Origin of the sequence: Haemophilus parainfluenzae, from assembly GCF_900638025.1 — a bacterium.
Lineage (GTDB): Bacteria > Pseudomonadota > Gammaproteobacteria > Enterobacterales > Pasteurellaceae > Haemophilus_D > Haemophilus_D parainfluenzae_J.
Map to the genome: position 1 here is coordinate 1,210,373 of NZ_LR134481.1, position 57,671 is coordinate 1,268,043.

A 57,671-nucleotide genomic window follows, 5' to 3' on the forward strand; every position below is an offset into this window, starting at 1 on the left:
GTTAATTTTGCCTTTTTGGCACTGAGCTTCCAATTTTGTTTTTCTAATTGAATTTTATCGGTTTTATCTTCTTTGTCTTTATTGTCCAAAGAAACATCAAAAAGATAGACTAACGGCGAAATAAAATCCGTATGACCGTCTTGTGTGTAATATTCCACTTTGTCGGAAATCGCAAGATATTGCTTTTTGCCTTCTGGCGAGAATACAGTCGTTTCCATTTTATTACCAACGTATTCTGGGCTATCAGGCTTTTTAATGAGGCTTTGTAAATCGCTATGATCTTGGTTAAGCGAATAATACCAGCCTAATAAAGCCAGGGCGATGACACCTAAAATAATATTCCAACGAATATTCATAAATAACGTTTTTTCCTTCTTAAAAGGGTAGCTAATCATAGCACTTTTTTGACACAAAGTGCGGTCAAAAATAGCCGTATTTTAGTTTTCTAAAATGAGTGTTTTTAAGATCTGATAAATCTCGCGATAAGCTTTTGACGGCTTATTTTGTTCCTTCTCTTTCTGTGCTGCACGAATCAAATTACGTAATTGTTGGCGATCTGCAGAAGGATGCTCATTTAACAAATCAGTCAGTGCTGCATCACCTTTCGCAACTAATTCATCACGTAAGATTTCCAACTTATGCAGCATCGCTTGTTGTTGATTATGTTTGTTTTCAATTTTTTCTAACGCTTCACGAATAGGCTCAGCATCAATTGAGCGTAAGAGCTTACCGATATATTGTAATTGGCGACGACGCGCCTCTTTTTGCAGGCGTTGCGCTAATTCAATAGCATCTTTCAAGCTATCGTCTAGTGGAACCTTAGTCAGATTTGCTTTGGTTAAGTTCACCAATTTCTCGCCGAGTTGTTTTAAATCCTCAGCGTCGCGTTTGATTTCACTTTTACTTACCCAAATAATCTCTTCTTGATCTGCATCTTCCCAATCAAAGGCTTCTTTTTTCTTACGTTTTGCCATTCTATTACCTTATGAAAAATTTGGTGCATTTTAGCATAAACTTTCAAAATAAGATAAAATGGCGCAAATTTTTAATAGGATTATCATCATGAAAACAGCAGAAAATTTAACCGCACTTTTAAAATCTCAAGAGCAAACATTGCGTGATGCAGTCAGTTTTGCGATTGAAACTGCACAGAAAGCGGGAGCCACCGCTGAAGTTGGTGTGACAAAAGTGAGTGGTTTATCAGTTTCAACTCGTCTGCAAGAGATTGAAAATGTTGAATTTACTAATGATGGGGCATTAGGTATTTCTGTTTATTTAGGTCAACAAAAAGGCAATGCATCCACCTCAGATTTAAGCGAAGAAGCCATTAAAAATACTGTTGAAGCAGCGCTTGCTATTGCAAAATATACCTCGCCGGATGATTGCACAGGGCTAGCGGATAAAGAACTAATGGCTTTTGAAGTGCCTGATTTAGCGCTTTATCATGAGGCAAGTATCGATGTCGAACAGGCTACAAAATTAGCTTTAGAAGCTGAAAAATCAGCGTTGGAATACGATGATAAAATTGTGAATAGTAACGGCGCAAGTTTTAATTCGTATACCGGTGTTCGTGTTTATGGTAATACACATGGCATGCTACAAAGTTACTTATCTAGTCGTTATTCTTTATCTTGTTCGGTGATTGGTGGCGAGCTAGATCAACTTGAAAATGACTACGAATATACGGTTTCACGTGAGTTTGATGCTCTTTCTTCAGCGGATTGGGTAGGACAGAATTGTGCAAAAAAAGTGATTGCGCGTTTAAATCCACAAAAATTAACGACACGTGAAGTACCCGTGATTTTCTTAAATGATGTGGCAACAGGATTAATCTCTCATTTAACGGGAGCGATTAGTGGCGGCAGCTTATATCGTCAATCCAGTTTCTTGCTCGATCATCTTGGAAAACAAGTGTTGCCAGATTGGTTCCAAATTAGTGAGCGTCCGCATTTGTTAAAACGTTTAGCCTCCACACCTTTTGACAGCGAAGGAGTTCGTACACAGGATCTTGAAATTATTCAAGATGGCGTATTGCAAACCTATTTGCTCACCAGTTACAGCGGTAGAAAAATGGGCATGCAAAGTACCGGTCATGCTGGCGGTATCCATAACTGGCTCGTGAAACCAAATTTAACGGGCGGATTGACCGCACTTTTACGTCAAATGGGCACCGGTTTATTGGTGACAGATGTCATGGGGCAAGGCGTAAATATTGTGACGGGAGATTATTCCCGTGGCGCAGCAGGCTTCTGGGTGGAGAATGGCGAGATTCAATATCCAGTTGCTGAAATTACGATTGCTGGCCAATTGCAGGATATGTTAAAAATATTGTGGCAGTAGCAGATGATATTGAACATCGATCTAATATCCAAACAGGTTCAATCTTGTTAGATAAGATGAAAATTTCAGGAAATTAATGAACTCCTTAAAAATGATAATAATTCTTATTGACATGTAATTTCTTTCTGCTATTATACGCACATCTGTTTAGCAGCGATTGCAGATTGCTCCAACAGGTAGAGTAGAAAGTAAATTCGTTAGGGTTAAAAAGGCTGAAGGTTTAAACTTCAGCCTTTTTTATTGTAGAATACGCAAACGATTAGATTAAAAAGGAAAGACCATGAAAAAACACCACGTTGATATTATGATTTCAGAAGCGGATGTCCGTAGTCGCATAGCTGAACTTGGCGAGGAAATTACGCATTTTTATCAACAAAAAGCCATTGATAAACTGATTATTGTTGGGCTTTTACGTGGTTCATTTATGTTTATGGCCGATCTGGTGCGTGAATTAAAATTACCGGTAGAAGTAGAGTTTATGACGACTTCAAGTTATGGTAGCGGGATGACGAGTAATCACGATGTGAAAATTACGAAAGATCTTGAAGGTGATATTCGTAATGAACACGTGCTAATTGTTGAGGATATTATTGATACAGGTTATACCCTCGAAAAAGTACGTGGCATTTTAAATTTACGCGATCCTGCAAGCTTGGCGATTTGTACCTTATTAGATAAACCTTCTCGCCGAGAAGTGGAAGTACCGGTTGAATGGATTGGTTTTTCTATTCCGGATGAATTTGTTGTCGGATATGGTATTGATTACGCGCAACGTTATCGTAATCTAGGCTATATTGGCAAAGTGGTTATAGACGAATAATTTATTTTTCAATAAAAAGAGCAGTCAAAATGATCTGCACCCCAAAAGTTGGATACCTATTTTGAGGTGCAGATTACTTTGTTTGTTAAGATTAGCGTTTCGCTTTTTTGATAAACTTCATTAAACGTTTACGTTTACGTAATTGGTTTGGTGTGAGTTTATTTTTTCTACCCGCGAATGGGTTTGAACCTTCTTGGAATAGCAAGCGGATTGGCGAACCAATAATTTTCAAACTCTTACGATAATAATTAGATAAATAACGTTTGTATGAATCCGGTAATTTATCCATTTGGTTACCATGCACCACGATAATTGGTGGATTATAGCCACCTGGGTGAGCGTATTTTAATTTAATACGACGGCCGCCAATCATTGGTGGTTGATGCTCATCCGTTGCCATTTGTAAAATACGGGTGAGAAGGGACGTCGTCATTTTTTGCGTCGCACAAGCATAAGCTTCTTTAATCGAATCAAAAAGATTACCCACGCCACTGCCGTGTAAAGCAGAAATAAAATGCACACGGGCAAAGTCGATGAAATCAAGACGGCGATCTAATTCAGATTTGACGCGATCTTTCACATCTTGATCTAAGCCGTCCCATTTATTCACGACGATCACGAGTGAGCGTCCTGCATTTAAGATAAAGCCAAGTAGAGAGAGATCTTGGTCTGAAATATTTTCACGCGCATCAATTGTGAGTAATACCACGTTTGCATCTTGAATCGCTTGTAACGTTTTAATAACAGAGAATTTCTCAACGGCTAAATGCACTTTACCACGTTTACGCACACCCGCTGTATCAATTAAGGTGTATTGTTGCCCATCGCGTTCCATTGGAATGTAGATACTGTCGCGTGTTGTGCCTGGCATATCGTAAACCACCACGCGATCTTCACCTAAAATACGATTGGTTAATGTCGATTTACCAACGTTTGGACGGCCTACAATCGCAATTTTGATATTTTTATCTTGTTCTTCTTCAAGCTCTTCGTCTAATGCGTCATCAATTAATGACGTATCTTCCTCTGAATCGAAGTCAAATTCGTGATCCCATTCATCTTTTTCTTCTTCATCAGAAGTGCGGTCATTTTCTGCTTCGTTTTCTTGTAATTTTTCCGCTAAAGGTGCAAGTACTTGCTCCATTAATTGAGTCACGCCACGGCCTTGTGATGCGGCGATTTGTTCAATTTCACCTAAGCCTAATTGATAAAATTCTGCACAGTGTGAGTCTGCATCAATACCGTCAGTTTTATTTGCTACAACCACGGTTGTTTTATTAGTGCGTTGGCGTAAGTAATTGGCAATGCCAATGTCTGCAGCCGTTAAACCTGCACGCGCATCCACTAAGAAAAGCACTACATCGGCTTCTTCAATCGCTAATAAGGATTGTTCCGCCATTTTTTCTTCAACACCTTCTTCTGTGCCATCAATACCGCCGGTATCGATCACAATGAAATCATAGCCTGAAATACTAGCATGGCCGTATTTACGATCTCGAGTTAAACCAGGGAAGTTTGCGACAAGCGCATCACGAGTACGAGTTAAACGGTTGAATAGGGTAGATTTGCCTACGTTTGGGCGACCCACTAAGGCAACGACAGGAGTTGTCATAAAAATATCTCTTTAAAGTGTAAATTTGGTTAATTATAGCGAATGTTGGCTGGCAGGTAAAATTCGGGCATAAAAAAAGCACCTTCTGGTGCTTCATTATCTCGGCTTAATTGGCGGAATGGACGGGACTCGAACCCGCGACCCCCTGCGTGACAGGCAGGTATTCTAACCAGCTGAACTACCACTCCGTGAGTATATTAAGACAAGTTTTAAATTGGCGGAATGGACGGGACTCGAACCCGCGACCCCCTGCGTGACAGGCAGGTATTCTAACCAGCTGAACTACCACTCCGTTAAGTGGTCGCTATAATAATCATGAACAGAAGAACCGTCAATCTTTTTTTTCTTTTTTATGCTTATCTGATTAATAGATAAACGATTAGTGCTGCTTTTCTTCGCTATTACGCAGTGACCAAAAACATTTACCATCACTTTTTTTATTAATCATTTTGATTAATTCTAAGTGTGCTTGTAATTCATCATTATTTGGGTGAAGCACTTTTAAAGTATTCGAGAAATTGACGGCATGTTGAATATTTTGTGTTGTTGATATGGTTTGAATAATCGGTGTTTCAACAACTTCTTCATCAAATAAACTGGTTTGTCCACCCGTCATCGACAAATAAACGTCGGCCAAAATTTCCGCATCCAGTAAAGCACCGTGTAGTGTTCGTTTGCTGTTATCAATGCCTAAACGATCACACAACGCATCTAAGCTATTACGTTTTCCCGGGTACATTTGGCGTGCCATTTGCAGCGTATCGGTGACGAGGCAAATGTCGGTCGTTTTGATATCTAACCCGAGTTTACGGAATTCATAATCCATAAAGCCCACATCGAAGGGCGCATTATGAATCAGCAGTTCGGCACCACGAATGTATTCAATAAACTCTTGTGCTACCGTTTTGAAATCCGGTTTATCCGCCAGCATTTCATCCGTAATACCGTGAACTTTAATGGCATCGGGATCAACCAAACGATCCGGCTTAATATAAATGTGAAAATTATTGCCCGTGTATTTACGGTTGATCATTTCCACTGCACCAATTTCAATAATGCAATGTCCTTCGTAATGTGCACCAATTTGGTTCATACCAGTGGTTTCAGTATCCAGTACAATTTGGCGATCCGGATTTATCATTGTTCTACCTATTTGTTTCCTTTAAAATACCGTCTATTTTACACAAGCTCGAATTAGTTATGCAAAAACAGATTGAAATTTTTACGGATGGATCTTGCCTCGGCAATCCGGGAGCCGGTGGCATAGGGATTGTCCTGCGCTATAAACAGCACGAAAAACATATTTCAAAAGGGTATTTCAAAACCACCAATAATCGCATGGAATTACGAGCAGTGATTGAGGCTTTAAATAGCTTAAAAGAGCCTTGCCATGTGACGCTTTATAGCGATAGCCAATATATGAAAAATGGCATCACACAATGGATTTACAATTGGAAGAAAAACAATTGGAAAGCCAGCGCGGGCAAAGCAGTAAAAAATCAGGATTTATGGATTGCGTTAGATCAGGCGATTCAAACCCATAACATTGATTGGCAGTGGGTGAAAGGCCATTCAGGTCATCGTGAAAATGAAATTTGTGATGAATTAGCCAAACAAGGCGCAGAAAATCCGACCTTCGAAGATATCGGTTACGAAGGCTAGTCTGCACCTTATTTTAAAGTGCGGTTATTCTTGATAACGAATTAACCCTTCCTGCTGTGTAGTGGCAATTAATGTACCATCTGTAGCAAAAATTTGTCCTCTTGCTAAACCTCGTCCCGCAAAAGCATTGTTACTTTCAATGGCATGTAAATGCCAATTATTTAAATTGAAAGGGCGGTGAAACCAAATACTGTGGTCGATTGTAGCCACTTTCATCCCTTTCTGTAAAAAGCCTTTCCCATGTGGGTGAAGTGCGGTCAAAATACAGTGGAAATCAGAAAAATACGCTAAGAGACATTGTTGCGTCTGCAAATCCAGTGGTGCTTCTCCATTGGTTTTAAACCAAGCATATTGTTCTGGGGGCAGTTTTCGCCCATCAAATGGATTGTTCAAATATTGGCTATGAATCTGAAATGGTCGCTCTTGAGCAAATTTTTCACTCAAGCTTTCGGGCAAAGTCTGTGCCACTTTTAACATGATTTCATGTTCATCAATGCATTGTTCAGGGCCTGGAACTTGTGGCATGGCTGATTGATGATCAAAGCCTTCTTCAGGTACTTGAAATGATGCGGTGACGTGGCAAATCACATTTTTATGTTGAATGGCTTTTACGCGTAATGCAGAGAAGTTGCGTCCTTCACGTAAAGTTTCCACATCATAAATAATCGGGTATTGACTGTCGCCAGGCGCTAAAAAGTAAGCATGGCAAGAATGGAGTACACGCTCCGCAGGGGCAACTTGCATCGCGGCAGAAAGAGATTGCGCTACAACCTGACCGCCAAACACTTGGCGAAAACCTAAGTCTTCACTCGCACCACGAAAGATAAGATCATCAATTTTTTCTAATTTTAGCAATTTGATGAGTTGATTTAATTTATCCGACATTGTTTTTTCCTTTTCTAAATACAAAAAGACCGCATAGTTATGCGGTCTGAAACGTTTTTATACGTTAAAGCGGAAGTGCATGACATCGCCATCTTGCACGATGTAGTCTTTACCTTCTAAGCGCCATTTACCTGCTTCTTTTGCTCCGTTTTCACCTTTGAATTGGATGAAGTCATCGTAAGCAATTACTTCTGCACGGATGAAGCCTTTTTCAAAGTCTGTATGGATGACAGCTGCTGCTTTAGGGGCGGTTGCACCCACAGAAACTGTCCATGCGCGCACTTCTTTCACACCCGCAGTGAAGTAGGTTTGAAGATTTAATAAGGCATAACCCGCACGAATTACACGGTTTAAGCCGGGTTCTTCAATACCAAGATCTTGTAAGAATTCGATTTTTTCATCATCATCAAGTTCAGCAATTTCTGCTTCAATCGCCGCACATACAGGCACAACAACAGAGCCTTCTTTTTCAGCAAATTCACGTACTTTGTCTAAATATGGGTTATTTTCAAAACCGTCTTCATTCACGTTCGCAATGTACATGGTTGGTTTTAATGTGAGGAAGTTATAGCTTTTAATCGCCAATAATTCATCTTTATCTAACTCAACAGAACGAATCATGCCCGCTTCAGAAAGTACAGGAAGAATTTTTTCCATTACAGACAGCTCAAATTTTGCCTCTTTATCGCCACCTTTTGCACGTTTTTGTAAACGTTGGATTGCACGTTCGCAGCTATCTAAGTCAGCAAGGGCTAATTCGGTATTGATGGTTTCGATATCACTTAATGGATCGATCTTACCCGCAACGTGCACGATGTCGTCGTTTTCAAAACAACGAACAACATGACCAATTGCATCAGTTTCACGGATATTAGCTAGGAATTTATTACCTAAGCCTTCACCTTTACTTGCACCCGCAACCAAACCAGCGATATCCACAAACTCCATGGTGGTGGGTAATACGCGTTCAGGTTTAACAATTTCCGCTAATGCATCTAAACGCGGATCTGGCATTGGTACCACGCCAGTATTCGGTTCGATTGTACAGAACGGATAGTTTGCCGCTTCGATACCGGCTTTGGTTAATGCATTAAAAAGGGTAGATTTACCGACGTTTGGCAAACCAACGATACCACATTTAAATCCCATGATGTTTTCCTTATTGTAAGCGTAAGTGCGGTTAAAATTTATGGTGTTTTTTCACCGCACTTTTGAGTTAAATTTTAAAACTGTTTAAGCGATTGGTGGCTTTCACCATGCCTTCTTTGAAAAGCAGTTCAATGCAATCGCTGGCTTCGTCTAACGCTTTATCGAGCGCTTCTCTTTCTGCCGGCGAGGGTTTGTTAAGTACAAAGCCTGAAACTAAATCGCGGTGTCCAGGATGGCCAATGCCAATGCGTAAACGATAGAAATTGTTGCTGTTACCAAGCTGAGCTACGATATCTTTTAAACCATTATGTCCGCCATGTCCGCCACCTTGTTTTAATTTTACGGTGCCAGGCGGTAAGTCTAATTCATCGTGTAGCACTAAAATTTCTTCTGGTTTGATGCGATAAAAATTAGCAAGTGCGCCTACGGCTTTTCCGCTTAAATTCATAAACGTCGTCGGCACTAAAAAACGGACTTCTTTGCCATTAATTAGTGTTTTTCCTACATAACCGAAGAATTTATTTTCTGCATTAAGCGAAACATTAAAGCGACGAGCTAAACGCTCAATCAGCCATTCACCTGCATTGTGGCGGGTTTCCGCATATTTATCGCCAGGGTTTCCCAGCCCCACGATGAGTTTAATTTCAGACATAGTTTTCTGCTTGAATAAAAATAGTGGCGTATTGTAGCGAAAAAGGGCTAATTTCTCAATCTATAAGGCTAAGACTAAAACACCTGAGAGAATTAATAGACTTCCTATAACTAATTTCATACTTAAAGGTTCACCTAATAAAACTACACCTAAAATAATAGCAATAACCACACTGAGTTTATCAATGGGTGCAACCCAAGAGGCGGGCGCCATTTGCAAGGCACGATAATAACAAAGCCAAGATAGGCCCGTAGCAACACCAGAAAGAATTAAAAAGGTGAGTGGTTTTGCTGCAATATGTTGTGGCAGTTGCCATTCGTTACGTGCGCTAATGATACCCGCTGTAATGAGTAAAACCACAATTGTACGGATAAATGTCGCCAGATTGCTGTTAATGCCTTCAACCCCTAATTTGCCTAAAATGGCGGTAAGTCCAGCGAAAAAGGCTGAACCAATAGCAAAAAATACCCAATTCATGATGTGCTCCTGATTTTATCGTTAATATTGACCGCACTTTTCCGCTATAATAATGGAAAACTCATTAAGACAGAATAAGACATGAAACAAATTAATATTGAAATCGCTTATGCCTTGCCGGATCGCTATTATTTGAAGTCCTTCAAAGTGGATGAAGGCACAATGATTCAAACGGCTATTTTACAATCGGGCATTTTACAACAGTTTACCGAGATCGATTTGCGTGAAAATAAAGTGGGGATTTATTCCCGTCCAGCAAAACTGAACGATCAATTAAAAGATGGCGATCGTATTGAAATTTACCGCCCATTATTAGCCGATCCTAAAGAAATTCGTCGTAAACGTGCAGCAGAGCAAGCCAAAGCCGCACAAGAAAAAGCTCAACAAGAAAAACAGGAAAAGGAGTAAAAAATGATCGCACTTTCCAACCAATATTGTCTGCCTGATGGCATTACCCCTGAAATTTTCCTGCGTGATTATTGGCAGAAAAAACCATTGATTATTCGTAATGGCTTGCCTGAAATTGTTGGCCAATTCGAGCCTGACGATATTATCGAATTAGCACAAGGTGAAGAGGTGACAGCACGTTTAGTGAAAACCTTTTCAGATGATAATTGGAAAGTGTTTTTCAGTCCGTTATCTGAAGAAGATTTTGCAGATGTGCCAGAGAAATGGTCGGTGCTCGTCCAAAATTTAGAGCAATGGAGTACTGAATTAGGTCAGCTTTGGAATAAATTTGGCTTTATCCCACAATGGCAACGCGACGATATTATGGTGTCTTATGCACCTAAAGGCGGTTCCGTTGGTAAGCATTATGACGAATATGATGTATTTTTGGTGCAAGGTTATGGTCATCGCCGTTGGCAGTTAGGTAAATGGTGTGATTCTTCTACAGAATTTAAACCGAATCAGCCGATTCGTATTTTTGATGATATGGGCGAATTGGTGATTGATGAAGTGATGAATCCAGGTGATATTCTTTATATTCCAGCTCGTATGTCGCATTACGGTGTAGCAGAAGATGATTGCTTGACCTTTTCTTTTGGTTTGCGTTATCCGAATTTAGCAGATATTTTCGATAACGTGAATAAAGCGTTTTGTCATCAAGATCCTGAATTGAATTTAAGCGAATTCCAATTACCGTTACGTTTAACGCAAGCAGAGCAGCGTACGGGCAAATTGGCTGATGAAAATATTCAGGCAATGAAAAAGCAATTCTTAGTGAAATTGTCAGAGTCTGAAGCCTTTGATACCTTGTTCAAACAAGCAGTAGCCAGTACAGTGAGCTCACGTCGCTATGAAATGTTGGTATCGGATGAAATGTCCGATCCTGACGAAGTGCGGTCAATTTTAGAAGAGGAACAAGGTGTATTAATGCAGGACAATAACTGCAAATTGCTTTACACCAAAAATCCGCTCCGCATTTATGCTAATGGCGAATGGTTAGATGAAGTGAATGTCATTGAAACGGAAGTGTTGAAACGCCTCTCCGATGGTGAAGCGCTAGATTGGGCATTCTTAAATAATTTAGTGAATGATACAGAAGATCCTGAAAGCACAATGGAATTATTGCTCGATTCGATTTGTAACTGGCTAGATGATGGTTGGGTGTTGATTGAATAATGTCTGAAAACATTTACTCCGTTTCCCAACTGAACAGCGCCGCCCGCCAAATGCTAGAAGGGAATTTTTCACAGATTTGGCTTACAGGAGAGATTTCTAATTTCACTCAACCTGTATCAGGGCATTGGTATTTAACGCTGAAAGATGAAAATGCCCAAGTTCGCGGTGCGATGTTCCGCATGAAAAATTTGCGCGTGGGATTTCGTCCGCAAAATGGTATGCAGGTCTTGGTGTGGGCAAATGTCAGTTTATATGAGCCTCGCGGTGATTATCAGCTGATTATTGAATCCATGCACCCTGCTGGCGAAGGATTATTGCAACAGCAATTTGAAGCGCTCAAAATGAAATTGGCGGCTGAAGGATTGTTTGCACAAAACTTGAAGAAAAGCTTACCGGACTTTGCTAAAGCGGTGGGGATTATTACGTCTTCTACTGGCGCAGCTTTACAAGATATTCTGCATATTTTGGCTCGTCGAGATCCCAGTTTAAAAGTGGTGATTTATCCAACGGCAGTGCAAGGCAAAGAAGCAACGGCTGAAATTGTCCAAATGATTGAACTCGCTAATGCGCGTCAAGAAGTAGATGTATTAATTGTCGGCCGTGGTGGTGGTTCTTTAGAAGATCTTTGGTGCTTTAATGAAGAAGAAGTTGCGCGTGCGATTTTCCGTTCAAATTTACCGATTATCAGTGCAGTTGGTCACGAAACGGATGTTACTATTGCTGATTTTGTGGCAGATTTACGCGCACCGACACCCTCTGCAGCGGCGGAGTTAGTGAGTCGCAATCAGCAGGAATTACTACAACAGTTAGCCTATAAACAACAGCGCTTAGAGATGGCGTTGGATCGTATTTTTAGTCATCAACAACAACGTTTACAACGGTTACGTTTACGCCTGCAAAACCAACATCCGCAAAATCAATTGTTGATGCAGAAAGCCAGAACGGCGCAATTACATCATCGTTTAGTCTTAGCGATGCAGCGCCAAATGGATAAAACGCAGCAAAAATTGACCGCACTTTCAGCGCGCTTAAAACAAAATCCGTTGCCTTATCGATTGCAAAAACAATCACAGTATTTAGCTCAGTTACAAGTGCGGTTAAATTTAGGGGCGAATCGTCAAGTTACGGAACGCCAAAATAAATTAGCGACATTATGTGGCAAGTTAGATGGATTAAGCCCATTAAAAGTATTAGCGCGAGGGTATTCCATCGCGGAAGATGTCAAAGGTCATGCGATTGTGAGTGTAAAACAAGTCAAAACAGGCGACACCATTAAAACGAAGGTGGCAGATGGGGAAATAACCAGCCGCGTTTGTTAATTTAAATAAATTTTTAATGTAAACCTATGATGAATAAGAAATCATCATAGGTTTTCTTTTTTTGTGACCGGCTTCAAAGTTTCAACAAAAAAATAGAGGGTTCAGTTTTTTTTATTTTTTTATGGGAGTATTATGCGACCTCGATACTAGGAGAGTAATGATGTCAGAAATTCAACAGTTTAGTCAGCACGATATAGAAGTTCTTAATGAAGAAACTGTTTATAAAGGTTTTTTTACACTTAAGAAAGTACAGTTTAAACATAAGCTTTTTGCTGGTGGCGAAAGTGGTGTTGTGACACGTGAATTATTAGTCAAAGGTGCTGCTTCTGCAGTGATTGCTTACGATCCGAAAAAAGATGCAGTGGTTTTAGTTGAGCAAGTACGTATTGGTGCATATCAACCTGAATCAGCTCGTTCCCCTTGGTTATTAGAATTGATTGCTGGCATGGTTGAAGAGGGTGAACAACCTGAAGAAGTGGCTTTGCGTGAAAGTGAAGAGGAAGCGGGTGTATCAGTTCAAGATCTTACTCATTGTTTAAGTGTATGGGATAGCCCGGGTGGCGTAGTCGAGCGTATTCATCTGTTTGTCGGTCGAGTAGATAGCTTACAAGCCAAGGGGCTTCATGGTTTAGCTGAAGAAAATGAAGACATCCGTGTTCATGTGGTGAAACGTGAACAAGCCTATCAATGGATGTGTGAAGGTAAAATTGATAATGGCATTGCAGTAATGGGCTTGCAATGGCTTCAATTAAATTACGCCCAATTGCAGCAACGCTGGCAATAGGAGTTTCATGAGCAATACATTTGAATACGAACCCGCGAGTGAAATCGTCAAATTATTACAAATCACCGATCCTCATTTGTTTAAAGATACAAGCAAAGAGTTATTAGGTATCAACACGCACGAAAGCTTTTCTCAGGTGTTAAAAGAAATTCAGGCAGAGTCTTTTAATTATGATGTTGTGCTTGCGACAGGTGATTTGGTACAAGATAGTAGCGACGAAGGTTATCTACGATTTGTTGAAATGGTTAAACCGTTAAATAAGTCAGTATTTTGGCTTCCGGGTAACCATGATTTTCAACCCAAAATGGTTGAGCATTTGAGCCAATCGCCTATTAACGCATCAAAACATTTACTTCTTGGCAAACATTGGCAAGTGATTTTGTTAGATAGCCAAGTTTCCGGTGTGCCTCATGGTGAATTAAGTGCTTATCAGCTAGATTGGTTAAAAATGAAATTAGCGGAAAATCCAGCACGTTATAGTTTAGTCGTCTTACATCACCATCTATTGCCAACGAATTCAGCATGGCTTGATCAGCATAACTTACGTAATGCGCATGAATTCTCAGAGGTTCTGGCTCAATTCAACAATGTAAAAGGGATTTTATACGGTCATATTCATCAAGAAGTCGATGGCTATTGGCAAGGTTATCAAACCATGGCAACACCAGCGACTTGTATTCAATTTAAGCCGGACAGCAACCATTTTGCTTTAGATACCTTACAACCAGGTTGGCGTGAAATTGAGCTATATCCAGATGGGCGAATTGAAACGAGGGTGAAGAGAATCAAACACAAAACGTTCCTGCCAAATATGGAGGAAGAAGGATACTAAACAAAGTGCGGTTAAAATTCAGGTGATTTTAACCGCACTTTTTCTATACCGAAAGGGGTAAAAGTCCATTTTACACTAGCCAGCATTCCCACAAATCTGTACAATAGCCGACCGATTTTATCTTTTTACTAATCTTTATTTTTTTAAGCAATATGACGCAAAAATTACATATTAAAACATGGGGCTGTCAGATGAATGAATACGATTCATCAAAAATGGCCGATCTTCTCTTAAATACACATGGTTTGGAATTAACTGATATTCCAGAAGAAGCCGATGTGTTACTTCTAAATACCTGTTCTATCCGTGAAAAAGCACAAGAAAAAGTGTTCCATCAGTTAGGTCGTTGGAAAGAATTAAAAAAACAAAATCCAAACTTAGTGATTGGTGTGGGCGGTTGTGTGGCTTCACAAGAAGGTGAGCATATTCGTCATCGTGCTCCTTATGTGGATATCGTATTTGGTCCGCAAACTTTACATCGTTTGCCAGAAATGATTAACCAAATCCGTGGTGGTAAAAGTTCGGTGGTGGATGTAAGTTTCCCAGAAATTGAGAAATTTGACCGCTTACCGGAACCTCGCGCAGAAGGTCCAACTGCGTTTGTGTCTATTATGGAAGGTTGTAATAAATATTGTACTTACTGCGTGGTGCCTTATACCCGTGGTGAAGAAGTGAGCCGTCCTGTTGATGACGTATTATTTGAAATTGCGCAGTTAGCTGATCAAGGTGTTCGTGAAATCAATTTATTAGGCCAAAACGTAAACGCATATCGTGGCCCGACATTTGATGGTGGTATCTGTACATTTGCGGAATTATTGCGTTTAGTCGCGTCTATTGACGGTATCGATCGTTTACGTTTTACCACCAGTCACCCAATCGAATTTACTGATGATATTATTGACGTGTATCGAGATACACCTGAATTGGTGGACTTCGTACACTTGCCGGTGCAAGCTGGTTCTGACCGTATTTTAACCATGATGAAACGTGGTCATACCGCGTTAGAATATAAATCGATCATTCGTAAATTACGTGCCGTGCGACCAAATATTCAAATTAGCTCAGATTTCATTGTAGGCTTCCCAGGTGAAACCAATGAAGAGTTTGAACAAACAATGAATCTAATTGCGCAAGTGAATTTTGATATGAGCTTTAGCTTTATCTATTCTGCGCGTCCAGGTACACCTGCAGCAGACATGCCAGATGATGTAACCGAAGAAGAGAAAAAACAACGTCTCTATCTGTTACAAGAGCGTATTAACCAACAAGCGGCACAATATAGTCGTCGAATGCTTGACACAGAGCAACGCGTGTTGGTGGAAGGGCCGTCTAAGAAAGATATTATGGAATTAACAGGACGTACTGAAAACAACCGTATTGTGAATTTCCAAGGCTCACCAGATATGATTGGTAAATTTGTCGATATCAAAATTACCGATGTTTATACTAACTCTCTACGGGGTGATGTCGTGCGTACTGAAGATCAAATGGGATTACGTATTGCACAATCTCCACAAGAAGTGATGAACCGTACTCGTAAAGAAGATGAATTAGGCGTAGGACGTTATCACGGCTAATCATTTAAGAGAATATAGATAAGTAACCGTACGCAAGTGCGGTTATTTTTTATGTGTTTTTTAGAAAAGAGAGTAGGAAAGTCGTTACCCTAAATTTTAGGCATAAAAAAACACCCGTTAAGGCGCTGATTTAAAGTGGTGGGTCGTGAAGGATTCGAACCTTCGACCAACGGATTAAAAGTCCGCTGCTCTACCGACTGAGCTAACGACCCAATTAGATGATTTTAAAGTAAATTTTAAAATCTTTGAATTGGTGTTTAAATGGTGCCCGAAGCCAGACTTGAACTGGCACGCCTCGAAAGGCGAGGGATTTTAAATCCCTTGTGTCTACCGATTCCACCACTCGGGCAAATTGGAGCGGGAAACGAGGCTCGAACTCGCGACCCCGACCTTGGCAAGGTCGTGCTCTACCAACTGAGCTATTCCCGCATTTGCTTGTTGCCAAACAACGAGGCGTATTTTACGGATTTATCTTATTGTGTCAAATAAAATTCGCAAAAAAGTTTTTGATTGGTTAAAAATGGTTCAAAAATAAAAAGTGTGATTAAAATAACCACACCTTTTATTTAAAATTTATCCAATTCTATAATTCAATATTATCTAACAGGCTGCCTTTTGCTGCTTTTAAGTATTGCAGCATTGACCAAACCGTTAAGATTGAAGCCAAATAGAGCAGTACAATTGCTAGCGTTTCCATATAAACATTATATCGCCAGAGTAATCCACCTAAAGCGAGCATTTGAGAGGTTGTTTTCACTTTTCCTAGCCATGAAACAGCTACTTTATTACGCTCACCTAATTCAGCCATCCATTCACGCAAAGCTGAGATAATGATTTCACGTGAAATCATGATAATCGCTGGAATGGTAATCCAGAAAGAATGTTGATATTCCACAATTAATACTAGCGCAGTGATCACCATTACTTTGTCGGCAACGGGATCAAGAAAAGCACCGAAACGCGTTGTTTGTTTTAATTTTCGAGCAAGATAGCCATCAAACCAGTCGGTGACCCCTGCGATAAAGAAAATAAGAGTAGTAATAAAAGGTGCTGAAGGGATAGGCAAATAAAATGCCAAGACGAAGAATGGAATTAAAATCACTCGGAGAATCGTCAGAAAAATAGGAATATTATATTTCATAAAAAAATAACCGCACTTTGGTTAAAGATACGCTCATTCTAAAGGATCTACAAAAATAAAAAAAGCCACTTAGTATGGCTTTTTCTTAAAAGTTAAAGTTTATCAGCGTTTTGTTTCAAGTATTTAGCAACACCTTCAGGGTTATCTTTCATACCTTCTTTACCTTTTTCCCATTGAGCTGGGCAAACTTCGCCGTGTTCTTCGTGGAATTGCAACGCATCTACCATGCGTAACATTTCATCGATGTTACGACCTAATGGTAAATCGTTTACGATTTGGTGACGAACAACACCGTTTTTGTCGATTAAGAATGAAGCACGTAATGCAACACCTTCTTCTGGATGTTCGATACCGTATGCTTTCGCGATCTCATGTTTAACGTCAGCTGCTAATGCATATTTAACTGCACCGATACCGCCGTTTTCAGTTGGGGTATTACGCCATGCGTTGTGAGTAAATTGAGAGTCAATAGATGCACCAACAACTTCAACACCACGTTTTTTGAATTCTTCATAACGGTGGTCGAATGCGATTAACTCAGATGGGCAAACGAAAGTGAAGTCTAATGGGTAGAAGAATAATACCGCTGCTTTACCTTCGATATGTTTTTTGAAATTGAAGTTATCAACGATTTCACCATTGCCTAAAACTGCAGAGGAAGTAAAATCTGGAGCTTGACGAGTTACTAATACCATAGTCATAATTCCTATATAAATGTTAATAAAAATTTTGCGAATGCAAAATTCGGGGAATATTTTAAAAAAATTAACCGCACTTTAACAGCTGTTTTTATCTATTGAATTAATTAATATTGTCTAAGTTATAGGTGAAATATATGTCAGAACATCATACTTTATCAACTACACTGGTTCATGCAGGACGTAAAAAACGTTTTACCCAAGGGGCTGTAAATCCAGTGATCCAACGTGCTTCTTCTTTAGTGTTTAAAACTATTGCAGATAAAAAATATTGCACAAAAAATCGTTACAAGGGAGAGCTTTTCTACGGTCGTCGTGGCACGTTAACTCACTTTGCACTTCAAGATTTAATGTGTGAAATGGAAGGCGGAGCTGGTTGTTATCTTTACCCTTGTGGCGCTGCAGCGGTAACAAATGCAATTTTATCCTTTGTGGAAACAGGCGATCATGTCTTAATGACAGGGGCAGCCTATGAGCCGACACAAGATTTTTGTAATGTAATTTTGAAAAAAATGCATATTGATACGACCTATTATGATCCAATGATAGGCGCAGATGTTGCCAAACTCGTGCAGCCAAATACGAAAGTCTTATTTTTAGAATCTCCAAGTTCTTTAACGATGGAAGTTCCTGATATCCCAGCGATTGTTAAAGCGGTTCGAGCAGTGAGCCCTGAAATCGTCATTATGATCGATAATACATGGGCAGGAGGTGTACTATTCAAAGCGTTAGAGCACGGTATTGATATTTCTATTCAAGCAGGAACGAAATATTTAGTAGGGCATTCTGATATCATGATCGGTACAGCCGTGGCTAATGCACATACTTGGGATAAATTGCGTGAGCATTCTTATTTAATGGGACAAATGGTTGACGCCGATTCCGCTTATACGACAGCACGTGGTATTCGTACCTTAGGTGTGCGATTAAAACAACATCACGAAAGTAGTTTAAAAGTCGCCAAATGGTTAAGTGAACAACCACAAGTTAAAGCAGTGTATCATCCTGCTTTGCCAAGTTGCCCAGGCCATGAAAACTTTAAACGTGATTTTACCGGCGCAAGCGGTTTATTCTCTTTCGAATTACATAAACGTTTAAACGATGAAGAGCTTTCCGCCTTTATGGATCATTTTGATCTTTTCACAATGGCTTATTCTTGGGGCGGGTTTGAATCGCTCATTTTATGCAATCAACCAGAAGAAATTGCAAAAATTCGCCCAGGTATTGAGCGTAAATTAACGGGGTCATTAATTCGTGTGCATATTGGATTTGAAGACACGGATGAATTAATTGCTGATCTTCAAGCGGGCTTTGATAGAATCAAATAAGAAAGAGGGCTGTTTATGTAAACAGCCCTTATTTACTCAATCTTTGAGTTGATTTATCATAGTCAGCATTTTTAGTAAGTAGAGAAGAACAATGAAACATATTCATATTTTAGGCATCTGCGGTACCTTTATGGGTGGTGTTGCGATGATTGCCAAACAAATGGGCTATAAAGTAACGGGTTCCGATACCAATGTTTACCCACCGATGAGCACCTTTTTACAAGAGCAGGGCATTGAGATTATTCCCAATTATGATGTAGCTCAACTTCAGCCTGCGCCAGATATGGTGATTGTCGGAAATGCTATGAAACGTGGTAATCCTTGCGTGGAATATGTTTTGGATAATGCCTTGCCTTACACATCAGGCCCTCAATGGTTACACGACCATTTATTGCGTAATCGTTGGGTATTAGCGGTTTCAGGTACACATGGTAAAACCACAACAACGGGTATGTTGACCTGGATTTTAGAACAAAATGGGTTAAAACCAGGTTTCCTAATCGGTGGGATTGCGGGGAATTTTGGTACCTCTGCTCGTTTAGGGGAAAGTGAGTTCTTCGTGATTGAAGCGGATGAGTACGATACGGCGTTCTTTGATAAACGCTCTAAATTTGTACATTACAATCCGAAAACCTTGATTATTAACAATATTAGCTTCGATCATGCTGATATCTTCGATGATCTTCATGCGATCCAACGTCAATTCCATCATATGATCAGAACCATTCCTTCCACAGGACGCGTTCTTTCTTTTGCAGATGAACAGAGCGTGAAAGAAACTCTCAATATGGGATGTTGGTCAGAACAGCAATTTATCGGTAAAGATAAAGAATGGTTTGCGGAACGTATTACTAATGATTGTTCTGAATTTGCTGTATTCCATCAGGGTAAAAAAGTCGCTGAAGTGAAATGGAATATTGTTGGGCAGCACAATATGCACAATGCTTTAATGGCGATTGCGGCTGCTTACCATGCGGGTGTCAAAATTGAAGATGCATGTCATGCATTGGGCAGCTTTATCAATGCAAAACGTCGTTTAGAAGTGAAGGGGGAAGTAAACGGTATTACGGTTTATGATGACTTCGCTCACCATCCAGAAGCGATTCTGGCGACACTTACTGCATTGCGTGATAAAGTCGGTGGTAGCGTACGTATTCTTGCCGTATTAGAACCTCGTTCAAACACCATGAAAATGGGCGTGCATAAAGATGAAATTGCGCCAGCACTAGGACGTGCAGATGCTGTATTTATGTTACAGCCAGATAATATTCCGTGGGACGTCGCTGAAATTGCGGGACAATGTGTTCAACCTGCATATTACACGGGAAATCTCGATAAATTAGTGGATATGATTGTATCTGAAGCAAAACCAACAGATCACATTCTTGTGATGTCAAATGGTAGCTTTGGCGGTATTCATCAAAAGATTTTAGAGCGATTAAACTAATCTTAGTTTAAAGTGCGGTCAAAAATGAGAGTGTTTTTAACCGCACTTTTATCATCAAAATAAGGAAATAGAATGGCAGATCCACATATTGAATCTCCAATGGATATTTGGGATAAACTCACCGTCATTATTTATCGCACAGGCTTTGTGATTGCGGCATTTAGCATCTTGGCTTTAACTTGGTATCCTCAACAGGCTCAAATTGCCGTGTTGGTTGCGGCAACTTGTTGTGCCTCATCGCTTCATATTTATTTAAAACATTTCCGCTTAACATTTCAATTTGCCACGTGGCTTGCACTCTTATGTGCGCTTTTAGGTTGGCATGAATTAGCGTTAGGTGGTGCATTAGTCACACTGGGTGGTTTATGTTTTAAAGAATACTTCTGTTTTAGAGTTCCGCTATTAAATTTACAACCTGCATTTGTAGCGGCTCTTTGGTTCGCTTGGGTATTTGAAGGTAGTTGGATTGCCCTAATTTTATCATTGATTGTCGGCGGGTTATTATTGATTCTTGCGGTTCAAAAATGGCGAATGCCATTGCACTTTGATATTGGCGATAAGACAAAGTATCAAATCTAATAAGATTGAGTGATAAAGGCATAATGTTTCGCGACATTGTGCTTTTTTATTTCGATTAAATTTACCTTTATTGAAAAACGAAAAAAGCACCGAAATTTCGGTGCTTTGTAATTTGGTTGCGGGGGCCGGATTTGAACCGACGACCTTCGGGTTATGAGCCCGACGAGCTACCAAGCTGCTCCACCCCGCGTCTGATGGCGCATAATATACTCGTTTCAAAAATTATTGCAAGATTTAACCTGAACTTTACTTTCTATTTGTTAAGAAAATAAACAATGTGATTGTTAATTGTTCATTTTGTGAAATAGTGCTAGTCCTAAAAGGGAATTTTTGATAGCGTATGCAATCCTTGTGCTTAGCTAGTTTAATTTAGGAAAATAAGAATGAAATTTCGTCAAAATCTCGCTTTAAAAATTCTCTCTGTAATGGCGGCTGTTTCGGTGCTTGCGTCATGCGGTTCTGCACCAAGTAAAGTCTCTTCAAAAAATAATTCTAGCTTGCCGCGAACAGCAACAGGTGATGATCCTCAAAAATTTGGCGCTAAATATAGCGGTCGAACTTACCAACAAGCTATTTTAAGTCCTGTTGCTTCTGTGGATAACAGAAGTGCGGTTGTAAACCAAGGTGATTTTTTAACACAGCTCTCTAACGTACGTAGCTATTCAAACTCAATTACCAATCGTTTTGCCGCAGGTTATGGCAAAATCACAAACTGGGTGCTTGCAGGGGCGAATGTGAATGAATTAGCACAATATGGTATTACTCCTCAAATTATGAAGGGTTTTGATGGTTATCAAAACGTCTTGATGACAGGTTATTATTCACCGGTTATTCATGCTCGTCGTACTGCACAAGGTCAATATCAACATCCAATTTATGCGATGCCAAGCTATAAACGTTATAGCCGAGCAGAAATTTATAATGGTGCATTGGCAGGACAAGGCTTAGAGCTTGCTTATAGTAATTCAATGATGGATAACTTCTTACTTGGCGTACAGGGTAGTGGTTATGTCGATTACGGCGATGGCAATTTAAATTATTTAGCCTACGCGGGTCAAAATGGTTATAAATATCAAGCAGTTGGTCGTTTATTAGTAGAAGATGGTGAAATTCCAAAAGAAAAAATGTCTATTCAAGCGATTCGTGAATGGGGTAAAGCAAACCCATCTCGTGTACAAGAATTGTTAGAACGCAATCCATCTTATGTTTTCTTTAGAAACGATCCAACAGGTAAGGTGAAAGGTTCTGCGGGTGTGCCTCTTGTGCCAATGGCTTCAGTTGCGTCAGATCGTAATGTCATTCCGTCTGGTAGTGTATTATTGGTCGAGGTGCCTGATATTGATAAGAATGGTAACTGGACAGGTTCACATAAATTACATTTGATGGTAGCACTTGATGTGGGGGGAGCGGTAAAAGGCCATCACTTTGACTTATATCGGGGTATTGGCGATCAAGCGGGTCATATCGCGGGTTTATCAAAACACTATGGACGCGTTTGGGTGTTACAATAATGGCTCGAATCGATAATTACGAACAACGTTTTGGCGGCATTGGTCGCCTTTATACACCAGAAGGCTTGGCGCGTTTGCGTCAGGCTCATGTATGCGTCATTGGTATTGGCGGCGTAGGTTCGTGGGTGGTGGAAGCGCTTGCGCGAAGTGGAGTAGGGCAGATCACCATGATTGATATGGATGACATTTGTGTCACCAATATTAATCGTCAGCTTCCTGCGTTAAGTGGTAATATTGGCAAGCTTAAAACAGAAATGATGGCAGAGCGCGTTAAGCTGATTAACCCAGAATGTGTGGTGAATATTATCGATGATTTCATTTCACCGGATAATCAAGCAGAATATTTAAATCGTGGCTATGATTATGTCATTGATGCCATTGATAATGTGAAAACCAAAGCGGCGATGATCGCCTATTGCAAACGTAATAAAATCAAGATTATTACTATTGGTGGCGCAGGTGGTCAGACAGATCCATCCAAAATCCAAATTGCTGATTTAAGCAAAACGATCCAAGATCCATTATTGGCGAAAGTGCGGTCAGTTTTACGTAAGGATTTTAATTTTACCCAAAATCCACAACGTAAGTTCGCAGTTGATGCTATATTTTCCAGTCAACCTCTGATTTTTCCTAAAATGAGTGAGGGCTGTGAAGTATCCACTACCATGAATTGTGCAAATGGCTTTGGTGCGGCAACCATGATAACCGCAACTTTTGGTTTTTTTGCCGTTTCTCGGGTAATAGATAAGTTATTAAAATAAAGAAATGAAGCAACGTGAAAACGTTGCTTTTTCTTTATGAATAAAAGTATTCAATAAGATGAAGAAATACCACTTCATTTTTTAATATGAAATGTTGCAATTTTATCAAAAAGGCGTAGTCTATATTAGCTTTGAGAATAATTCCCAATAAAGTAAGGAAACAAAAATGAAACAAGTATTAAAAATGAGTGCAATTTCTACCGCACTTTTAACGCTTCCAATGATGGCAAATGCAGATGTATTGACCTCTGTGAAACCCCTCGGTTTTATTACATCGTCTATTGCTAATGGTATAACAGATACGCAAATTTTAGTGCCTGCTGGTGCTTCTCCTCATGATTACAGCTTAAAACTTTCAGATGTACAAAAAGTGAAATCGGCGGATTTAGTGCTTTGGGTTGGTGAAGATATTGATGCTTTCTTAGCAAAACCAATTAGCCAAATTGATAGCAAAAAAGTCATCAATATTTCTGAGATTCCAGAAATTAAACCTCTTTTAAGTAAAGTTCATCATGAGCATTATCATGAGGGGGATGAACACGAGCATGGCCACAGCCATGATCATAAACATGAACATGGGCACGACCATAAACACGAACATGGACACGACCATAAACATGAGCATGGACACGATCATAAACATGAACATGCTCATGAGCATCACGATCACCATCATGATGTAGATGAAAATGGGTTAAGTGTAAACTGGCATTTATGGTATTCACCAGCCATTAGCCAAATTGTGGCACAGAAAGTGGCGGATAAACTCACAGAGCAATATCCAGATAAAAAAGATGTAATTGCTAAAAACTTAGCCGATTTTAATCGCACTTTGACTGAACAAAGTGACAAGATCAAAGCGCAATTAGCCCCACTTAAAGATAAAGGCTTCTTTGTATTCCATGATGCTTATAGCTATTTCAATGATGCTTATGGTTTAAATCAAACCGGTTATTTCACCATTAATCCATTAGTGGCACCAGGTGCAAAAACCATTGCTCACATCAAAGAAGAAATTGAAGAACATCGTGTAAATTGTCTTTTTGCAGAGCCTCAATTCACACCAAAAGTGATTGATACTCTTGCGCAAAGTACAAAAGTCAATGTAGGTCGTTTAGATCCTATTGGCGATAACGTACAGCTTGGCCCAAATTCCTATGCGAATTTCCTTCAAGCGACTGCTGATAGCTATGCTCAATGTTTAAGTAAATAATCAAAATCTCCCCCTAGCCCCCTCTTTACAAAAGAGGGGGAATATTCTTGAAATATCCCCAAACTTAACCGCACTTTCGTGCTATAATCCGCTCAATTTTTCCCTATCTAGAAAACACATGAAACAACTATTTGCCACAACGGCCCGTGGTTTTGAAGAACTCTTAAAAGTCGAACTGACAGAGCTTGGTGCAACGGAATGTAAAATCGCACAAGGCGGTGTACATTTTCAGGTTGATGATGAAACACTTTATCGCAGCTTATTATGGTCACGTTTGGCTTCGCGTATTTTGTTACCGATTGTAAATGGCAAGGTATATAGTGACTTAGACTTGTATTCAATTGTGACAGGGCAGGATTGGTTAAGTTATTTTGATGAAAAAGCCACATTTTTTGTTGATTTCAACGGGACAAACCAAGAAATTCGCCACACCCAATTTGGTGCGATGCGTGTGAAAGATGCCATTGTGGATTATTTTGAACGCCAAGGGAAAGCGCGTCCAAATGTAGATAAAGACTATCCAGATGTGCGAATTCATGTTTATTTGAATAAAGAAGAACTCGTCGTTTCACTCGATTTAAGTGGCGAAGCATTGCATTTACGTGGCTATCGTGAAGATACAGGCCAAGCGCCTTTACGTGAAACCTTAGCTGCTGCGATAGTGCTTCGTTCAGGTTGGAAAAAAGGGACACCATTAGTGGATCCAATGTGCGGCTCGGGTACGTTGTTAATCGAAGCTGCACAGATGGAAGCACAAATTGCACCGCAATTACATCGTTTACATTGGGGTTTTGATTGCTGGAAAGGGCATAATCAAGATGCTTGGGATAAGGTGAAAGTAGAAGCGGTACAGCAAGCTGAAACTTATTTTAATCAAAATCCAAAACCACATTTTTATGGCTTCGATCTCGATCATCGCGTACTGAAAAAAGCGCAAAAGAACGCACAGAATGCAGGCGTAGCACATTTAATTCAGTGGAAACAAGGTGATGTCGCTGCATTAAAAAATCCAAGTCCAGATGAAGTGGGAACAGTGATTTGTAACCCGCCTTACGGTGAGCGTTTAGGTACAACTCCTGCTTTGATTGCGCTATATTCAGTCTTTGGGCAACGTCTTAAAAGTGAATTTGGTGGTTGGAATGCATCGATTTTCAGTAGTGAATCTACGTTGCTTGATTGCTTGCGTATGCGTTCACATCGTCAATTTAAAGCGAAAAATGGTCCATTAGATTGTGCCCAAAAGAATTATCAAGTTTCTGAACGCAAAGAAAGTGCGGCTGAAAATCCGCTTGAATTTGACCGCACTTCAACGGTAGCGGTAGATTTTGCGAATCGTTTGCAGAAAAATATCAAGAAAATGGAAAAATGGGCGAAACAGCAAGGCCTTGATGCGTATCGTTTATATGATGCTGATTTACCGGAATATAACGTGGCAGTGGATCGTTATGGTGATCATATTGTGGTGCAAGAGTATGCCGCACCCAAAAATATTGATGAAAACAAAGCCCGTCAACGTTTATTGGATGCAGTGACTGCAACCTTGCAAGTCACCGGTATTGAAACCAATAAACTGATTTTGAAAGTGCGTCAAAAACAAAAAGGCACGAATCAATATGAAAAATTGGCCAATAAAGGCGAATATTTTTATGTGAATGAATACGGCGCTCAGCTTTGGGTGAATCTAACGGATTACTTGGATACAGGATTATTCTTAGATCATCGTTTAACCCGTAAAATGCTTGGTGAAATGGCAAAAGGCAAAGACTTTCTTAATCTTTTTGCTTATACCGGTTCGGCTACGGTGCATGCGGCATTAGGTGGGGCAAAATCGACGACGACCGTGGATATGTCGAATACCTATTTAAATTGGGCAGAACAAAACTTGATTTTAAATGATATCGAAGGCAAACAGCATAAGCTCATCCAGGCAGATTGTTTACAATGGCTAGAAAAATGCGAGCATCAGTTTGATTTAATTTTCGTGGATCCGCCAACATTCTCAAATTCTAAGCGTATGGAAGACAGTTGGGATGTACAACGTGATCACATCAAATTAATGCGTAATCTTAAGCGTATTTTACGTTCTAACGGCACCATTGTGTTCTCGAACAATAAACGTGGTTTTAAAATGGATTTTGATGCGTTAAATGAATTGGGGTTAAGTGCGGTCGAAATTTCAGCGAAAACCTTACCGCTTGATTTTGAGCGCAACAAGCAAATCCATAACTGCTGGATTGTGACAATGAAAGTCTAATAAAAAGCCCGATAATAATTTATCGGGCTTTTTTATTATTCGACTTCTTTTTGTTTCTCTGTTTCTGAATCATCATGAAGAAGGGGTTCAACCGCAGCTTCGTCATTGGAGTCATCTTCTTTTTCTAAAATCTCAGCCGTTTCTTCATTTAATGCTTCAGCATCACAATGTGGTTTAATGAACGGTTTTGGCATCCAGTATTTTCGGATAATGTCTGTTGAAAAGCCGTGTAAAACTTCTTCATTCAATCGTTCTTGATCTAAATAACGAACTTCAGCAATGATTTCGTTCGCTTCAATTTTATTAACACCTAGTTGCATTAATGCAGCATGACTGAGAGTGAGTGCGGATTCAAAAGTTTCACGTACAATAAAATCTACATCTTGTTTAATAAGATTAACCGTCGTTTTTCGATCATAAGTTCGAGCCAGAATAGGGAGTTTAGGATAAGCATCTTTCAGATTCTGAACAATATTTTCAATACGTTGTGTATCGTTAATCCCGATGACCACACATTTGGCCTTTTCAATTCCAGCTGCGCGTAATACATCGAGACGAATACCATCACCGTAATAAACTTTAAAACCAAATTTAGCTGCCGCACGAATGTTTTCGATGTTTCGGTCAATCACCGAGACGTTAATCCCACGAACAAGAAGTGCTTGACATACAATTTGGCTGAAACGCCCAAAACCAACCACGAGTACGCTATTTTCTAAATCCATAATTGGATCAAGATCACTGGTGTCTACTTTTTCGTCTTGATTTGCCAATTTTCGTTGAGTAAGTTTACGCATTAATAAACCAATTAATGGTGAGAATAACATTGAAATAATGACAGCTGCGGTAAAGGTGGCATTTTGATCTTTTGTCATCACGCCAGCAGTGGTCGCTGCAGAGAAGAGCACGAATGCAAATTCACCACCGTGTGCCATGATTGTCATTCGCCCAACTGATTCTGTCTGGTCAAGTTGCGTAATGCGTGCTACTGCGTAAACGGCTAAGGCCTTACCGATAATATAAAGACATACAATACCCAATAACCAAAGTGCATTGTGGAAGACTAAACTTAAGTCAAGTGACATTCCTACGCCCATAAAGAATAGCCCCAGCAATAAGCCACGGAATGGTTCAATATCCGCTTCTAGTTGGTGACGGAAAGCGGATTCAGAAAGCATTACACCCGCAACAAATGCGCCCATCGCCATAGAAAGGCCACTTGCTTCCATGGCTAATGCCGCACCTAACACCACAAGTAAGGCGGCAGCTGTCATCATCTCACGAATATGGGCTTTGGAAATCAAGCGGAAAATAGGGTTCATTAACCATTTACCCGCAACGACTAAACCGACAACGGCGCCGAGTGCAATAGCAATAGAGGTCCAGTTTGTTTGATGTTCAATATGTTTGGTTTCAGGCGTTAAAAAGGCAATAGAAGCCAATAATGGCACAATGGATAAATCTTCAAAAATTAAGGTAGAAATAACTCGTTGGCCTTTTGGTGTGTTCGTAATCCCGCGTTCTTCTAATACCTGCATCACAATAGCAGTAGAGGAGAGCGTAAAGCCCATACCCGCAATAAATGCGACTTCTTTAGGAAGATTTAAAATATAGATACCAGCAAAGGTAAGCAGAACACCACATAGACCTACTTGTAGAAAGCCCCGTCCGAAGATCGCTTTTCGCATGGCCCATAAACGTTCCGGATGCATCTCCAAACCGATAATAAATAAGAACATCACCACGCCCAGTTCGGCCATATGCAGAATCGATTCTGCATCTTTCACTACGCCGAAAACGGAAGGACCAATTAAACATCCCGCCACTAAATAACCCAACACGCTACCTAAGCCAATACGCTTAAAAAGCGGTACGATAGTGACACTGGTAGCAAGCAGGACAACAGTTTTAATTAATTCAGGGCTAACGACATTCGACATAGGGCAAAAAACCTTAGTAAAAACAGAGAGTATGAGAAGAAAGTTGACTTGTATTCTAGCCTTTTTTCACTAAATAAAAAACACAGAAAAGTAATAAATTGGTATAATTTGTAAAAAGTTTACATGTCAAGAGTAGTAAGTTTTTTATCCATCAGAATATTTCTTCTCCTTGATGTGGCGTTGTGAGTTAAGCACATTCTTCAAAAACTGATATTTTTTAGTATATTATTCAGAGGTATTATGACATTACAATTCAATATGATAGCGTTGTTATTGGTTTTCTTAATTGTTTTAGGTTTAATTAGCCAAAACAGCGCAATTACCATCTCAGCCGCCGTGCTGTTAATCATGCAGCAAACCTTATTATCCAAATACATTCCTATACTCGAACAATACGGTGTCAAAATCGGGATCATCATTTTAACGATTGGAGTGCTTGCACCGTTAGTGTCGGGAAAAATCCAACTGCCCGATCTTAGTTCATTTTTAAACTGGAAAATGGGTGTTTCTATTTTAATAGGGGTATTCGTCGCATGGCTTGCAGGTAAAGGCGTGCCATTAATGAGTGAACAACCTGTTTTGGTGACAGGATTATTAATTGGTACGATTATTGGCGTTTCTTTCTTAGGTGGAATCCCGGTAGGGCCTCTTATTGCTGCTGGTATTTTAGCGGTATTAATAGGAAAATTTTAAATGAAAAACAAATGGTTATTTATCGCGGGATTGAGCGGTTTTTTATGTGTGACGATTGGTGCTTTTGCGGCACATGGATTAAGCAAGGTTTTAGAACCTAAAGCGTTAGCGTGGATTGAAACGGGTGTGAAATATCAAATGTTCCACACCATTGCGATTTTAGCGATTGGCATTTTGCAATTATGCCGTGAATCATTGGTTGCAAACAAAATAGTTAATCTTGCTGCAGGGACTTGGGCGTACGGCATCCTTCTTTTTAGTGGAAGCCTTTATGCGCTTGCGCTTGGTGCAGGCAAATTCCTTGTTTGGGTGACACCGATTGGCGGAACGTTATTTTTAATTGGTTGGCTTTGTTTGGCTTACGGTGGTTTTAAAAGTAAATCGGTATGAAGAACAAATCAGTCAAACGTGAATTAAATCCGATACAACAATCTCTCTTTTCGAAACTCAAGAATATCATGCTGGTGGATCAACGTCGTTTATCCGCCCGCATTCATGGTATTGGAAAAATTAAAAGTCAAGAAGCTCAACAAGCTGTTGCCGCTGAAATTCAGCTGCAGATTGAACAGGCTCAATTACGTGTAGAAAATCGTAAAAGTGCGGTTAAAAAACCGATTGTTTTTCCAGAAAGCTTGCCCGTTAGCCAACGCAAAGCAGAAATCCAAAAACTGCTTTCTGAACATCAGGTCATTGTGGTGGCTGGTGAAACGGGATCGGGAAAAACAACTCAATTGCCAAAAATGTGTTTGGAATTAGGTTTCGGCGATCTGGGTATGATTGGTCATACTCAGCCTCGCCGTATTGCCGCTCGTTCGGTGGCGGCACGTATTGCAGAAGAACTGGAAACGGAGCTTGGCAGTTTAGTTGGTTATAAGGTTCGTTTTAACGATCAAATCAGTGATGATACGCAAATCAAGTTGATGACTGACGGGATTCTGCTGGCTGAAATTCAAACGGATCGTTTCCTCAATCAATATTCTTGCCTGATTATCGATGAAGCCCACGAACGTAGTCTAAATAATGATTTTATTCTTGGTTATTTGAAACAGCTGCTGCCACTTCGTCGTGATTTGAAACTTATCATCACTTCCGCGACCATTGATGTGGAACGCTTTTCCAAGCATTTTAACAATGCCCCGATTATTGAAGTCTCGGGCAGAACCTATCCTGTTGAAGTGCGTTATCGCCCCGTAGTGGAAGAAGACGACCAAGATCAGCTGCAAGGCATTCTCAATGCGGTGGATGAACTGCAAGCAGAAGGTCGGGGCGATATCTTGATCTTTCTGAACGGTGAGCGTGAAATTCGCGATACCGCCGAAGCTTTACAAAAACAAAATCTAAAACACACGGAAATTCTACCGCTCTTTGCACGCTTGTCTGCGCAAGAACAGAATAAAATTTTCCATCCGAGCGGATTAAATCGTATTGTGTTGGCGACCAACGTCGCAGAAACTTCATTGACCGTGCCGGGCATTAAATATGTGATTGACCCAGGTACAGCGCGTATTTCCCGTTATAGCTATCGCACCAAAGTACAACGTTTACCGATTGAACCCATTTCACAGGCATCTGCTAATCAGCGTAAAGGCCGTTGTGGTCGTGTGAGCGAAGGGATTTGTATTCGTTTATATTCGGAAGAGGATTTTAATTCTCGTCCAGAGTTTACCGATCCTGAAATTCTGCGCACCAATTTAGCCTCCGTTATTTTGCAAATGACAGCATTGGGTTTGGATGATATTGAAGCCTTCCCGTTTGTGGATGCCCCAGATAAACGCCATATTCAAGATGGGATAAAACTGTTGGAAGAATTGGGCGCATTTGAAATCGTTCGCACTAAAGCGGGCGAGAAACGTCAATTAACGGCTGCAGGTCGTCAATTATCTCAACTCCCTGTGGATCCACGTTTAGCGAAAATGTTGTTGAGTGCTGTCTCACAAGGTGCGTTGCATGAAGTGATGATTATTGTCGCCGCGTTATCCATTCAAGATCCTCGCGAGCGCCCACAAGAAAAACAACAAGCTTCCGATGAAAAACATCGTCGTTTTGCTGATAAAAAATCAGATTTCTTGGCGTTCTTAAATCTTTGGCGTTATCTACAAGAACAACAAAAAGAATTGAGTAAAAACCAATTTCGTCGTCAATGCCAAAAGAATTTCTTAAATTATTTACGTATTCGTGAATGGCAAGATATTTATCATCAAATTCGTTTAACTGTACGTGAAATGGGCTTGCCGATTAATTCAGAAAAAGCAGAATATCAACAAATTCATACCGCACTTTTAAGCGGTTTGCTTTCTCATATCGGTTTAAAAGAAGCGGAGAAACAACAATATCTTGGCGCACGTAATGCCCATTTTGCAATTTTCCCCAATTCTGTGCTTTTCAAAAAACAACCGAAATGGGTGATGGCGGCAGAGTTAGTGGAAACCTCCAAACTTTGGGGGCGCATGGTAGCGGAAATCGAGCCAGAATGGATCGAGCCACTTGCCGAGTATTTAATTAAAAAATCCTATTCAGAACCGCGTTGGTCAAAATCCCGTGGGGCGGTGATTGCAGATGAAAAAGTCACGCTTTACGGTGTGCCGATTGTGGCAGCGCGACCAGTGAATTACGGTGCTATCGATCCAACGGTAAGCCGCGAGATCTTTATTCAATCTGCCTTAGTGGAAGGGGATTGGCATACCAAGCATAAATTCTTCAAAGAAAATCAACGACTCGTTCGAGAAGTAGAAGAGTTGGAACACAAAAGCCGCCGCCGCGATATTTTGGTGGATGATCGCACACTTTTTGAATTTTACGATCAGCGTATTGGCACGGAAGTGGTTTCCCAAAAACATTTTGATACGTGGTGGAAAAAGGCGCAGCAAAAAGATCCGGAATTGCTTAATTTTGAACGTTCATTCTTGATTAATGATGATGCAGAGCAAGTGAGCAAGTTGGACTTCCCAAATTTCTGGCATCAAGGCAATTTAAAACTCAAACTGACTTATCAATTTGAACCAGGCACCGATGCGGATGGGGTGACCGTGCATATTCCGTTGCCATTGCTCAACCAAGTCGAAATGACAGGCTTTGACTGGCAAATTCCAGGCTTGCGTGAAGAATTGGTAATTGCGCTGATTAAATCTCTGCCGAAATCTTATCGCCGTAATTTTGTGCCTGCACCTAATTATGCCCAAGCCTTTTTAAGTCGTGCCGTGCCGTTGGAAAAACCGTTATTAGATACGCTGATTTATGAATTGCGTCGTATGACGGGTGTCACCGTAGAAGCGGAACATTGGAATTGGGAACAAATTCCAAGCCATTTGAAAATGACCTTCCGTGTGGTAGATGAAAACGGCAAGAAAATCGCAGAATCCATGAATTTGGATGAGCTGAAATTCAACTTAAAAGATCGTGTGCAAGAAAGTATTTCTGCTGTGGCAGATGATGGCATTGAGCAAAGCGGGCTGCATATTTGGAGCTTTGCAGATTTACCACAATGTTACGAACAAAAACAACGAGGTTTTAGCGTCAAAGCGTTTCCAGCCATTGTAGATGAAAAAGATGCCGTAGGTATCAAACTGTTTGAAACAGAGTTTGAGCAAGTGGTGGCGATGCAACAAGGTTTACGTCGTTTGTTATTACTCAATGTACCGTCACCGATTAAATATCTGCATGAAAAATTGCCGAATAAAGCCAAATTGGGGCTGTATTTTACCCCGTTTGGTCGTGTGTTGGATTTGATTGACGACTGTATTGCTTGTGCCGTAGATAAACTGATTGCCGATTTTGGCGGCTTTGTGTGGAACGAAGAAGGTTTTGATAAGCTACGGGATTTCGTGCGTGAAAACGTTAATGAAGTCACCGTGGATATTGCGCAAAAAGTGGAGCAGATCCTCACGCTCACACATCAGCTTAATCAACGCCTCAAAGGCAAAATGGATTTCACCATGGCATTTGCCCTGTCTGATATGAAAAGCCAAATCGCCGGTTTGATTTATCAAGGTTTTGTACAAAAAAGCGGCTACGCCCGCCTGCCGGATTTACAGCGCTATCTACAAGCCGTTGATAAACGTATTGATAAACTGGCTCAAGATGTGAATCGTGATCGTGCCGCGATGCTACGTGTAGAACAGGTGCAACAGGCTTACCAACAATTACTGGCTAAACTGCCTAAATCTAAACCGATTTCTGATGAAGTGGCAGAAATTCGCTATATGATCGAGGAATTGCGTGTGAGTTTATTTGCTCAGCAGTTAGGTACGAAGTACCAGGTGTCGGATAAGCGGGTTTTAGCTATAATCAATACCCAGTAAAGGACGTTATAGCTTCAATTAAAAAATAGACGAAAGAATTATTTGATTTATGATGGCGTAAATTTGAATATTTAAGGAGAAACGATGGCAGAAGTAACCAAGTGCGGTCAATTATTGAGTCATTTTCGTCATGGCATCAACATCTACAAAGTGACCAATAAACAAAAAGAAAGTGATGAGCGGGCAAAAAATACCGTAATTGAAAGCCTCATAAATCCCAGCATTTTACAGCGTTTTCATAAAGTTAATCATGAAGATATTACGAAGGAAAGTACAAAACACGATTTTTGTGGAATTTGGAAAATTAATGTTACGCGCAAAGTAAAATTTGAATTCAGTACGAAAAAAGAAGTAACTGTTTCATTAGAAAATCAATCAAAGATTTTAACGATGGAAGTCGGAGAAGCTCATTTCACAGTAAAAAATAATATAGTTACGGTCCCGGTTATTGAGAAAGGTGAGGAAGAATTGCATTTTGAGTATATATTTGAATATCCGGATAATATCATAGATAAAAAACTCAATAAGTATTTAGAGAAACATCAAGAAGCTATTATTAGTGCAAATATAGATAAAAAAATTGCAAAATGGAATAAAAGTTATTCGTTGGATCAAGTTATTGAAAAACTTTACGTAAAAGATGTTTTTGAATTTTTAGAAGAACGTATTTATGCAAAACCTTATGATGACAAAAATAAGAAAGATTACAAAATTCTGGATGAGGAATTAGAATTCAATGTTTCGCTTTATTTAATTCCGGTGATTTCAGTTTATTGCAAAATTAAAGACGAAGTGAAAATTTTTAATGTCGATGCGATTACACGTGAAATTCGCTCTCGTGTTCCCGAACCGATAAATCAGGATTTAATCGAAACTGTTAGTGATGGCTTGAGTGAGGGAGTGGCGTTGTTTTCACCGCATAAGTTGCTTGACGAACCAGTGAAAAAAGTGACTAAAAAAACTATCATCGGATTAAGCAAACTTTTTAGGAAATAATCTGATTCTCCCGTAATGGCGCAAGCGTCTACATTTGTGCTTATTGTTAAAGCGAGGACGCTTGAACCATCGCTCTGTTTTAAAAAAGTGCGGTTGTTTTCTCAAACGTTTTTTATTAACTGCAAAAATTTAATTAAAATCAACCGCACTTTATCCCCAAAATTCTTTTTGTGATCTATCTCAAATTTTCGTATTGAACTGATTTACAACAGCCAATTCAATCGCTAATTAGCCACACAAATGGGCGTCAACCCAGCGTTCTTAACCATTCCAATGTTACAAGCCTCTAACTTAGGTCGTGGTTTATCACCAGTTTCTGGCGTGGTTTTGGCGGTATCCGGTATGGGAAAAATCTCACCATTTGAAATCGTAAAACGTATGTCTGTCCCAATGTTGGTTGGTTTTATTTGTGTGATTATCGGCACTGAAATCTTTGTTTCCGTTGCCGCCTAATTTGATAGATAAAAAAGAAGGGCTGATAGTAAATATCAGCCCTTTTGTTTTGAGTTAAGCGCGGTCAATTTTCTCGCTGTTTTTGATTTTATGCATTTGATGATTTTCAAACGCTTTCACCAAATCTGCGACTTTTTCGCCTTCCGGTAAAACCAAATCTTGCGCGATATCATTAAGCGGCACAATCACAAATTCTCGGTTTTTCATATCGTAATGAGGAACCGTTAAGCGTTCATTTTGAATGATTTGATCACCATAAAGCAGAATATCCAAATCCAGTGTACGCTCACCCCAACGACGTAAACGCACGCGACCTTGTTCATTTTCGATACGTTGCAATTCATCGAGCAAGGCTAAAGGTGGGCGAGTGGTTTCAATCATCGCCACTGCATTCACATAATCAGGTTGATCCTGCGGGCCTAATGGTTTGCTTTGATAAAATCCACTGACAGATTTTAATTCGGTATTAGGCAGCGAAGAAATTGCCTCTAATGCCGAATTTAATTGTTCTGTCGGCGTATTTAAATTGCTGCCAAGGGCGATATACACTTGAACCATTAGTTAGCCGCCTTAGGTTTACGTCTGCGGTAATATTTTTTCTTCGGCGCTGGATGCAATTTTTGTTGTTCTTGAACCAACTGGCGACGTTGTTCTTGATTGCTCAGTTGGTACTCATGCCACCATTTTGCCAATTCAACGGTTTCACCACCTTCCACTTCAGCACGCATCGCCAATAAATCAAAGGCTGCACGGAATTTTTGATGTTCCATCGTGCGAGCAGGGTGAGAACCGGTGCGTTTAAGCAATTGTAATTGCAACATCCAAATATCACGAATGACAGAGGTGTGACGACGAGGTGCAGCTAATGATCGGCATAATTGATCAAGTACTTCATTTCCCGCAAGGGCATAAGCATCGTGATTGTTTAAACCACCTTCATTTTTTAGCACATCCACTTTTTCGCGTAATGGATACCAGAAGAATGCCGCAAATAAAAAGGCAGGATTAATGCGTAATTTGTCGGCAATACGTTCATCAGTTGAATTTAACGAAGTTAAAATCATACGTTCCGCAAGGCTGTCTTCTTTTTCGGTGAAATAAGGTGTTAAGCTTGGGAAAAGCTGTTCAAATAAGCCGTATTGGCGAAGTAATTTATAGGTTTTTACGCCATTGCCAGACTGCAATAATTTTAAGCTTTCATCGAATAAACGCGCCGGTGGAATATTTTTCAGCAATGGTGCAAGCTCACGAATGGGCTGTTCACTTGGTTTTTCCAAGAACATATCCAATTTCGCCATAAAGCGAACAGAGCGCAGCATACGCACAGGATCTTCTTGATAACGGGTCACTGGATCGCCAATCAGACGTAATTTACCGTTTTTCAGGTCATCAATTCCGTTGAAGTAATCACGCAACGTATTATCTTGCGGATTGTAGTAAAGGGCGTTTACGGTAAAGTCACGGCGCTCCGCATCTTGTTCAATGGTGCCATACACGTTATCACGTAATAACATCCCTTCATCACTTTGTTTGGCTTGATTTTCGCTGCGTGCATCGGAATGGTTAGCACGGAATGTGGCCACTTCGATCACATCGCGTCCAAACATAATATGCGCAAGACGGAAACGACGACCAACTAAACGGCATTGACGTTGGAATACCGCTTGAATTTGGTCGGGACGTGCATTCGTTGCCACATCAAAATCTTTTGGATGTTTACCCAACAATAAATCACGCAAACAACCACCCACGATATAAGCGTCATAACCTTGACGTTGCAATTTTTCTACCACGGTAATGGCATTACGGCTAAACATACGAGGATTAATGCCAAAATCAGAGGCTTTCACGCTATGTTTGTCGTGACGATGCGCTTGGTTGTTGCTTTTTTTGTGGTGAGAAGAGGATGGGGCGATCTTTGGGTGTGAACGCTCTATTTTTGAAACGTTTGATTTTTTGGTTTTTTGCGCCGTTTTTTGGGCAGACGAATTTATATTGGTTTCAGTTTCTTTTTTAGTTTTTTTACCAAATAAATTTTTTATATACGTAAGAATAATTTACTCCATTCTCTATGTTAAATACGCATTTGATAAAAACAGGAAAAGTGCGGTTGTTTTTGACCGCACTTTTTTCGCAGGATATTTGAAAAAATTAACCAGCAACTTGTTTTTCTCGAATTTCAGCGAGAGTTTTGCAATCAATACAAAGATCAGCAGTAGGACGCGCTTCTAAGCGACGAATGCCAATTTCTTCTCCGCAAGAATCACAATAACCGAAGTCATCAGTGTCTAATTTTTTTAATGTGTATTCAATCTTCTTCATTAATTTTCGTTCACGATCGCGGTTACGTAATTCCAGACTGAATTCTTCTTCTTGCGTAGCTCGGTCGGCAGGATCAGGAAAGTTTGATGCTTCATCTTGCATATGAGCAACGGTTCTTGATGCTTCTTCTACAATTTGCTCGTGCCATGCAGTTAAAATTTTTCTGAAATGAAGAATTTGATCTTCATTCATGTATTCTTCATCAGGCTTTAGTTGATAGGGTTTAACACCTGCTAAATCTAGCAAACTTAGAGACGCCTTAGACATAATAACTCCTAATTGTGGTACAGATTTTTACTACTTCCTGTCTTGTTGTTGTGATGGGTTCTCATCATTAAAAAATAGTTGAGATCAGCCCCCTGTTATTTTGAGGGCGATATAAATAGCAGAACTTCATCTATTTAGCAAATAAATTTAGCTGCAAAGTTTCAAATTTGCGATCAGGATCGCAAAAAACAGTATATTCATTTGCTTATCAGCAAGGTGAAGGTTAGGTTGTCTTACGTTTTGCTATAAATAACCGCTAAATGAAAATTACATTATTTCAAATGTGCATTATGCTCATTTGCTCTGCTTTATCTTTGCTTATTGTGCCAGATTTTTTTCTGTTTACTTGGCAGCAGGCAAAGGTGGGAATTTTAATGTTGGTTATGATTGTATTTTGTTGTCATTGGTTTAGCTATTTTACAGTTAGAAATTTTTGCATAAATGCTATCTTATTTTTGCTTACTTTAGCTTATACGCATTCACAAGCCTTATCGTTATTGACTCAAGCAGAAAAAATCTCCAGTTTACCAACTAAAATCACATTAGATCTCCATATCTCAGAAATTCTTCATCAGCAAGATTATCAAACATTGGTTGCTACGACGTCTTTATTTGATAAGGAAGAACAACGGCTTTTTATTAATTGGAGAGCACCAGAAAAACCGCAACTTGGTGAAATTTGGCGGGCGGATGTAAAGCTTCGTCCTATTTCGGCGAGATTAAATCACGGTGGGTTTGATCGACAACAATGGTATTTTTCCAAGAGGATTATTGCCGTAGGAAATGTGAAAAGTGCGGTCAAAATTGGGGAGGATTTTTCTTACCGTACATATTTTCTACAGAATAGTCTCAGGCAGACGGAAGGACTTTCTTTGCAAGGTTTACTTATCGCATTGGCATTTGGTGAGCGGGCTTGGCTGGATAATAAAACGTGGCTAATTTATCAACAAACGAATACGGCCCATTTGATTGCGATTTCAGGCCTCCATATCGGTTTAGCAATGGGTATAGGTTTTTTCTTTGCTCGATTATTGCAACTCGCACTGCCTACACGCTTTATTTCGTCCTGGTTTCCGTTTTGCTTTGGTGTGTTGATTGCTTTAGGTTATGCCTATTTAGCTGGATTTAGTTTACCGACCTTTCGTGCAATGATGGCATTGCTTTTTATTGCAATCCTTCAATTTTCGCGACGATATTACACGCCGTTGCAAATGCTGTGTTTAGTCGTGGCATTTTTGTTGTTTTGCGATCCGCTAATGCCGCTTTCGGTGAGCTTTTGGCTTTCAATTGGTGCTGTTACCTGCCTGATTGTGTGGTATCGATATGTTCCCTTATCAATCATTGAATGGCGACATCAAAAATTATCTAACAAAGTGCGGTGGATTTTAGGCTTGTTTCATTTGCAGTTAGGGCTGCTAATTTTATTCACGCCCATTCAGCTTTTCTTTTTTAATGGCTTAGCATTAAATGGATTCTTAGCGAATTTAATCGCAGTGCCCTTGTATAGTTTCTTACTTGTGCCATTGATTCTCTTTGCGGTGTTGACCAATGGTGTATTTTCTTCTTGGCATCTTGCAAATGTGATTGCTCAAGGGATAACGCAATGTCTCCGTGTTTTCCAAGGATCGCATGTTCCGATTTCAATTAATTTATCCCTCATTTTGACCGCACTTTTAAGCCTTATTTTTAGCGGAATGTTAGGTAGATTGTATTTTTCATCTCAAGCTCAAACAAAAAATACACCGTTAAAATCCAGTCAATTTTTCACACTAAATAGCACAAAAATTTTACCGCCAGACAATTATCGAAAAGCACTTTTAGGCATCATTTTTATTTTTTGTGTTTGTATTGGTTCGCTTGGCTATCGTTATTTCACTAAACCCAAATGGCAGTTAGATACGTTAGATGTTGGACAAGGTTTAGCAACCTTAATTGTGAAAGAGGGGAAAGGGGTGTTGTATGACACAGGGCCTGCTTGGCAGAGTGGAATAGGTGGCTCTTCTATGGCGGAATTAGAGATATTACCTTATCTTCAACGGGAAGGCATTGAACTTGAAACCTTGATTTTAAGCCATGATGATAATGATCATTCAGGCGGTGCTAAAGCGATTTTAGCCACATATCCAGAGATTGAACTGATTACACCTTCTCGTAAAAACTATGGCGAAACGCACCGCACTTTTTGCCTTCAGGGGAAACAATGGCAGTGGCGAGGGCTTGATTTTAAAGTTCTTTCACCAACACAAATAACAGATAGGGCGGAGAATCCCCAATCTTGCGTAATTTTACTAACGGATGGACAGTATCAGATCCTTTTAACCGGTGATGCGGATGTAGCAACAGAAAGAGTCTTTGCCGAAAACTTAGGCAAAATTAATGTGTTACAGGTAGGACATCATGGTAGTAAAACTTCAACAGGCGAGATTTTACTGTTACAGACAAAACCGGATATGGCCTTAATTTCAAGTGGACGATGGAATGCGTGGAATTTTCCTCATCCAACAGTCATTGAACGATTAAATCGTTATCAAAGTGCGGTCGAAAATACCGCTATTTCAGGGCATATAAGGTTAAATTTTACTGAAAAGGGCATTGAAATTGAAAAGGCGAGAGGAGATTTTTCACCTTGGTTTGTCCGTGTAATTGGATTATCCCCGAAATAACAGGTACAATGCAGCCAATTTTTATTAAGATAATGTGATGCAAGAACAAACTATGCAAGATAAAGATTTCTCAACCTCGCAAACTTTTAAGCGTTTATGGCCGATGATTTCACCTTTTAAATCAGGTTTATTTGTCGCTGCCGTCGCTCTCGTTTTTAATGCATTAGCTGATTCTGGCCTGATTTATATGCTTAAACCGTTGCTCGATGATGGTTTTGGGAAAGCAGATCATTCTTTCTTGAAAATGATGGCATTTGTTGTGGTTGGTATGATTATATTGCGTGGGGTGACCAACTTTGTCTCTACTTATTGCCTGGCGTGGGTATCTGGTAAAGTGGTGATGATTATGCGCCGCCGTTTGTTTAAACATTTGATGTTTATGCCGGTAAGTTTCTTTGATCGTAATTCAACAGGAAAATTGCTTTCTCGTATTACTTACGATTCAGAAATGATTGCTAATTCTTCCTCTAATTCATTAGTGACCATTGTACGTGAGGGTGCCTATTTAATTTCATTGCTCGTCGTGATGTTCTACACTAGTTGGGAACTGACTTTGGTTCTTTTTGTCATTGGACCAATTATTGCGGTGCTTATTCGCGTTGTATCGAAGATCTTCCGTAAGCTTAGTAAAAACATGCAAGATTCTATGGGGGAATTAACCTCTGCGACGGAACAAATGCTAAAAGGGCATAAAGTGGTGCTTTCTTTTGGTGGGCAATTAGTGGAAGAAGAACGTTTCGATAAAGTGAGTAACGATATGCGTCGTAAAGGCATGAAAATGGTGACGGCCGATGCGATTTCTGATCCTGTTGTGCAAGTGATTGCTTCTTTGGCGTTAGCCGCCGTGCTTTATTTGGCAACCACACCATTAATTGCGGATGATAATTTAACTGCAGGTTCTTTTACAGTCGTCTTCTCTTCCATGTTAGCGATGATGCGTCCGTTAAAATCTTTGACGAATGTGAACTCACAATTCCAACGCGGTATGGCGGCTTGTCAGACATTATTTGCGATCTTAAATTTGGAAACAGAGAAAGATAATGGTACATATAAAGCCGAACCCGCAAAAGGTGATTTAGAATTTAAAAACGTAAGTTTTGCTTATGAGAGTAAGGAAGAGAAAGCTTTAAATAATATCTCTTTTAATGTTCCTGCCGGCAAAACTGTGGCATTAGTGGGGCGTTCAGGTTCGGGTAAATCAACCATTGCTAATTTAGTCACACGCTTCTACGATATTGATGAAGGTGAAATTTTATTAGATGGCGTGAGGATTCAAGATTATCGTTTATCTAATTTACGTGAGAATTGTTCTGTTGTTTCTCAACAAGTGCATTTATTTAATGATACGATTGCCAATAATATTGCCTATGCGGCAGAAGATAAATACAGCCGTGAGCAAATTATCGAAGCAGCAAAAGCGGCTTATGCCCTAGAGTTTATCGAGAAACTTCCACAAGGTTTTGATACCGTTATTGGTGAGAATGGCGCAAGTCTTTCTGGTGGTCAACGTCAGCGTTTAGCCATTGCTCGTGCGCTATTACGTAATTCACCTGTTTTAATTTTAGATGAAGCGACTTCTGCTCTCGATACCGAATCTGAACGTGCGATTCAGTCTGCATTAGAAGAACTGAAAAAAGATCGTACGGTATTGGTTATTGCGCATCGTTTATCAACCATTGAAAATGCCGATGAAATCTTAGTTATTGAACACGGTGAAATTAAAGAACGTGGTACGCATCAAGATTTATTAGAGCTTGATGGTGCGTATAAACAATTACACAGTATGCAGTTTAGCGGATAAAATAATAAGGGCGAGCCAATGTGTTCGCCCAAAATCAATATAGGATAAATGAAATGCCTTTTTGGTACTCTAATTCAAAGCTAGCTTGGTTGCTCCTTCCTTTTTCACTGCTATTTTGGTTGATTAGCCAAATTCGCCGGGCATTATTTTCCCTGAATATCTTATCCTCTTATAAATCTCCGAAACCGGTCATTATTGTCGGCAATCTTTCTGTCGGTGGAAATGGTAAAACCCCTGTCGTTGTCTGGTTAGCTGAAACGTTACAACAACAAGGATTACGTATAGGCGTGATTTCTCGTGGCTATGGTAGCCAATCCAAAACCTATCCTTTACTTGTCACACCAGAAACTGACCCCATTCAAGGGGGCGATGAACCTGTTTTAATCGCCAAAAGAACAGGTGTGCCTGTGGTGATTTCACCAAATCGTCAACAAGCTATTGAATTACTTTTGAAAACACTGGATTGCGATCTGATTATTTCCGATGATGGATTACAACATTATAAGTTGCAACGTGATATTGAAATAGTGGTGATGGATGCAGAACGCGCTTTAGGGAACGGCTTTGTGCTACCTGCAGGACCTTTGCGTGAATTGCCAAGTCGTTTAAAAAATGTGGACTTTGTGATTACTAATGGCGGAAAAAATGCTTATTCTGATGCCATTATGCAATTAGTTCCTCATTATGCCATTAATTTAGTGACGGCAGAAAAACGCTTGTTAAGTGAGTTTACCCAAGGTTCAGCTATCGCGGGAATTGGTAACCCACAGCGTTTTTTCACGATGTTGGAAAATTTAAATATTCGTTTAGAAAATACGAAAGCTTTTCAAGATCACCAGCATTTCGAGCCACAATTTTTAGAAAAACTCGCAGAAAATCAACCGCTCTTTATGACCGAAAAGGATGCCGTAAAATGCCAAGCTTTTGCTAAAGAGAATTGGTGGTATATTCCTGTTGATGCGGAGATTGTGGAGGCTGAAAATCAAGGCCAAAAACTTCCACAATTGTGGGAAAAAATCCGTCATTTGGTTTAACTTTACTCGAGTGAAATATGCGTGAAAAACTCAATCCTCGATTATTAGACGTGATCGCTTGCCCGCGATGTTTGGCAAGATTGAAATACGATCAAGAAAATCAACGGCTCATTTGCCCTTTTGAGCAAGTGGCGTATCCTATTGAAAACGGCGTGCCGGTTTTGTTGGCAGAAAAAGCCGAAACACTGAAAGAATAAGGAATGATTATGTCATTTACAGTTATTATCCCTGCTCGTTTTGCATCGAGTCGCTTACCAGGTAAACCTTTAGCTGATATTGCCGGTAAACCCATGATTCAACATGTTTTTGAGAAAGCTCAACAATCAGGCGCGAGCCGAGTCATTATTGCGACAGATAACGAACAAGTTGAAAAGGCAGCAAAAGCTTTTGGGGCAGAAGTGTGTATGACATCAGAAGCACATAATTCTGGTACTGAGCGTTTAGCGGAAGTAGTGAGTAAGCTTGGTATTGCTGATGATGAAATTATTGTAAACATCCAAGGGGATGAGCCGCTAATTCCTCCCGTTATTGTGAGTCAAGTGGCAGAGAATTTAGCGAAATTTAATGTGAATATGGCGACGCTTGCAGTGAAAATTCACGAAGCGGAAGAGTTATTTAACCCAAATGCGGTGAAAGTTGTTACGGATAAAGATGGCTACGTTTTATATTTTTCCCGTTCAGTGATTCCTTACGATCGTGATCAATTTATGCAATTAGCGGATACCTCCAAGGCGCAATTGGCTGATGCGTATCTTCGTCATATTGGTATTTATGCTTATCGTGCAGGCTTTATTAAACAATATGTGCAATGGGCACCAACGCAGTTAGAAAACTTAGAGAAATTAGAGCAACTCCGTGTATTGTGGTACGGTGAGCGTATTCACGTAGAATTGGCAAAAGAAGTCCCGGCTGTTGGTGTGGATACAGTAGAAGATTTAGAAAAAGTAAGGACTCTTCTAAAATCTATCACTTGATGTACTTTGAATAAATCAGATGCTATTTAAATAAATTTTTCGCTGAAAAAATGTCTGCTATATGATATGAACTATATTGAAGAGAGATAACAAGAATATGAAAAAATTTAACTTATTGATGACATGTCTCTGTATGACTCAGATACCCCAACTTGCTCAAGCAGAAGAACGGGAAAATACTTGGGTTGATAAACAACATATTAATGTTAAAACAACCTTAAATAGTTGGGCACAAAATATTGATAGCTGGATAAGTGATCCTGATGTGGATCATCCCGCAAGGGCAAGATTACGTGTAATGATGGATAGCCAATGGAATCATTATGACCATTTTTCATTTAAACCGCGGGTTCGTGGTAAAATTCGTTTACCGAGTTTGAAAAAACGACTAAGTTTAGTATTTGGGGATGAAGATTTGGAAAACCAGGCTAGTGATAAAAACCATGTCGGCAATGTGTATAAAAAACCATTAGACGACAATAAAAGTTACAATCGTAGTCAGGCACGTAACGATAATGCTTCTATTGGTTTACGCTGGTCTGATGGTATTAAAAAATTAGGTATTGATACTCATCTGGATCTTGGTATTCGCTCAGGAGCGGATGTTTATGTTCGCTTTAAAGGTGAAAAAGGATGGCAGATCAATGATGATCTTGCGACTAGGCTAGAACAAATTTACCGTTATGGCAGCAATAGTAAACATTACGTTCGTACTAATTTTGAAACAACTTATAGCCGTTCAGTAAACACATTTATCGGCGACAACTTATACCTGCAATATGAGCATGACATCGACGAAGATATTTCATGGGGAAATAGTATTTATCAACAGCATGATTTTGCAAATGATAAACGCTTAAGTTACGGTATTTTTATCGGTGGTGATTTAGATCATAATAAATTTGATATAAACCAATACGGACCATTTATAAGCTGGCGTCAGCCAATTTGGCGAAAATGGCTGTTTATTCAACCTGAACTAAATTACTATAATGACCGAAGTCAGGATCGTAATCATCATCTTGGTGCATTTGTACGATTAGAAGCAATTTTCTAGCAATAATAACATTAACTATTATGGAGTCATATGTCATGAAATGATAAATTGACTCTTTCTTGTAGAGATTGAATTGGTTGTTCTTACAATATTCTTTCAGTGTTGAATTGTTAAACTCAGTATAATTTATAGTGAATTTTCTTGAGGTTATGGATTCATCTTATTTCAAAAATCTTATTCATGTTTGATTCCAAAAAGTTTCTCTCCGATGTTTCTCATAAACCTGGTGTGTATCGTATGTATGACGATAAAGATCAGGTTATTTATGTGGGTAAAGCGAAAGATCTTAAAAAGCGCCTTTCCAGCTATTTCCGAAAAAACTTAAGCAGCAAAAAAACAGAAGCCTTGGTGTCGTCAATTCATCATATTGATACGACGATTACCTCTTCAGAAACAGAAGCATTATTGCTTGAGCATAATTTCATTAAGCTTTATCAACCTCGTTATAACGTATTATTGCGAGATGATAAATCCTATCCTTTTATTTTATTGACGAAAGAACGTCATCCTCGTATAACTTCTTATCGTGGAACGAAAAAAATTGCAGGCGAGTATTTCGGACCTTATCCTCATGCGGGTGCCGTGCGTGAAACCTTGTCGTTAATGCAAAAATTATTCCCTGTTCGTCAATGTGAAAATTCGGTTTATAACAATCGTTCCCGCCCTTGTTTGCAATATCAAATCGGGCGTTGTTCTGCACCTTGTGTGGCAGGTTATGTGAGCGATGAAGAATATAACCAACAAGTAGAATTAGCACGATTATTTTTGCAAGGAAAAGATCAGCAAGTATTAGATTATCTCATTGGTAAAATGGAGCAGGCGAGCCGAGATTTAGATTTTGAAGGAGCTGCACGTTATCGTGATCAAATTCAAGCGGTTCGTGCGGTTATCGAAAAACAATTTGTTTCCAATGAACGTTTGGACGATATGGATATTATGTCTATTGCGTATCAACATGGTTTAGCTTGTGTTCAAGTGATGTTTATTCGTCAAGGTAAAGTATTAGGCAATCGCAGCTATTTTCCGAAAGTACCCGCTAATACAGATTTATCTGAATTAACAGCCACTTTTGTTGGGCAGTTTTATTTACAAGGTCATCAGGGCAGAAGTATTCCTAATAGTATTATTGTGGATCATAAATTAGATGAAAAAGCGGAGCTTGAGGCCTTATTAACTGAACAAGCTGGCCGAAAAGTGGTGATACAAGAATCCGCTAAAGGTGATAAAGGTAAATATCTACAACTCGCACAAATTAATGCCAAAGCGGCTTTAGCGACTCAACTTAAACAATCTTCCAGAATGCATGAACGTTATCAGGCGCTTTGTGAATTGCTCGATATGCCTGAAATTAAACGTATGGAATGTTTTGATATTAGTCATACGATGGGGAATCAAACCGTCGCATCTTGCGTGGTATTTAATCAAGAAGGCCCACTGAAATCAGATTATCGCCGTTTTAATATTGAAGGCATTACTGGTGGCGATGATTATGCCGCGATGGAGCAAGCCTTAAAGAAACGTTACGACCGCGATCTTGAGGAAGATAAAATCCCCGATATTATTTTTATTGATGGTGGTAAAGGGCAGCTTAATCGTGCCTTAGCGGTTTTTCATCACCTCAACGTAAAATGGGATAAAAATCGACCGCACTTAATTGGTGTGGCAAAAGGAGTGGATCGTCGAGCAGGACAAGAGGTGTTGATTATCAGCAAACAAGATCGTGAAATCCATTTGCCGGATGATAGTCTTGCGCTGCATTTAATCCAACATATTCGAGATGAAAGCCATAATCATGCGATTAGCGGTCATCGTCAAAAACGCCAAAAAGCCTTTACCCAAAGTGGATTGGAAACCATTGAAGGGGTGGGCGCTAAACGACGTCAAGCCTTGCTGAAATATTTAGGGGGATTGCAAGGTGTGAAAAATGCCACGTTGGATGAGATCGCCTCTGTACCCGGTATTTCTAAAGCGTTAGCAGAAAAGATTTTCGAGACCTTAAAAAGTTAGGAAAAACCTTGATTTTCTATGCGAACTGTCTATGATCCAACCTTTCGGATTTTATTATAGGAACATATTATGTTTGAATGGCTTGTTGATCCTGAAGCATGGATTTCATTGCTTACTTTGACCGCACTTGAAATCGTCTTGGGTATCGATAACATTATTTTTATTAGTATTTTAGTGGGACGTTTACCGGCGAATCAACGCCAATCTGGTCGCATTATCGGTCTTGGATTAGCGATGATTACCCGTATTTTACTTCTTGTTTCCCTTTCTTGGATGATGAAATTAACGGAGCCTCTATTCACTTTAGTTGGTCAGGAAATTTCAGGCCGTGATTTGATTTTATTCGTTGGGGGCTTATTCCTGATTGTGAAAAGTACAGGTGAAATCAAAGAAGCGATGCATCCTGAAGCACATCATGAAGAAGAGAATAACAAGAAGAAAGTCAGTTATTTGGGGGTATTAATCCAAATTGCGATTTTAGATATCGTATTTTCTTTAGACTCTGTCATCACAGCTGTAGGGATGGCAAATCACCTTCCAGTGATGATATTGGCAATTATGATTGCAGTAGGTGTAATGATGTTTGCGGCCAAACCAATTGGTGATTTTGTTGATACCCATCCAACATTAAAGATTTTAGCCTTAGCCTTCTTAATTTTGGTTGGCGTAAGTTTAATGGCTGAAAGTTTGGATATTCATATTCCAAAAGGCTACATTTACTTTGCAATGGGCTTCTCAGCAGTAGTTGAAATGCTCAACATCAAAATGCGAAAATCACTTGGTCATTAAATCATATAAAAAGGCGGAACAATGTGTTCCGCCTTTTTTAGTCATTATAGAACACGCCTTTCCCATATAAATACAGCGTGACTTGTTCGCCAGTATGATATTCGTTAATGAGCTCTTCATTGATATTCAATTCATAACCGCTAACATCAATACAAATATTGATAGCTCGTCCTCTTGATTCAATCCGTTTAATCTCACCGTTAAAAGAAGCGCTCGGATCTTGGATTTTTTTCGCAAGAGAGAATTGCTCTGGGCGAAATAGAACTTTACCTTGCGTATGGCTATTTCCTTTATTTTCGATGGCAATTTCACCTAATTGACAGGTCGCGATGCCTTCGTTTTTTAATATTGCAGGAAGAATAATGTTTTCCCCAATAAATTTAGCAATAGACAAATACTGAGGTGACCAATAGAGCGTTTTAGGTGTCGCAATCTGGAGAATTTTCCCTTCTTGAATCACTGCAATTTTATCCGCATGGCATAGCGCTTCATCACGATCATGGGTCACGAATACGGCAGCGGAACCACTTTCTCTTAATACTTGCAACATATCGTAACGAATTTGATTTCTTAGATGTTCATCTAATGCACTAAATGGCTCATCAAACAGGATTAACTCAGGGCTTGGTGCAAGAGCTCGAGCAAGTGCAACACGTTGCTGTTGACCACCAGAAAGCTGATGAGGGAAACGGTCAGCTAAACTGCTAATGCCCGTCAGTTTCATCACTTCCTGTATGCGTTGTTTTTCCTCTTCAGTTTTCCCTTTACCATCGCCTAAGCCATAAGCAATATTGCGGTAAACATTTAAATGAGGGAATAATACGCCTTCTTGTACCACATAGCCTAATTTGCGTTGCTGAGTTGGCACATTGAGATTTTCTTTAAAAATAGGTTGATTCTTTAACCAAATCTCCCCACTTGTAGGTTGTTCAAAACCAGCAATGCTACGCAATAAGGTTGTCTTCCCACAACCAGATGCACCAAGAAGAAAGAGAATTTCACCTTTCTTTAATTGTAGAGAGATGTTATGTAGAACCTGGTGCCCATTAAAGGATTTATTTAAATTTTTAATATCGAGTAATATTGTCATTTTTATCTTTCGTTATTTAAAACCGTATCGTTTCAGTAAAAATACAGGAATCCCTGAAAATAGCACTAACATAATGGCATAAGGGGTAGCGGCCGCATATTGCGCATCGGACGTATATTCCCACACCGCAGTTGAAAGCGTTTTAATATCATTTGGGGTCAGCAATAGGGTCGCGGTGAGTTCTTTCATTAAGTTTAAGAACACTAAAGCAAAGGCGGCTGCAATCCCTGGCAACATGGCTGGAATAACTAAGGTACGGAAAATATAAAAGTTGCTACGGCCTAAACTTTGTCCTACCTTTTCAATGTTGCTAGACATTTGTTCAAGTGAGCTACGCAAGGTCGTTTGTGCCATTGGAAGATAAAGCATAAAGTAGGCGACGATAACCATGGCAAAGGTTTGATAAAGGGAATACGCATAGTTGATGGTAAAGAAAACTAACGATAATGCGATAACAAGCCCTGGCACAGCATGAAGTAGATAAGGGATTCGATCAAGCCAAATTGTTAATTTACTGCGATAGCGTACTGCGGCCCATACCAACGGCAAAGCACAGATAACGGTAAGTGCTGCACCAAGGATAGATATGGTCAATGAATTTGTGAAGGCGGTAAAAAATTCTCCAAAATCGACCGCACTTTTAATAGAGCTTCCTACTTTTAGCCAATAAATCAGCATAGTAATCGGCACACCAATACTGAGCATAAAAATGGTTGTAAAGAAGCCCACGATTAAAATTTGTTTTCCTACGGATAGCGTTTTCAACGGATAGGGACGTATTACACCTTTGCCGCTTTGATAGAGCGTTTGTGTGCCTCTAAAACGAATTTCACCCATCACAACAAGGATACAGATCACCATTAACACACCAGAAAGTAAGGCAGCGGTGTTGTTATTAAAGGCCATTTCATATTCTTGGAAAATAGCTGTGGTGAAGGTTTGATAATTTAAAATAGAAACTGCCCCAAACTCTACCAACATATGAAGCGCAATTAATAATATGCTGCTACCGATGGCGGGTTTGAGTTGTGGAAAAATCGCATGCCAAAATGTGTAAGCATGGCTTTTAGCCAATGAAAGGCTCACTTCTTCTAAAGAGCGGTCAAGTCTTTTTAAGGTAGCAGCGACGGGAAGATAGGCAAGCGGGAAAGAACTTAGCGTCATAATCCCAATCGTTCCCCAAAAGCCTTCCACTTTAAAAGTGAGACTGATCCAAGTAAAACAACTCACAAAAGCGGGGATACAAAGGGGGAGCGTCATGGCGACTTGGAAAAAGCCTTTTCCCCAGAAGCGATAACGTTCCAATAAAAAAGCACATGCCGTGCCGAGGACAATGGCAAAAAGCGTGACAAATACCATTAAAAGTAAGGTATTACTGAGCAATTCCCACATTCTTGGACGCCAAAGTAATTCAATGCTGCGAGCCAATCCGACATTTGCTGCTCGCTCAATAACATATAAAAAAGGGAGTAATAATGGCAAACTAATCAGCACGATTAAGGCAATAAGCCAGCGAGGTGGGCGATTAGACACAGAAAAATCCTTTAAAATATTAGTGTAAAATAAGTAGAGTAAATAACAGAAGGGCGTGTATTACACGCCCTATATTGCATAGCAAATTAAACTTATTTCAAACCAGCTTCTTCAATAAGTTTATTGGCGTTGTCTTTGTCTTCAGAAGTCGTTGCCGAAACAACAGGCGCTTCTAATTTCGCATAAGGTTCCATGTTGAATGGAGAAACCACATCGGTACGAAGTGGGTATTCTGCACGTACTGAAACAAACGCTTGTTGTCCTTCTTTACTTGCTAAGAAATCAACGAATTTTTTCGCTTCTTCTTTATTTTTAGAACCTTTTAATACAGCTGCACCAGAATAGGTCACTAATGCACCTGGATCTTGATGACGAATGAAGTAAAGACGTGTTTTGAGGTTATCAGCACCTTTTTCTTTTGCAAGTGTATACCAGTAATAGTTGTTGATTAACGCTGCTGGTACTTCACCATTTTCAACCGCTTGAAGAGCAACGCTGTTTTTCGCATAAAGTTTACCGTTTTCTTTTAAGCCTTTTAACCATTTAAGAGCGGCATCTTTACCTTTTAATTTGGTAATCGCAACCACTTGCTCTAAGAATGCGCCTGAAGTTGGAACGTAACCAATTTTATCTTTCCATTTTGGTGTTGCATAATCTAACACGGATTTTTCCATGTCTTTTTCAGATAATTTAGTGTGATCGTAAACCACAACACGAGAACGACCGCTTAATGCGACCCAGTCTTTTTTCGGTGCAACAGGAACGCCCTTGTGTGCAGTTTGTTTAATAGTATCTGCAGAAAGCGGTTCTAATAAGCCTGCATCAGACAGGGCAGCGAAAGGTGCAGTTTGTTCAGAAAAGAATACGTCAGCAGGGGTTTTATCGCCCTCTTCTTTTAATTGACCTGCAAGTTGATCGCTTTTCGCACTGTTTAAGGTCACTTTAATGCCCGTTGCTTTTGTAAATGCATCAGCAACAGCTTGAGAACCTTCTTTGTGTTGGCCGTTGTAAACGGTAATATCTGCAGAAGCGAATCCTGCAAACGCCATTAAGCCAGTTAGTGCGGCAATTTGGAAGTGCTTAATTTTCATGAAAACTCCTTATTTTATTGGGCAAATCGCCCATTTTCTGAAAATAAAAGTTGCCCTATTCTAATCACTTAAAATAGATAATGCAAATAATTATCAGGTATTTTTTCTTATATCAAAATTTCATATTCCATTCCATTTTCTTCCTTTGTTCTATAGTGATTTTTTTACATAATGTGAAGTAGAAATATCTAATAAGGACGGCTATGAATATTCAGCAAATTATTAAGCAACATCATTTGGAACTCTTATTTCAACAAGGTTCTTTCGGCATAGAGAAGGAAAGTCAACGTGTACATGCTAATGGCTCAATTGTGACAACACCACATCCGAAAGCCTTTGGTAATCGTCGCTTTCATCCTTATATTCAAACGGATTTTGCGGAAAGCCAGTTGGAACTGGTGACTCCGCCTATGAAAAAATTAGAGGACACATTACGTTGGCTCTCGGCAATTCATGAAGTCACCTTGCGAACATTACCCGACAATGAATTTATTTTTCCTTTCAGTATGCCAGCCGGTTTACCGCCGGAAGATCAGATTAAGGTCGCTCAATTAGATAATTCAGAAGATGTGGCTTATCGTGAGCATTTAGTTCAATCTTATGGTAAATACAAGCAAATGGTCAGTGGCATTCATTATAATTTTCAGATTGAACCTAAGTTTATTGATGCCTTATTTTATGCGCAAAATGAAACACAAAGTGCGGTTGATTTTAGAAATGGTTTTTACCTAAAAATAGCGAAGAACTTCTTACGCTATCAATGGATTCTGCTTTATCTGTTTTCTGCGACACCGACAGTAGAGGAAAAATATTTCAGAGGTAATTCCCCCCTTAAATTGCATCAATATGTGCGCAGTTTACGGTCAGGAAAATATGGTTATGTGAATGATCCGAAGATCCACGTCTCTTATGACAGTTTGCAAGACTATGTTGAGACGTTAGAACACTGGGTGAAATCGGGTGATTTGATTGCGGAAAAAGAGTTTTACTCAAGCGTACGTTTGCGTGGAGCTAAAAAAGCGCGCGATTTACTTCAAAAAGGAATTCAATATTTAGAATTTCGTTTGTTTGATCTCAATCCGTTTGCACCTTATGGAATGGAACTCGCTGACGCGAAATTCATTCATTATTTTATTTTGTTAATGGCATGGCTTGATGATACCGCTGATCAAGAAGGTATAAAATTAGGCAAAGCACGTCTTGCTGAAGTGGCATGGGAAGACCCAAGACAGCAAAGTGTTTATGCGGTAGAAGGGGAATTAGTCCTCCTTGAAATGCTCAAAATGCTTGAGCAACTCAATGTGAGTGATGAGATTAAAACCATTGTTAAAGACAAATTAGGGCAATTTGCTGATCCAAGCCAAACGCTTTGTGCAAAAGTGGTCGCGGCAATTGAGCAGGTCGGTAGTTACCAACAATTAGGGGCTGATATTGCGCAATCCAATAAAGCAAAAGCCTTTGAACGTTTTTATGCATTAACTGCGTTTGATAATATGGAACTGTCAACACAGGCATTATTGTTTGATGCAATCCAAAAAGGATTAAACATTGAGATTTTGGATGAACGTGATCAATTTATTAGTCTTCAATTTGGCGAACATTTGGAGTATGTGAAAAATGGTAATATGACTTCTCATGATAGCTATATTTCTCCACTCATTATGGAAAATAAAGTGGTGACGAAGAAAGTGTTAGCGAAAGCAGGATTTAACGTACCGCAAAGTATCGAATTTACCGATGTGAAAAGTGCGGTCGAAAATTTCCCACTTTTTGAGAATCGAGCCGTCGTGATTAAGCCAAAATCAACGAATTTTGGTTTAGGGATCAGCATTTTCCAACAGGGTGTAACGAATAGAGAAGATTTTACAAAAGCAGTAGAGATTGCTTTCCGTGAAGATAAAGAGATCATGGTTGAAGATTATCTACAGGGCACTGAATATCGTTTCTTTGTGCTGGGTGATCAAACGTTAGCCGTCTTATTACGTGTTCCAGCAAATGTAATTGGAGATGGTGTACATACTGTTGCTGAATTAGTTGCCGCTAAAAATGATCATCCTTTACGGGGCGATGGCAGTCGTACGCCATTGAAAAAAATAGCATTGGGGGATATTGAGCTGTTGCAGCTTAAGGAGCAAGGATTAACCGTGAATTCTATTCCTGCAAAAGATCAACTTGTTCAATTACGTGCGAATTCTAATATTAGTACAGGCGGTGATTCTATTGATATGACGGATGAAATGCATGCCAGTTACAAAGAAATTGCGGTAGGGATTAGCAAAGCAATGGGGGCGGCAGTTTGTGGTGTGGATTTAATTATTCCTGACTTGAAACAGCCGGCAGAACCAAGTCTACATTCGTGGGGCGTGATTGAAGCAAACTTTAATCCTATGATGATGATGCATATTTTCCCATTTAGTGGACAATCTCGACGATTGACAATGAATGTGATTAAGATGCTTTTCCCAGAATTACCTTAATTTTATTATCGGGCTTCATCAGTTGGTGAGGCCCGTTTTACATTCATCGTAATTAGGCTAAAATAGAGGTAGTATTCACAATTCTAAAATGACATTTAATGACAACTTTTACCTTAGAACCTCAAGAAAATGATCGTCTGCAATCCCTTTGTGGTGCATTTGATGAAAATATCAAACTGATTGAAAAAGAATTTAATCTCAATATTTCCCGCAATAATTTTACTTTCACGGTGAAATCTAACAATGAAAGTCCGAAACCACATCATGAGCAATTAATTGAGCGTGCGGCTAAATTAATCCAGGCATTATATGTGGAAACAGCACCAATTAAGGGGAAAGTGAAAGAACTTGATTTGGAAGATGTACATATTGCTCTGCAAGAGAGCAGAATGTTATCGCAAGAAGGTAGTGAGTCACGCAGTGAAAATCACGTCTATAGCACCACAATTAAAACCAAGCGTGGTTTGATTAAACCGCGTGGTGAAAATCAAATTCAGTATTTACACAATATTCTTACGCACGATATTAGTTTTGGGATTGGACCCGCTGGAACGGGGAAAACCTTTTTAGCTGTAGCAGCAGCTGTAGAGGCATTAGAACGCCAAGAAATTCGTCGCATTTTGCTGACTCGTCCTGCGGTGGAAGCAGGCGAAAAATTAGGTTTCCTGCCCGGTGATTTAGGACAGAAAATTGAACCTTATTTACGACCACTTTATGATGCGTTATTTGAAATGCTTGGCTTTGAACGCGTACAAAAATTGATGGAGCGTAATGTGATTGAAATTGCGCCATTAGCTTATATGCGTGGGCGTACACTCAATGATAGCTTTATCATTCTAGATGAAAGCCAAAATACGACGGTCGAACAAATGAAAATGTTTTTAACCCGTATTGGGTTTAACTCCAAAGCCGTGATTACAGGGGATGTAACCCAAATCGATTTACCGCGCAGCACAAAATCGGGTTTACGCCACGCCATGGAAGTGTTAAGCAAAGTGTCTGAATTAAGTTTTAACTACTTTGAAAGTAAAGATATTGTACGACATCCTGTGGTAGCAAAAGTGGTGCAAGCTTACGAAGAATGGGAAGCCCAAGATGAAATTCGCCGTCAAGAAATTGCAGCGCAGCGTCGAGCTGAACGTGAGCAAAAAATGCGGTCAGAAAATGAAACGAATTTAGGAGAATAATATGGGCAATATGATTATCGATCTACAACTGGCCTGTGAAAATACAGAAGGTTTGCCATCAGAAGCGCAAATTCTGCAATGGGCAACCACCGCAGTGCAACCAGAAAGTGATAATGTCGAAATGACGGTACGTATTGTGGATGAAGCAGAAAGCCATGACTTGAATTTGACTTATCGTGGAAAAGATCGTCCAACCAATGTATTGTCTTTCCCTTTTGAATGTCCTGACGAAGTGGAATTACCGCTGTTGGGCGATTTGGTGATTTGTCGCCAGGTAGTGGAGTGTGAAGCTATCGAGCAAGAAAAGCCTTTAATGGCGCATTGGGCGCACATGATAGTGCATGGTAGTTTACATTTACTTGGTTATGATCATATTGAAGATGATGAAGCCGAAGAAATGGAAAGTTTAGAAACTGAAATTATGCAGAGTTTAGGCTTTGTCGATCCTTACCTTTCCGAAAAATAATGACGATTTGGAGCAATTATGTATAAAGCCGTATTCAGCGATTTTGATGGTACCTTATTAACGTCGGATCATCGAATTTCGCCTAAAACCTTAGATGCACTTCAACGCATTACAAAACAAGGTATTCCATTTACACCAATCTCTGCTCGTTCGCCGCTTGGTATTTGGCCTTATGCGAAACTCATTGAAAATTACAACATCATTGTGGCATTTAGTGGCGCCTTGATTTTAGATAAAAAAGCTACACCTATTTATTCGGTACAAATTGATTCCGCTGATATCCAAGCCATTAATCAAGTATTAGCAGATCATCCTGCGTTGGGTGTCAATTATTATACTTATGATGATTGCGTCGCTCGCGATTTGGATAATAAATGGGTGATTTACGAACGTAGCGTAACAGGCATTCAGATTGATCCTTATGATGAAAGTGCGGTCTATTCTCCACATAAAATTCAAATCATTGGTGAAACAGATGAAGTGATTGCTATTGAGCAAATCTTGAAAGAGAAATTCCCGCATTTAAGTATTTGCCGTTCTCATGCGAATTTCCTTGAAGTGATGCATAAATCGGCGACAAAAGGTAATGCAGTACGTTTTCTCGAAGATTACTTTCATGTGAAGATGGAAGAATGTGTCGCTTTCGGTGATAACTTTAACGATTTAGATATGCTAGAAAACGTGGGATTAGGCGTGGCAATGGGCAATGCACCGGATGAGATTAAACGGGCCGCCAATCGTGTCACCGCTTCGCATAATGATGATGGGATTGCATTGATATTGAATGAAATCTTTCCTTAATAAATAAAAGGCGCTTTTTATGAAAAAACGCCTTATTCATTATAGTGCGGCTAGCGCAGCTTCATAATTTGGCTCATCTTTAATTTCAGACACCAATTCACTATATAACACGTTATTGTTTTCATCTAAGACAATCACTGAACGAGCAGTTAAACCTGCGATTGGACCTGTTGTGATGTTTACCCCTAAGTTTTCATGGACGTCTTTATGACGGAAGGTAGAAAGCGTTTCTACGTTCTCAATACCTTCCGCACCGCAGAATCGTGCTTGTGCAAAAGGTAAATCCGCTGAAATGCAAAGTACCACAGCATTTTTTAAATTAGCTGCTTGTTGATTGAATTTGCGAACCGAAGTTGCACATACACCTGTATCAATACTTGGAAAAATATTTAAAACTTTGCGTTTTCCTGCATAAGTATCAAGCGTGACGTCAGCGAGTTCTTTATTGGTTAGCGTAAGTGTGGTCACTTTCTCCCCTTTTTGGGGAAAGTTGCCGCTTACTTCAATGGGATTACCCATCATTGTTACTTGAGTCATAAATGCTCCTATTTTTTATTGCTTAAATTAAGCACTTTTTTAAGTGCAGTAAAAAATTTGTCATTTTCTTGTGGCAAGCCAATGCTGATACGTAAGTGATTTGGCATGCCATAACCTGCAATCGGGCGGACAATAACGCCTTCGTGCAATAATGTATCATAAATTGGTTTGGCAGGTTGTTTAAAATTAATGGTAATAAAGTTACCTTTAGACGGAATAAAGTCTAAACCATATTGCTGACAGAAGGCTTCATAACGTTTCATTTCTTGGCGATTATTCTCAGCTACTTTTTCAATAAAAGTATCATCGTTCATCACCGCAACCGCACTGGTTAAAGCTAGGCTATTACAGTTAAACGGTTGACGAACACGGTTTAATAAATCTGCAATTTCAGAATTAGAGACTGCGTAGCCAATACGTAACCCCGCCAATCCATAAGCTTTTGATAGAGAGCGAGAAACGATAAGATTCGGGTATTTTTCCAGTAATGCAAAAGAATTAACACGTTCGCTTGGATGGGTAAATTCAGTA

General features: G+C 39.7%; 50 protein-coding genes, 6 tRNA genes and 2 pseudogenes (2 of these 58 running past the window's edge). 33 read left to right on the top strand and 25 right to left on the bottom strand.

Features of this window, described 5'->3' with window-relative positions:
• Nucleotides 1-356: the 5' portion of an LPS export ABC transporter periplasmic protein LptC gene (gene lptC / locus EL215_RS06225; protein WP_126470920.1), read on the bottom strand. 253 nt of this gene lie to the left of the window's left edge; the window shows 356 of its 609 coding nt (coding positions 1-356); its start codon is at nt 354-356; its stop codon lies beyond the left edge, outside the window.
• A gap of 81 nt (nt 357-437) precedes the next feature.
• Nucleotides 438-974 (bottom strand): ribosome biogenesis factor YjgA, encoded by a 537-nt coding sequence (gene yjgA / locus EL215_RS06230; RefSeq protein ID WP_126470921.1) that lies wholly within the window; start codon nt 972-974, stop codon nt 438-440.
• An 88-nt stretch (nt 975-1,062) separates the two neighbouring features.
• Between yjgA and pmbA the strand changes: the two are divergent.
• Nucleotides 1,063-2,417: pseudogene (gene pmbA, locus EL215_RS06235) on the top strand (metalloprotease PmbA).
• 203 nt (nt 2,418-2,620) lie between these two features.
• Nucleotides 2,621-3,160 carry a hypoxanthine phosphoribosyltransferase gene (gene hpt / locus EL215_RS06240; RefSeq protein ID WP_049356711.1) on the top strand — a complete coding sequence of 180 codons (540 nt, stop codon included), beginning with the start codon at nt 2,621-2,623 and terminating at the stop codon, nt 3,158-3,160.
• A 91-nt stretch (nt 3,161-3,251) separates the two neighbouring features.
• Here the strand turns inward: hpt and der are convergent, their stop codons facing one another.
• The 4 genes from der to dnaQ form a co-directional block, all read right to left on the bottom strand.
• Nucleotides 3,252-4,772 carry a ribosome biogenesis GTPase Der gene (gene der / locus EL215_RS06245; protein WP_126470922.1) on the bottom strand — a complete coding sequence of 507 codons (1,521 nt, stop codon included), beginning with the start codon at nt 4,770-4,772 and terminating at the stop codon, nt 3,252-3,254.
• A gap of 111 nt (nt 4,773-4,883) precedes the next feature.
• Nucleotides 4,884-4,960 (bottom strand) — tRNA-Asp (locus EL215_RS06250).
• 27 nt (nt 4,961-4,987) lie between these two features.
• Nucleotides 4,988-5,064 (bottom strand) — tRNA-Asp (locus EL215_RS06255).
• Nucleotides 5,065-5,151: 87 nt separating this feature from the next.
• A complete protein-coding gene (dnaQ, locus tag EL215_RS06260) occupies nt 5,152-5,913 on the bottom strand; it encodes a DNA polymerase III subunit epsilon (RefSeq protein WP_126470923.1) in 762 nt (253 codons plus the stop codon).
• 59 nt (nt 5,914-5,972) lie between these two features.
• On the opposite strand from dnaQ, the gene rnhA reads away from it, so the two are divergent.
• Entirely contained in the window at nt 5,973-6,434 is a 462-nt protein-coding gene (rnhA, locus tag EL215_RS06265; protein ID WP_126470924.1) for a ribonuclease HI, read from the top strand.
• Between the two features lie 24 nt (nt 6,435-6,458).
• On the opposite strand, the gene tesB is transcribed toward rnhA, so the two are convergent.
• The 4 genes from tesB to EL215_RS06285 form a co-directional block, all read right to left on the bottom strand.
• On the bottom strand, nt 6,459-7,319 hold the full coding sequence (gene tesB / locus EL215_RS06270; protein ID WP_126470925.1) for an acyl-CoA thioesterase II: 861 nt from the start codon (nt 7,317-7,319) through the stop codon (nt 6,459-6,461).
• 57 nt (nt 7,320-7,376) lie between these two features.
• A complete protein-coding gene (gene ychF / locus EL215_RS06275; RefSeq protein ID WP_126470927.1) occupies nt 7,377-8,468 on the bottom strand; it encodes a redox-regulated ATPase YchF in 1,092 nt (363 codons plus the stop codon).
• Nucleotides 8,469-8,535: 67 nt separating this feature from the next.
• On the bottom strand, nt 8,536-9,120 hold the full coding sequence (gene pth, locus EL215_RS06280) for an aminoacyl-tRNA hydrolase (RefSeq protein WP_049355808.1): 585 nt from the start codon (nt 9,118-9,120) through the stop codon (nt 8,536-8,538).
• A gap of 60 nt (nt 9,121-9,180) precedes the next feature.
• Nucleotides 9,181-9,597 (bottom strand): EamA family transporter, encoded by a 417-nt coding sequence (locus tag EL215_RS06285; protein WP_049355807.1) that lies wholly within the window; start codon nt 9,595-9,597, stop codon nt 9,181-9,183.
• 81 nt (nt 9,598-9,678) lie between these two features.
• Here EL215_RS06285 and EL215_RS06290 point away from each other — a divergent pair, with 81 nt between their 5' ends.
• From EL215_RS06290 to miaB, 6 genes are all read left to right on the top strand, one after another.
• Entirely contained in the window at nt 9,679-10,005 is a 327-nt protein-coding gene (locus tag EL215_RS06290; RefSeq protein ID WP_049355806.1) for an RnfH family protein, read from the top strand.
• A gap of 3 nt (nt 10,006-10,008) precedes the next feature.
• Complete coding sequence (locus EL215_RS06295; protein WP_049355805.1) at nt 10,009-11,220, top strand: ribosomal protein uL16 3-hydroxylase; 1,212 nt, start codon at nt 10,009-10,011, stop codon at nt 11,218-11,220.
• Nucleotides 11,220-12,539 (top strand): exodeoxyribonuclease VII large subunit, encoded by a 1,320-nt coding sequence (gene xseA, locus EL215_RS06300; protein WP_126470929.1) that lies wholly within the window; start codon nt 11,220-11,222, stop codon nt 12,537-12,539. Before EL215_RS06295 ends, xseA begins: the two co-directional genes overlap by 1 nt.
• A gap of 160 nt (nt 12,540-12,699) precedes the next feature.
• Nucleotides 12,700-13,323, top strand: coding sequence for an ADP-ribose diphosphatase (nudF, locus tag EL215_RS06305; protein WP_126472020.1), 624 nt, complete (start codon nt 12,700-12,702; stop codon nt 13,321-13,323).
• Nucleotides 13,324-13,330: 7 nt separating this feature from the next.
• Nucleotides 13,331-14,155, top strand: coding sequence for a 3',5'-cyclic-AMP phosphodiesterase (gene cpdA, locus EL215_RS06310; protein WP_126470931.1), 825 nt, complete (start codon nt 13,331-13,333; stop codon nt 14,153-14,155).
• A 152-nt stretch (nt 14,156-14,307) separates the two neighbouring features.
• Nucleotides 14,308-15,732 (top strand): tRNA (N6-isopentenyl adenosine(37)-C2)-methylthiotransferase MiaB, encoded by a 1,425-nt coding sequence (gene miaB / locus EL215_RS06315; RefSeq protein ID WP_126470933.1) that lies wholly within the window; start codon nt 14,308-14,310, stop codon nt 15,730-15,732.
• 136 nt (nt 15,733-15,868) lie between these two features.
• Here the strand turns inward: miaB and EL215_RS06320 are convergent.
• The 5 genes from EL215_RS06320 to EL215_RS06340 form a co-directional block, all read right to left on the bottom strand.
• Nucleotides 15,869-15,944 (bottom strand) — tRNA-Lys (locus EL215_RS06320).
• Between the two features lie 50 nt (nt 15,945-15,994).
• Nucleotides 15,995-16,081 (bottom strand) — tRNA-Leu (locus tag EL215_RS06325).
• A 4-nt stretch (nt 16,082-16,085) separates the two neighbouring features.
• A tRNA-Gly gene (locus EL215_RS06330) sits at nt 16,086-16,161 on the bottom strand.
• Between the two features lie 154 nt (nt 16,162-16,315).
• Nucleotides 16,316-16,873, bottom strand: coding sequence for a CDP-diacylglycerol--glycerol-3-phosphate 3-phosphatidyltransferase (gene pgsA, locus EL215_RS06335; RefSeq protein WP_126470935.1), 558 nt, complete (start codon nt 16,871-16,873; stop codon nt 16,316-16,318).
• 92 nt (nt 16,874-16,965) lie between these two features.
• Nucleotides 16,966-17,568, bottom strand: a complete 603-nt coding sequence (locus tag EL215_RS06340; RefSeq protein ID WP_126470937.1) for a peroxiredoxin C — start codon at nt 17,566-17,568, stop codon at nt 16,966-16,968.
• A 140-nt stretch (nt 17,569-17,708) separates the two neighbouring features.
• Here EL215_RS06340 and metC point away from each other — a divergent pair, with 140 nt between their 5' ends.
• From metC to EL215_RS06355, 3 genes are all read left to right on the top strand, one after another.
• Nucleotides 17,709-18,899, top strand: a complete 1,191-nt coding sequence (gene metC, locus EL215_RS06345; RefSeq protein ID WP_126470939.1) for a cystathionine beta-lyase — start codon at nt 17,709-17,711, stop codon at nt 18,897-18,899.
• 91 nt (nt 18,900-18,990) lie between these two features.
• Complete coding sequence (mpl, locus tag EL215_RS06350) at nt 18,991-20,346, top strand: UDP-N-acetylmuramate:L-alanyl-gamma-D-glutamyl-meso-diaminopimelate ligase (RefSeq protein WP_126470941.1); 1,356 nt, start codon at nt 18,991-18,993, stop codon at nt 20,344-20,346.
• A gap of 72 nt (nt 20,347-20,418) precedes the next feature.
• Nucleotides 20,419-20,925 (top strand): DUF2301 domain-containing membrane protein, encoded by a 507-nt coding sequence (locus tag EL215_RS06355; protein ID WP_126470943.1) that lies wholly within the window; start codon nt 20,419-20,421, stop codon nt 20,923-20,925.
• A gap of 113 nt (nt 20,926-21,038) precedes the next feature.
• Here EL215_RS06355 and EL215_RS06360 read toward each other — a convergent pair.
• Nucleotides 21,039-21,115 (bottom strand) — tRNA-Met (locus EL215_RS06360).
• A 193-nt stretch (nt 21,116-21,308) separates the two neighbouring features.
• Between EL215_RS06360 and mltA the strand changes: the two genes are divergently transcribed.
• The 4 genes from mltA to rlmKL all read left to right on the top strand — a co-directional run bounded on the left by mltA (nt 21,309) and on the right by rlmKL (nt 26,664).
• Nucleotides 21,309-22,436: a murein transglycosylase A gene (mltA, locus tag EL215_RS06365; protein WP_126470945.1), complete on the top strand. Its 1,128-nt coding sequence runs from the start codon at nt 21,309-21,311 to the stop codon at nt 22,434-22,436.
• Nucleotides 22,436-23,197 carry a tRNA cyclic N6-threonylcarbamoyladenosine(37) synthase TcdA gene (gene tcdA / locus EL215_RS06370; RefSeq protein ID WP_164757059.1) on the top strand — a complete coding sequence of 254 codons (762 nt, stop codon included), beginning with the start codon at nt 22,436-22,438 and terminating at the stop codon, nt 23,195-23,197. Before mltA ends, tcdA begins: the two co-directional genes overlap by 1 nt.
• Before the next feature lie 166 nt (nt 23,198-23,363).
• Nucleotides 23,364-24,410, top strand: coding sequence for a zinc ABC transporter substrate-binding protein ZnuA (gene znuA / locus EL215_RS06375; protein ID WP_126470949.1), 1,047 nt, complete (start codon nt 23,364-23,366; stop codon nt 24,408-24,410).
• A gap of 118 nt (nt 24,411-24,528) precedes the next feature.
• Complete coding sequence (gene rlmKL, locus EL215_RS06380) at nt 24,529-26,664, top strand: bifunctional 23S rRNA (guanine(2069)-N(7))-methyltransferase RlmK/23S rRNA (guanine(2445)-N(2))-methyltransferase RlmL (RefSeq protein ID WP_126470951.1); 2,136 nt, start codon at nt 24,529-24,531, stop codon at nt 26,662-26,664.
• A 35-nt stretch (nt 26,665-26,699) separates the two neighbouring features.
• Here the strand turns inward: rlmKL and EL215_RS06385 are convergent, their stop codons facing one another.
• A complete protein-coding gene (locus EL215_RS06385) occupies nt 26,700-28,604 on the bottom strand; it encodes a monovalent cation:proton antiporter-2 (CPA2) family protein (protein WP_126470953.1) in 1,905 nt (634 codons plus the stop codon).
• Between the two features lie 240 nt (nt 28,605-28,844).
• Between EL215_RS06385 and EL215_RS06390 the strand changes: the two genes are divergently transcribed.
• The 5 genes and pseudogenes from EL215_RS06390 to dcuC all read left to right on the top strand — a co-directional run.
• Nucleotides 28,845-29,297 carry a DUF441 domain-containing protein gene (locus EL215_RS06390; RefSeq protein WP_126470955.1) on the top strand — a complete coding sequence of 151 codons (453 nt, stop codon included), beginning with the start codon at nt 28,845-28,847 and terminating at the stop codon, nt 29,295-29,297.
• Nucleotides 29,298-29,687 carry a DUF423 domain-containing protein gene (locus EL215_RS06395; RefSeq protein WP_126470957.1) on the top strand — a complete coding sequence of 130 codons (390 nt, stop codon included), beginning with the start codon at nt 29,298-29,300 and terminating at the stop codon, nt 29,685-29,687.
• Nucleotides 29,684-33,595: an ATP-dependent RNA helicase HrpA gene (hrpA, locus tag EL215_RS06400; protein ID WP_126470959.1), complete on the top strand. Its 3,912-nt coding sequence runs from the start codon at nt 29,684-29,686 to the stop codon at nt 33,593-33,595. Before EL215_RS06395 ends, hrpA begins: the two co-directional genes overlap by 4 nt.
• Nucleotides 33,596-33,679: 84 nt before the next feature.
• The gene (locus EL215_RS06405) at nt 33,680-34,591 is read left to right on the top strand and encodes a hypothetical protein (RefSeq protein ID WP_126470961.1); all 912 of its coding nucleotides are present in this window, start codon (nt 33,680-33,682) and stop codon (nt 34,589-34,591) included.
• A 228-nt stretch (nt 34,592-34,819) separates the two neighbouring features.
• Nucleotides 34,820-35,044, top strand: a pseudogene (dcuC, locus tag EL215_RS06410) (anaerobic C4-dicarboxylate transporter DcuC); the annotation flags it as partial.
• 54 nt (nt 35,045-35,098) lie between these two features.
• Here dcuC and folK read toward each other — a convergent pair.
• The 3 genes from folK to dksA all read right to left on the bottom strand — a co-directional run bounded on the left by folK (nt 35,099) and on the right by dksA (nt 37,633).
• A complete protein-coding gene (gene folK, locus EL215_RS06415; RefSeq protein ID WP_126470963.1) occupies nt 35,099-35,602 on the bottom strand; it encodes a 2-amino-4-hydroxy-6-hydroxymethyldihydropteridine diphosphokinase in 504 nt (167 codons plus the stop codon).
• The gene (pcnB, locus tag EL215_RS06420) at nt 35,602-36,894 is read right to left on the bottom strand and encodes a polynucleotide adenylyltransferase PcnB (protein ID WP_420026295.1); all 1,293 of its coding nucleotides are present in this window, start codon (nt 36,892-36,894) and stop codon (nt 35,602-35,604) included. The genes folK and pcnB overlap by 1 nt, the downstream gene beginning before the upstream one ends.
• A 301-nt stretch (nt 36,895-37,195) precedes the next feature.
• Nucleotides 37,196-37,633 (bottom strand): RNA polymerase-binding protein DksA, encoded by a 438-nt coding sequence (gene dksA, locus EL215_RS06425; protein ID WP_049355915.1) that lies wholly within the window; start codon nt 37,631-37,633, stop codon nt 37,196-37,198.
• Between the two features lie 260 nt (nt 37,634-37,893).
• Between dksA and EL215_RS06430 the strand changes: the two genes are divergently transcribed.
• The 8 genes from EL215_RS06430 to EL215_RS06465 all read left to right on the top strand — a co-directional run bounded on the left by EL215_RS06430 (nt 37,894) and on the right by EL215_RS06465 (nt 47,958).
• The gene (locus EL215_RS06430) at nt 37,894-40,296 is read left to right on the top strand and encodes a DNA internalization-related competence protein ComEC/Rec2 (protein ID WP_164757060.1); all 2,403 of its coding nucleotides are present in this window, start codon (nt 37,894-37,896) and stop codon (nt 40,294-40,296) included.
• A gap of 37 nt (nt 40,297-40,333) precedes the next feature.
• Nucleotides 40,334-42,097 (top strand): lipid A ABC transporter ATP-binding protein/permease MsbA, encoded by a 1,764-nt coding sequence (msbA, locus tag EL215_RS06435; protein WP_126470967.1) that lies wholly within the window; start codon nt 40,334-40,336, stop codon nt 42,095-42,097.
• A 53-nt stretch (nt 42,098-42,150) separates the two neighbouring features.
• On the top strand, nt 42,151-43,131 hold the full coding sequence (lpxK, locus tag EL215_RS06440) for a tetraacyldisaccharide 4'-kinase (RefSeq protein ID WP_126470969.1): 981 nt from the start codon (nt 42,151-42,153) through the stop codon (nt 43,129-43,131).
• A 17-nt stretch (nt 43,132-43,148) separates the two neighbouring features.
• On the top strand, nt 43,149-43,328 hold the full coding sequence (locus tag EL215_RS06445) for a Trm112 family protein (RefSeq protein ID WP_049372406.1): 180 nt from the start codon (nt 43,149-43,151) through the stop codon (nt 43,326-43,328).
• A 9-nt stretch (nt 43,329-43,337) separates the two neighbouring features.
• Entirely contained in the window at nt 43,338-44,105 is a 768-nt protein-coding gene (kdsB, locus tag EL215_RS06450; protein WP_126470971.1) for a 3-deoxy-manno-octulosonate cytidylyltransferase, read from the top strand.
• 97 nt (nt 44,106-44,202) lie between these two features.
• On the top strand, nt 44,203-45,162 hold the full coding sequence (locus EL215_RS06455) for a hypothetical protein (protein ID WP_126470973.1): 960 nt from the start codon (nt 44,203-44,205) through the stop codon (nt 45,160-45,162).
• 180 nt (nt 45,163-45,342) lie between these two features.
• Complete coding sequence (uvrC, locus tag EL215_RS06460) at nt 45,343-47,169, top strand: excinuclease ABC subunit UvrC (RefSeq protein ID WP_126470975.1); 1,827 nt, start codon at nt 45,343-45,345, stop codon at nt 47,167-47,169.
• Between the two features lie 69 nt (nt 47,170-47,238).
• Nucleotides 47,239-47,958 carry a TerC family protein gene (locus tag EL215_RS06465; protein ID WP_126470977.1) on the top strand — a complete coding sequence of 240 codons (720 nt, stop codon included), beginning with the start codon at nt 47,239-47,241 and terminating at the stop codon, nt 47,956-47,958.
• Between the two features lie 37 nt (nt 47,959-47,995).
• On the opposite strand, the gene EL215_RS06470 is transcribed toward EL215_RS06465, so the two are convergent.
• The 3 genes from EL215_RS06470 to EL215_RS06480 all read right to left on the bottom strand — a co-directional run bounded on the left by EL215_RS06470 (nt 47,996) and on the right by EL215_RS06480 (nt 51,672).
• Nucleotides 47,996-49,048: an ABC transporter ATP-binding protein gene (locus EL215_RS06470; RefSeq protein WP_126470979.1), complete on the bottom strand. Its 1,053-nt coding sequence runs from the start codon at nt 49,046-49,048 to the stop codon at nt 47,996-47,998.
• 12 nt (nt 49,049-49,060) lie between these two features.
• The gene (locus tag EL215_RS06475; RefSeq protein ID WP_126470981.1) at nt 49,061-50,581 is read right to left on the bottom strand and encodes an ABC transporter permease; all 1,521 of its coding nucleotides are present in this window, start codon (nt 50,579-50,581) and stop codon (nt 49,061-49,063) included.
• A 92-nt stretch (nt 50,582-50,673) separates the two neighbouring features.
• Complete coding sequence (locus tag EL215_RS06480) at nt 50,674-51,672, bottom strand: iron ABC transporter substrate-binding protein (RefSeq protein ID WP_054418009.1); 999 nt, start codon at nt 51,670-51,672, stop codon at nt 50,674-50,676.
• A 203-nt stretch (nt 51,673-51,875) separates the two neighbouring features.
• Between EL215_RS06480 and gshAB the strand changes: the two genes are divergently transcribed.
• From gshAB to EL215_RS06500, 4 genes are all read left to right on the top strand, one after another.
• Nucleotides 51,876-54,149 carry a bifunctional glutamate--cysteine ligase GshA/glutathione synthetase GshB gene (gene gshAB / locus EL215_RS06485; RefSeq protein WP_126470983.1) on the top strand — a complete coding sequence of 758 codons (2,274 nt, stop codon included), beginning with the start codon at nt 51,876-51,878 and terminating at the stop codon, nt 54,147-54,149.
• 98 nt (nt 54,150-54,247) lie between these two features.
• Nucleotides 54,248-55,336 carry a PhoH family protein gene (locus EL215_RS06490; protein ID WP_126470985.1) on the top strand — a complete coding sequence of 363 codons (1,089 nt, stop codon included), beginning with the start codon at nt 54,248-54,250 and terminating at the stop codon, nt 55,334-55,336.
• 1 nt (nt 55,337) lies between these two features.
• Nucleotides 55,338-55,802 (top strand): rRNA maturation RNase YbeY, encoded by a 465-nt coding sequence (gene ybeY / locus EL215_RS06495; protein ID WP_126470987.1) that lies wholly within the window; start codon nt 55,338-55,340, stop codon nt 55,800-55,802.
• Between the two features lie 18 nt (nt 55,803-55,820).
• Nucleotides 55,821-56,603 carry a Cof-type HAD-IIB family hydrolase gene (locus tag EL215_RS06500; protein ID WP_126470989.1) on the top strand — a complete coding sequence of 261 codons (783 nt, stop codon included), beginning with the start codon at nt 55,821-55,823 and terminating at the stop codon, nt 56,601-56,603.
• Nucleotides 56,604-56,642: 39 nt separating this feature from the next.
• Here the strand turns inward: EL215_RS06500 and tpx are convergent, their stop codons facing one another.
• Together tpx and hisC are read right to left on the bottom strand one after the other, a co-directional pair.
• Nucleotides 56,643-57,140: a thiol peroxidase gene (tpx, locus tag EL215_RS06505; protein ID WP_126470991.1), complete on the bottom strand. Its 498-nt coding sequence runs from the start codon at nt 57,138-57,140 to the stop codon at nt 56,643-56,645.
• 8 nt (nt 57,141-57,148) lie between these two features.
• Nucleotides 57,149-57,671, bottom strand: partial view of a histidinol-phosphate transaminase gene (gene hisC, locus EL215_RS06510; RefSeq protein ID WP_126470993.1) — the final stretch only. 587 nt of this gene lie beyond the right edge of the window; only the last 523 of its 1,110 coding nucleotides appear in the window; its start codon lies beyond the right edge, outside the window; it ends in the stop codon at nt 57,149-57,151.

Bases quoted from the DNA above. Each gene is read 5' to 3' on its own strand.
- yjgA (WP_126470921.1), bottom strand. From the start codon at position 974: ATGGCAAAACGTAAGAAAAAAGAAGCCTTTGATTGGGAAGATGCAGAT.
- hpt (WP_049356711.1), top strand. From the start codon at position 2,621: ATGAAAAAACACCACGTTGATATTATGATTTCAGAAGCGGATGTCCGT.
- der (WP_126470922.1), bottom strand. From the start codon at position 4,772: ATGACAACTCCTGTCGTTGCCTTAGTGGGTCGCCCAAACGTAGGCAAA.
- dnaQ (WP_126470923.1), bottom strand. From the start codon at position 5,913: ATGATAAATCCGGATCGCCAAATTGTACTGGATACTGAAACCACTGGT.
- rnhA (WP_126470924.1), top strand. From the start codon at position 5,973: ATGCAAAAACAGATTGAAATTTTTACGGATGGATCTTGCCTCGGCAAT.
- tesB (WP_126470925.1), bottom strand. From the start codon at position 7,319: ATGTCGGATAAATTAAATCAACTCATCAAATTGCTAAAATTAGAAAAA.
- ychF (WP_126470927.1), bottom strand. From the start codon at position 8,468: ATGGGATTTAAATGTGGTATCGTTGGTTTGCCAAACGTCGGTAAATCT.
- pth (WP_049355808.1), bottom strand. From the start codon at position 9,120: ATGTCTGAAATTAAACTCATCGTGGGGCTGGGAAACCCTGGCGATAAA.
- EL215_RS06285 (WP_049355807.1), bottom strand. From the start codon at position 9,597: ATGAATTGGGTATTTTTTGCTATTGGTTCAGCCTTTTTCGCTGGACTT.
- EL215_RS06290 (WP_049355806.1), top strand. From the start codon at position 9,679: ATGAAACAAATTAATATTGAAATCGCTTATGCCTTGCCGGATCGCTAT.
- EL215_RS06295 (WP_049355805.1), top strand. From the start codon at position 10,009: ATGATCGCACTTTCCAACCAATATTGTCTGCCTGATGGCATTACCCCT.
- xseA (WP_126470929.1), top strand. From the start codon at position 11,220: ATGTCTGAAAACATTTACTCCGTTTCCCAACTGAACAGCGCCGCCCGC.
- nudF (WP_126472020.1), top strand. From the start codon at position 12,700: ATGTCAGAAATTCAACAGTTTAGTCAGCACGATATAGAAGTTCTTAAT.
- cpdA (WP_126470931.1), top strand. From the start codon at position 13,331: ATGAGCAATACATTTGAATACGAACCCGCGAGTGAAATCGTCAAATTA.
- miaB (WP_126470933.1), top strand. From the start codon at position 14,308: ATGACGCAAAAATTACATATTAAAACATGGGGCTGTCAGATGAATGAA.
- pgsA (WP_126470935.1), bottom strand. From the start codon at position 16,873: ATGAAATATAATATTCCTATTTTTCTGACGATTCTCCGAGTGATTTTA.
- EL215_RS06340 (WP_126470937.1), bottom strand. From the start codon at position 17,568: ATGGTATTAGTAACTCGTCAAGCTCCAGATTTTACTTCCTCTGCAGTT.
- metC (WP_126470939.1), top strand. From the start codon at position 17,709: ATGTCAGAACATCATACTTTATCAACTACACTGGTTCATGCAGGACGT.
- mpl (WP_126470941.1), top strand. From the start codon at position 18,991: ATGAAACATATTCATATTTTAGGCATCTGCGGTACCTTTATGGGTGGT.
- EL215_RS06355 (WP_126470943.1), top strand. From the start codon at position 20,419: ATGGCAGATCCACATATTGAATCTCCAATGGATATTTGGGATAAACTC.
- mltA (WP_126470945.1), top strand. From the start codon at position 21,309: ATGAAATTTCGTCAAAATCTCGCTTTAAAAATTCTCTCTGTAATGGCG.
- tcdA (WP_164757059.1), top strand. From the start codon at position 22,436: ATGGCTCGAATCGATAATTACGAACAACGTTTTGGCGGCATTGGTCGC.
- znuA (WP_126470949.1), top strand. From the start codon at position 23,364: ATGAAACAAGTATTAAAAATGAGTGCAATTTCTACCGCACTTTTAACG.
- rlmKL (WP_126470951.1), top strand. From the start codon at position 24,529: ATGAAACAACTATTTGCCACAACGGCCCGTGGTTTTGAAGAACTCTTA.
- EL215_RS06385 (WP_126470953.1), bottom strand. From the start codon at position 28,604: ATGTCGAATGTCGTTAGCCCTGAATTAATTAAAACTGTTGTCCTGCTT.
- EL215_RS06390 (WP_126470955.1), top strand. From the start codon at position 28,845: ATGACATTACAATTCAATATGATAGCGTTGTTATTGGTTTTCTTAATT.
- EL215_RS06395 (WP_126470957.1), top strand. From the start codon at position 29,298: ATGAAAAACAAATGGTTATTTATCGCGGGATTGAGCGGTTTTTTATGT.
- hrpA (WP_126470959.1), top strand. From the start codon at position 29,684: ATGAAGAACAAATCAGTCAAACGTGAATTAAATCCGATACAACAATCT.
- EL215_RS06405 (WP_126470961.1), top strand. From the start codon at position 33,680: ATGGCAGAAGTAACCAAGTGCGGTCAATTATTGAGTCATTTTCGTCAT.
- folK (WP_126470963.1), bottom strand. From the start codon at position 35,602: ATGGTTCAAGTGTATATCGCCCTTGGCAGCAATTTAAATACGCCGACA.
- dksA (WP_049355915.1), bottom strand. From the start codon at position 37,633: ATGTCTAAGGCGTCTCTAAGTTTGCTAGATTTAGCAGGTGTTAAACCC.
- EL215_RS06430 (WP_164757060.1), top strand. From the start codon at position 37,894: ATGAAAATTACATTATTTCAAATGTGCATTATGCTCATTTGCTCTGCT.
- msbA (WP_126470967.1), top strand. From the start codon at position 40,334: ATGCAAGAACAAACTATGCAAGATAAAGATTTCTCAACCTCGCAAACT.
- lpxK (WP_126470969.1), top strand. From the start codon at position 42,151: ATGCCTTTTTGGTACTCTAATTCAAAGCTAGCTTGGTTGCTCCTTCCT.
- EL215_RS06445 (WP_049372406.1), top strand. From the start codon at position 43,149: ATGCGTGAAAAACTCAATCCTCGATTATTAGACGTGATCGCTTGCCCG.
- kdsB (WP_126470971.1), top strand. From the start codon at position 43,338: ATGTCATTTACAGTTATTATCCCTGCTCGTTTTGCATCGAGTCGCTTA.
- EL215_RS06455 (WP_126470973.1), top strand. From the start codon at position 44,203: ATGAAAAAATTTAACTTATTGATGACATGTCTCTGTATGACTCAGATA.
- uvrC (WP_126470975.1), top strand. From the start codon at position 45,343: ATGTTTGATTCCAAAAAGTTTCTCTCCGATGTTTCTCATAAACCTGGT.
- EL215_RS06465 (WP_126470977.1), top strand. From the start codon at position 47,239: ATGTTTGAATGGCTTGTTGATCCTGAAGCATGGATTTCATTGCTTACT.
- EL215_RS06470 (WP_126470979.1), bottom strand. From the start codon at position 49,048: ATGACAATATTACTCGATATTAAAAATTTAAATAAATCCTTTAATGGG.
- EL215_RS06480 (WP_054418009.1), bottom strand. From the start codon at position 51,672: ATGAAAATTAAGCACTTCCAAATTGCCGCACTAACTGGCTTAATGGCG.
- gshAB (WP_126470983.1), top strand. From the start codon at position 51,876: ATGAATATTCAGCAAATTATTAAGCAACATCATTTGGAACTCTTATTT.
- EL215_RS06490 (WP_126470985.1), top strand. From the start codon at position 54,248: ATGACAACTTTTACCTTAGAACCTCAAGAAAATGATCGTCTGCAATCC.
- ybeY (WP_126470987.1), top strand. From the start codon at position 55,338: ATGGGCAATATGATTATCGATCTACAACTGGCCTGTGAAAATACAGAA.
- EL215_RS06500 (WP_126470989.1), top strand. From the start codon at position 55,821: ATGTATAAAGCCGTATTCAGCGATTTTGATGGTACCTTATTAACGTCG.
- tpx (WP_126470991.1), bottom strand. From the start codon at position 57,140: ATGACTCAAGTAACAATGATGGGTAATCCCATTGAAGTAAGCGGCAAC.